At 67.9% G+C, this 43,057-nt stretch carries 38 protein-coding genes; 17 read left to right on the forward strand and 21 right to left on the reverse strand.

The genetic code is table 11. From position 1 onward, the window contains the following. Nucleotides 1-115 precede the first annotated feature (115 nt). Nucleotides 116-970, reverse strand: coding sequence for a 3-methyl-2-oxobutanoate hydroxymethyltransferase (gene panB / locus ACFVVI_RS35140; RefSeq protein ID WP_378639174.1), 855 nt, complete (start codon nucleotides 968-970; stop codon nucleotides 116-118). Nucleotides 971-1,170: 200 nt separating this feature from the next. Here panB and ACFVVI_RS35145 point away from each other — a divergent pair, with 200 nt between their 5' ends. The 3 genes from ACFVVI_RS35145 to ACFVVI_RS35155 all read left to right on the forward strand — a co-directional run bounded on the left by ACFVVI_RS35145 (nucleotide 1,171) and on the right by ACFVVI_RS35155 (nucleotide 7,263). After that, complete coding sequence (locus ACFVVI_RS35145; RefSeq protein ID WP_378996529.1) at nucleotides 1,171-2,703, forward strand: alpha/beta hydrolase; 1,533 nt, start codon at nucleotides 1,171-1,173, stop codon at nucleotides 2,701-2,703. Between the two features lie 121 nt (nucleotides 2,704-2,824). Further along, nucleotides 2,825-4,165, forward strand: a complete 1,341-nt coding sequence (glnA, locus tag ACFVVI_RS35150) for a type I glutamate--ammonia ligase (RefSeq protein WP_378996527.1) — start codon at nucleotides 2,825-2,827, stop codon at nucleotides 4,163-4,165. Nucleotides 4,166-4,251: 86 nt separating this feature from the next. After that, entirely contained in the window at nucleotides 4,252-7,263 is a 3,012-nt protein-coding gene (locus tag ACFVVI_RS35155; protein ID WP_379316914.1) for a bifunctional [glutamine synthetase] adenylyltransferase/[glutamine synthetase]-adenylyl-L-tyrosine phosphorylase, read from the forward strand. Nucleotides 7,264-7,321: 58 nt separating this feature from the next. On the opposite strand, the gene ACFVVI_RS35160 is transcribed toward ACFVVI_RS35155, so the two are convergent. After that, nucleotides 7,322-7,525, reverse strand: a complete 204-nt coding sequence (locus ACFVVI_RS35160) for a cold-shock protein (RefSeq protein WP_056821080.1) — start codon at nucleotides 7,523-7,525, stop codon at nucleotides 7,322-7,324. A 221-nt stretch (nucleotides 7,526-7,746) separates the two neighbouring features. Between ACFVVI_RS35160 and ACFVVI_RS35165 the strand changes: the two genes are divergently transcribed. Together ACFVVI_RS35165 and ACFVVI_RS35170 are read left to right on the forward strand one after the other, a co-directional pair. Beyond that, nucleotides 7,747-8,769 (forward strand): hypothetical protein, encoded by a 1,023-nt coding sequence (locus tag ACFVVI_RS35165; protein ID WP_387449263.1) that lies wholly within the window; start codon nucleotides 7,747-7,749, stop codon nucleotides 8,767-8,769. Nucleotides 8,770-8,872: 103 nt separating this feature from the next. Then, nucleotides 8,873-11,386 (forward strand): DUF262 domain-containing protein, encoded by a 2,514-nt coding sequence (locus ACFVVI_RS35170; RefSeq protein ID WP_387449266.1) that lies wholly within the window; start codon nucleotides 8,873-8,875, stop codon nucleotides 11,384-11,386. Here ACFVVI_RS35170 and ACFVVI_RS35175 read toward each other — a convergent pair. Further along, entirely contained in the window at nucleotides 11,383-11,670 is a 288-nt protein-coding gene (locus ACFVVI_RS35175; RefSeq protein ID WP_387449269.1) for a hypothetical protein, read from the reverse strand. The genes ACFVVI_RS35170 and ACFVVI_RS35175 overlap by 4 nt on opposite strands. An 87-nt stretch (nucleotides 11,671-11,757) precedes the next feature. Between ACFVVI_RS35175 and ACFVVI_RS35180 the strand changes: the two genes are divergently transcribed. Both ACFVVI_RS35180 and ACFVVI_RS35185 read left to right on the forward strand, forming a co-directional pair. After that, nucleotides 11,758-12,708: an endonuclease/exonuclease/phosphatase family protein gene (locus ACFVVI_RS35180; RefSeq protein WP_387449271.1), complete on the forward strand. Its 951-nt coding sequence runs from the start codon at nucleotides 11,758-11,760 to the stop codon at nucleotides 12,706-12,708. A 75-nt stretch (nucleotides 12,709-12,783) separates the two neighbouring features. Further along, on the forward strand, nucleotides 12,784-14,229 hold the full coding sequence (locus ACFVVI_RS35185; protein WP_387449274.1) for a metallopeptidase: 1,446 nt from the start codon (nucleotides 12,784-12,786) through the stop codon (nucleotides 14,227-14,229). On the opposite strand, the gene ACFVVI_RS35190 is transcribed toward ACFVVI_RS35185, so the two are convergent. Genes ACFVVI_RS35190 through ACFVVI_RS35200 form a run of 3 tightly spaced genes read right to left on the reverse strand, consistent with a single transcriptional unit; the run spans nucleotide 14,230 to nucleotide 16,979 of the window. Next, nucleotides 14,230-14,691 carry a 6,7-dimethyl-8-ribityllumazine synthase gene (locus ACFVVI_RS35190; protein WP_358071185.1) on the reverse strand — a complete coding sequence of 154 codons (462 nt, stop codon included), beginning with the start codon at nucleotides 14,689-14,691 and terminating at the stop codon, nucleotides 14,230-14,232. A gap of 36 nt (nucleotides 14,692-14,727) precedes the next feature. After that, nucleotides 14,728-15,564, reverse strand: a complete 837-nt coding sequence (locus ACFVVI_RS35195) for an alpha/beta hydrolase (protein ID WP_378996513.1) — start codon at nucleotides 15,562-15,564, stop codon at nucleotides 14,728-14,730. Next, nucleotides 15,561-16,979: a M20/M25/M40 family metallo-hydrolase gene (locus ACFVVI_RS35200; protein WP_378996511.1), complete on the reverse strand. Its 1,419-nt coding sequence runs from the start codon at nucleotides 16,977-16,979 to the stop codon at nucleotides 15,561-15,563. The genes ACFVVI_RS35195 and ACFVVI_RS35200 overlap by 4 nt, the downstream gene beginning before the upstream one ends. Nucleotides 16,980-17,098: 119 nt before the next feature. On the opposite strand from ACFVVI_RS35200, the gene ACFVVI_RS35205 reads away from it, so the two are divergent. Next, nucleotides 17,099-17,842, forward strand: a complete 744-nt coding sequence (locus ACFVVI_RS35205; protein WP_301905683.1) for a DUF4191 domain-containing protein — start codon at nucleotides 17,099-17,101, stop codon at nucleotides 17,840-17,842. Nucleotides 17,843-17,894: 52 nt separating this feature from the next. Here the strand turns inward: ACFVVI_RS35205 and ACFVVI_RS35210 are convergent, their stop codons facing one another. Beyond that, the gene (locus tag ACFVVI_RS35210) at nucleotides 17,895-18,278 is read right to left on the reverse strand and encodes a YrdB family protein (protein WP_378996508.1); all 384 of its coding nucleotides are present in this window, start codon (nucleotides 18,276-18,278) and stop codon (nucleotides 17,895-17,897) included. A gap of 45 nt (nucleotides 18,279-18,323) precedes the next feature. Beyond that, nucleotides 18,324-18,779 carry an RDD family protein gene (locus tag ACFVVI_RS35215; protein WP_379318723.1) on the reverse strand — a complete coding sequence of 152 codons (456 nt, stop codon included), beginning with the start codon at nucleotides 18,777-18,779 and terminating at the stop codon, nucleotides 18,324-18,326. A gap of 288 nt (nucleotides 18,780-19,067) precedes the next feature. Between ACFVVI_RS35215 and glnA (ACFVVI_RS35220) the strand changes: the two genes are divergently transcribed. Next, a complete protein-coding gene (glnA, locus tag ACFVVI_RS35220) occupies nucleotides 19,068-20,504 on the forward strand; it encodes a type I glutamate--ammonia ligase (protein ID WP_266299126.1) in 1,437 nt (478 codons plus the stop codon). Between the two features lie 307 nt (nucleotides 20,505-20,811). On the opposite strand, the gene ACFVVI_RS35225 is transcribed toward glnA (ACFVVI_RS35220), so the two are convergent. Next, nucleotides 20,812-21,399 carry a TetR family transcriptional regulator gene (locus ACFVVI_RS35225; protein ID WP_378996503.1) on the reverse strand — a complete coding sequence of 196 codons (588 nt, stop codon included), beginning with the start codon at nucleotides 21,397-21,399 and terminating at the stop codon, nucleotides 20,812-20,814. 44 nt (nucleotides 21,400-21,443) lie between these two features. On the opposite strand from ACFVVI_RS35225, the gene ACFVVI_RS35230 reads away from it, so the two are divergent. Both ACFVVI_RS35230 and ACFVVI_RS35235 read left to right on the forward strand, forming a co-directional pair. Further along, nucleotides 21,444-22,352: an SDR family NAD(P)-dependent oxidoreductase gene (locus ACFVVI_RS35230; protein WP_387449282.1), complete on the forward strand. Its 909-nt coding sequence runs from the start codon at nucleotides 21,444-21,446 to the stop codon at nucleotides 22,350-22,352. Nucleotides 22,353-22,415: 63 nt separating this feature from the next. Beyond that, nucleotides 22,416-24,068 (forward strand): CocE/NonD family hydrolase, encoded by a 1,653-nt coding sequence (locus ACFVVI_RS35235; RefSeq protein WP_387449285.1) that lies wholly within the window; start codon nucleotides 22,416-22,418, stop codon nucleotides 24,066-24,068. Between the two features lie 58 nt (nucleotides 24,069-24,126). Here ACFVVI_RS35235 and ACFVVI_RS35240 read toward each other — a convergent pair whose 3' ends face one another. From ACFVVI_RS35240 to ACFVVI_RS35250, 3 genes are all read right to left on the reverse strand, one after another. Continuing rightward, complete coding sequence (locus ACFVVI_RS35240) at nucleotides 24,127-25,830, reverse strand: alpha/beta fold hydrolase (protein ID WP_387449288.1); 1,704 nt, start codon at nucleotides 25,828-25,830, stop codon at nucleotides 24,127-24,129. 70 nt (nucleotides 25,831-25,900) lie between these two features. Continuing rightward, on the reverse strand, nucleotides 25,901-26,455 hold the full coding sequence (locus ACFVVI_RS35245) for a TetR/AcrR family transcriptional regulator (RefSeq protein ID WP_387449291.1): 555 nt from the start codon (nucleotides 26,453-26,455) through the stop codon (nucleotides 25,901-25,903). A 66-nt stretch (nucleotides 26,456-26,521) separates the two neighbouring features. Beyond that, a complete protein-coding gene (locus tag ACFVVI_RS35250; protein ID WP_387449294.1) occupies nucleotides 26,522-27,472 on the reverse strand; it encodes an NAD(P)H-dependent flavin oxidoreductase in 951 nt (316 codons plus the stop codon). A gap of 244 nt (nucleotides 27,473-27,716) precedes the next feature. Here ACFVVI_RS35250 and ACFVVI_RS35255 point away from each other — a divergent pair, with 244 nt between their 5' ends. Then, nucleotides 27,717-28,019, forward strand: a complete 303-nt coding sequence (locus ACFVVI_RS35255; protein WP_378996490.1) for a hypothetical protein — start codon at nucleotides 27,717-27,719, stop codon at nucleotides 28,017-28,019. On the opposite strand, the gene ACFVVI_RS35260 is transcribed toward ACFVVI_RS35255, so the two are convergent. Next, nucleotides 27,955-28,533, reverse strand: a complete 579-nt coding sequence (locus tag ACFVVI_RS35260; RefSeq protein WP_387449302.1) for a TetR/AcrR family transcriptional regulator — start codon at nucleotides 28,531-28,533, stop codon at nucleotides 27,955-27,957. The two genes, ACFVVI_RS35255 and ACFVVI_RS35260, sit on opposite strands and share 65 nt — an antisense overlap. A gap of 99 nt (nucleotides 28,534-28,632) precedes the next feature. On the opposite strand from ACFVVI_RS35260, the gene ACFVVI_RS35265 reads away from it, so the two are divergent. Both ACFVVI_RS35265 and ACFVVI_RS35270 read left to right on the forward strand, forming a co-directional pair. After that, complete coding sequence (locus tag ACFVVI_RS35265) at nucleotides 28,633-29,301, forward strand: class I SAM-dependent methyltransferase (protein ID WP_387449305.1); 669 nt, start codon at nucleotides 28,633-28,635, stop codon at nucleotides 29,299-29,301. Nucleotides 29,302-29,374: 73 nt separating this feature from the next. Beyond that, entirely contained in the window at nucleotides 29,375-30,016 is a 642-nt protein-coding gene (locus ACFVVI_RS35270; protein WP_387449308.1) for an HD domain-containing protein, read from the forward strand. A 91-nt stretch (nucleotides 30,017-30,107) separates the two neighbouring features. Here ACFVVI_RS35270 and ACFVVI_RS35275 read toward each other — a convergent pair whose 3' ends face one another. From ACFVVI_RS35275 to ACFVVI_RS35300, 6 genes are all read right to left on the reverse strand, one after another. Beyond that, nucleotides 30,108-30,860 (reverse strand): copper homeostasis protein CutC, encoded by a 753-nt coding sequence (locus ACFVVI_RS35275; protein ID WP_387449310.1) that lies wholly within the window; start codon nucleotides 30,858-30,860, stop codon nucleotides 30,108-30,110. Nucleotide 30,861: 1 nt separating this feature from the next. Continuing rightward, nucleotides 30,862-31,641: a glucosamine-6-phosphate deaminase gene (nagB, locus tag ACFVVI_RS35280; RefSeq protein WP_378996479.1), complete on the reverse strand. Its 780-nt coding sequence runs from the start codon at nucleotides 31,639-31,641 to the stop codon at nucleotides 30,862-30,864. Continuing rightward, complete coding sequence (locus ACFVVI_RS35285) at nucleotides 31,641-32,813, reverse strand: N-acetylglucosamine-6-phosphate deacetylase (RefSeq protein WP_387449314.1); 1,173 nt, start codon at nucleotides 32,811-32,813, stop codon at nucleotides 31,641-31,643. Before ACFVVI_RS35285 ends, nagB begins: the two co-directional genes overlap by 1 nt. A gap of 142 nt (nucleotides 32,814-32,955) precedes the next feature. Beyond that, nucleotides 32,956-34,620, reverse strand: a complete 1,665-nt coding sequence (gene ptsP, locus ACFVVI_RS35290; protein WP_387449317.1) for a phosphoenolpyruvate--protein phosphotransferase — start codon at nucleotides 34,618-34,620, stop codon at nucleotides 32,956-32,958. Then, entirely contained in the window at nucleotides 34,620-34,883 is a 264-nt protein-coding gene (locus tag ACFVVI_RS35295; RefSeq protein ID WP_387449320.1) for an HPr family phosphocarrier protein, read from the reverse strand. Before ACFVVI_RS35295 ends, ptsP begins: the two co-directional genes overlap by 1 nt. 4 nt (nucleotides 34,884-34,887) lie before the next feature. Then, the gene (locus tag ACFVVI_RS35300) at nucleotides 34,888-36,234 is read right to left on the reverse strand and encodes a PTS transporter subunit EIIC (RefSeq protein WP_378996470.1); all 1,347 of its coding nucleotides are present in this window, start codon (nucleotides 36,232-36,234) and stop codon (nucleotides 34,888-34,890) included. 228 nt (nucleotides 36,235-36,462) lie between these two features. Between ACFVVI_RS35300 and ACFVVI_RS35305 the strand changes: the two genes are divergently transcribed. From ACFVVI_RS35305 to ACFVVI_RS35315, 3 genes are all read left to right on the forward strand, one after another. Continuing rightward, complete coding sequence (locus tag ACFVVI_RS35305; RefSeq protein ID WP_101469146.1) at nucleotides 36,463-36,693, forward strand: glucose PTS transporter subunit EIIB; 231 nt, start codon at nucleotides 36,463-36,465, stop codon at nucleotides 36,691-36,693. Beyond that, nucleotides 36,690-37,145, forward strand: coding sequence for a PTS glucose transporter subunit IIA (locus tag ACFVVI_RS35310; RefSeq protein ID WP_387449324.1), 456 nt, complete (start codon nucleotides 36,690-36,692; stop codon nucleotides 37,143-37,145). Before ACFVVI_RS35305 ends, ACFVVI_RS35310 begins: the two co-directional genes overlap by 4 nt. Nucleotides 37,146-37,242: 97 nt before the next feature. Beyond that, the gene (locus tag ACFVVI_RS35315) at nucleotides 37,243-38,301 is read left to right on the forward strand and encodes a class I SAM-dependent methyltransferase (protein ID WP_387449327.1); all 1,059 of its coding nucleotides are present in this window, start codon (nucleotides 37,243-37,245) and stop codon (nucleotides 38,299-38,301) included. Here the strand turns inward: ACFVVI_RS35315 and ACFVVI_RS35320 are convergent. Continuing rightward, nucleotides 38,283-41,573 (reverse strand): DEAD/DEAH box helicase, encoded by a 3,291-nt coding sequence (locus tag ACFVVI_RS35320; protein WP_387449330.1) that lies wholly within the window; start codon nucleotides 41,571-41,573, stop codon nucleotides 38,283-38,285. The two genes, ACFVVI_RS35315 and ACFVVI_RS35320, sit on opposite strands and share 19 nt — an antisense overlap. 590 nt (nucleotides 41,574-42,163) lie before the next feature. After that, on the reverse strand, nucleotides 42,164-42,799 hold the full coding sequence (locus tag ACFVVI_RS35325; RefSeq protein ID WP_387449333.1) for a vancomycin high temperature exclusion protein: 636 nt from the start codon (nucleotides 42,797-42,799) through the stop codon (nucleotides 42,164-42,166). Between the last annotated feature and the right edge of the window lie 258 nt (nucleotides 42,800-43,057).

Below are 43,057 nucleotides of genomic sequence, written 5' to 3' on the forward strand. Positions count from 1 at the left end.
CCGGCGGCCCGGCCGCGGACCGGCCACTTCGTGGCCGTCCCTCCCTAGGGGTCGGGAGTGCGGTGGCTGGGTTGGGTGGGTTGTTGAAGACGGGGGCAGGTTGTTGTGGGTCCGGTCAGAAGCTGTGTTCTGGGCCGGGGAAGGTGCCTTGGCGGACTTCGGCGGCGTAAGTGGCCGCGGCGGTGCGGAGTTCGTCGCCCACGTTGCCGAAGCGCTTGACGAACTTGGCCGTCTTGCCGCTGGTGTAGCCGGCCATGTCCTGCCAGACCAGCACCTGGGCGTCGCAGTCGGCACCCGCGCCGATGCCGACGGTCGGGATGGTCAGCTTGCGGGTGACCTGGCCCGCGATCTCGGCGGGGACCATTTCCATGACCACCGAGAACGCACCGGCCTCCTGCACGGCGATCGCGTCGGCGACGAGCTGCTCGGCGCCGTCGCCTCGGCCCTGGACACGGAAACCGCCCAGGGTGTTCACGCTCTGCGGGGTGAATCCGATGTGGGCCATCACGGGGATGCCCGCGGAGGTGATCAGCGCGATCTGCTCGGCGACCCGTTCGCCGCCCTCGAGCTTCACCGCGTGCGCGCCGCCCTCCTTCATGAAGCGGATGGCGGTCGCCAGCGCCTGCTGCGGCGAGGACTCGTAGGTCCCGAACGGCAGATCGGCGACGACCAGCGCGTGCGGGGCGCCGCGCACGACACCGCGCACGAGCGGGATGAGCTCGTCGACGGTGATCGGCACGGTGGTGTCGTAGCCGTAGACGACATTGGCGGCGGAATCGCCGACCAGGAGCACGGGGATACCGGCTTCCTCGAACAGCCGGGCGGACGAGTAGTCGTAGGCCGTCAGCATCGACCAGCGCTCACCGTCGGCCTTCATCTGCTGGAGATGCTGGACGCGGGTCTTGCGGCGTGGCTTGTTGTCGGCGGGAGTGGCACCGTAGGCAGGAGTCTGCTCATCGGATACGGACATCATCGTCCCTTTCGTCTGGTTCCTCGAGGCCCATACCGGGTCCCCGGGCGTTTCTGACCACCTCAGTGTGCCACCTGCGCCCGCAGGGGTTTAAGGCCAGGCGCCGGTGTGATCGGTCACACCGGGCGATTCGGTTACCGTGATGCGAGCCCGTTCGGGCGCATTGTGTGCGCCGCAGGGCGCGGAAAGGTGGGCCCACTGTGCAGCGAGGCCGGCTCGTCGTGCTCCTCGGCGCTGTCTCTGCGTTGATCGTCACCGGATGCGGCACCGGCGGGGACAGCGCGCCGCGTGCTGAACTGCCCCCGCCCCCACCGGGTCTGAACAGCTTCTACGACCAGCAGATCGACTGGGGCTCGTGCGAGGGCTACGGCAGCCCGGAGGACCGGCTGCCACCCAAAACCGAGTGCGCGCGGATCACCGTGCCGATCGACTACGCGCGCCCGGACGGCCCGACCGCCCAGATCGCGCTCTCCCGGATCCCGGCCACCGGCGAGAAGGTCGGCTCGCTGCTGATGAACCCGGGTGGGCCCGGCGTCTCCGGCCTGTCGATGGTCGGTGTCGGCAACCGCACCGAACTGGCGGAGAAGTTCGACCGGGTCGGGTTCGATCCGCGCGGTGTCGGCTCGTCGCTGCCCTCGATCGTCTGCCTCACCCCGCAGCAGGCCGACGCCGAACGTGCCGAGCCGCCCACCGACAACACTCCGGCGGGCATCGCCGAGGCAGAGGACGACAACCGTGAGTACGCCGACCGCTGCGCCCAGCGCTCCGGCGTCGACCTGCTCGGTCACGTCGGTACCCGCGAGGTGATCCAGGACATGGATGTCATGCGGGCCGTGCTCGGCGACGCGAAACTGAGTTACCTCGGCTACTCCTACGGCACCCGCCTCGGTTCGGCCTACGCCGAGAAGTACCCGCAGAACGTGCGCGCGCTCGTTCTCGACGGCGCCGTCGACTCCTCGCAGGACCCGGTCCAGGAGTCGCTGCGGCAGGCGGCGGGCTTCCAGGGCGTGTTCACCGCCTACGCCACCGACTGCGCGAAGAACGCCGACTGCCCGCTCGGCACCGATCCCGCCCAGGCCGTCACTCGTTTCCGCGAGCTGGTCGGGCCGCTGGAGAAGGCCCCGGCGCCGACCGCCGACCCGCGCGGGCTCAGCTACAACGACGCGATCACCGGCGTCCAGCAGGCTCTCTACAGCGACGACCTGTGGCAGATCCTCACCCAGGGCCTCACCGAACTGCGCGCGGGCAGCGGCGACACCCTGCTGCAGCTGGCCGATATGTACGACGGCCGCCGTCAGGACGGCACCTACGCCAACACTCAGGACGCCTTCAACGCGATCCGTTGCGTCGACGATCCGCGCGTCACCGATCCCGCGGTGACCGGCCGTCAGGACACCGAATACCGCAAGGCCGCCCCGTTCCTCGACGACGGCAAGGGCACCGGCGCCGCCCCACTGGAGCTGTGCGCCGCCTGGCCGGTGCCCAACACCAGCAGCCCGCATCGCGTCTCGGCCCCTGGACTGCCGCCCACCGTGGTGGTCTCCACCACCGACGACCCGGCCACGCCGTATCAGGCCGGTGTCGACCTGGCCGCCCAGCTGGGTGCCGACCTGATCACCTTCCGCGGCAATCGGCACACCGCCGCTCTGGTGGCGGGCGATCAGTGCCTCGACACCGCGGTGATCGACTACCTCGTCGATCTCGCCACGCCCGCGCCCGGTCTCACATGCTGAGAGCCACATGTGCTCACCGCGCCCCGTCGTGGCCGGTGAGATGTGCGAACGATGTGACGAGATCGCAAACCCGTCTCCGTATGTAACACGGATTTAACGCCGGGTGCTTACGCTCGCCGGTATGGATCGCCAGAAGGAATTCGTGCTGCGGACGCTCGAAGAGCGGGATATCCGTTTCGTCCGTCTCTGGTTCACCGATGTGCTGGGCTACCTCAAGTCCGTCGCCATCGCGCCCGCCGAGCTCGAAGGCGCCTTCGAGGAGGGCATCGGCTTCGACGGCTCGGCCATCGAGGGCTTCGCGCGCGTGTCCGAGGCGGACATGGTCGCGCGGCCCGATCCGTCGACCTTCCAGGTGCTGCCGTGGGCCAGCTCCAAGGGCCACCAGCACTCGGCCCGGATGTTCTGCGATATCACCATGCCCGACGGTTCGCCGTCCTGGGCCGACCCGCGCCACGTGCTGCGCCGTCAGCTGAACAAGGCCGCCGACGCGGGCTTCAGCTGCTACGTGCACCCTGAGATCGAGTTCTTCCTGCTGGAGAACAACCTCAAGGGCGGCTACGAGCCGACCCCGGCCGACAACGGCGGCTTCTTCGACCAGGCCGTGCACGATTCGGCGCCGAACTTCCGCCGCCATGCCATCGACTCGCTCGAATCGATGGGCATCTCGGTCGAGTTCAGCCATCACGAGGGCGCTCCCGGCCAGCAGGAGATCGACCTGCGCTACGCCGACGCGCTCTCGATGGCCGACAACGTGATGACGTTCCGCTACCTGATCAAAGAGGTGGCGATCGACGAGGGCGTGCGCGCGACGTTCATGCCCAAGCCGTTCTCCCAGTACCCCGGCTCGGCCATGCACACCCACATGAGCCTGTTCGAGGGCGAGAACAACGCCTTCGCCGATCCCGACGACCCGAACAACCTCTCGGGCACCGCGCGCTCGTTCATCGCCGGCATCCTCGAGCACGCCCCCGAGATCAGCGCGATCACCAACCAGTGGGTCAACTCCTACAAGCGGCTGATCCACGGTGGCGAAGCCCCGACCGCGGCCTCGTGGGGCCGGTCCAACCGGTCGGCGCTGGTGCGGGTGCCGATGTACACCCCGAACAAGTCGTCGTCGCGTCGCGTCGAGATCCGCAGCCCTGATTCCGCCTGCAACCCGTACCTGACCTTCGCGGTGCTGCTGGCCGCGGGTCTGCGCGGTATCGAGAAGGGCTACACGCTGCCCCCCGAGGCCGAGGACGACGTGTGGTCGCTGACCGACGCCGAGCGTCGCGCCATGGGCTTCCGTACCCTGCCCGGCACCCTCGACGAGGCCCTGCAGGCGATGGAGCGCTCCGAGCTGGTCGCCGAAACCCTCGGCGAGCACGTCTTCGACTTCTTCCTGCGCAACAAGCGCCGTGAGTGGGCCGACTACCGCTCACAGGTCACTCCCTGGGAGTTGAAGGAGTACCTGAGTCTCTGAGTGATCCCGAGCCGCCTTGATCCGGGCTGACCGGATCAAGGCTTCCGGGCCGAAAGCCCGCGGCGTCAGCCGCTAGGATCACAGCTATGGTCCGGCCACCGACTGCCCGCTCCGCTGTACCCGGCGTCGGCCGGCTCGGTCTCCTCGAACCGACAGCGGCGGCTTCCCTGCATCAACTCGGCTGGGACAACGTCGACGGGGTGCCGGTGCTCTGGGCACTCTCGCGTTCGCCCGATGCCGATCTCGCCCTGTCCACGCTGGTGCGGCTGCGCGAATCGCTCGAAGATGCATGGCCCGAACTGGATTCTGCGATCCGTTCCGACACCACGTTGCGCGGCAGGCTGTTCGGCTTGCTCGGCTCGTCGACGGCCTTCGGCGACCACCTGGTCGCTGCCCCGGCCGCGTGGAAAGTGCTGCGCGAGAACGAACTTCCCAGCCGTGACGAGCTGATCGCCGACCTGCTCGACGCCGTCGACGCGGCGCCGGAGACGGGACCCAATGCGGGGCCGATGCTGTGGCGTGCCGGGATCGCCGGTCCGGAGGCGGTCGCCCTGCTGCGCGGCAGGTACCGCGATCAGCTGATGTTGCTGGCCGCGGTCGACCTGGCCTCCACCGTCGAGAACGAACCGGTGCCGCCTTACCTGGTGGTCGGCAAGCACCTGTCGGACCTGGCCGATGCCGCGCTCACCGCCGCCCTGTCGGTCGCGGTGGCCAGGGTGTGTAAGAACGGCCCGGTGCCGGTGCGCCTCGCGGTGATCGCGATGGGCAAATGCGGTGCGCGAGAACTGAATTACGTCAGTGACGTCGACGTGGTGTTCGTCGCCGAACCGGCCGACGCGACCGCGACCCGGCTGGCCGCGGAGATGATGAGCGTCGCGAGCTCGGCCTTCTTCGAGGTCGACGCCGCACTGCGCCCCGAGGGCAAGGCGGGGGCGCTGGTGCGCACCCTCGACTCCCACCTCGCCTACTACAAGCGGTGGGCGCGCACCTGGGAGTTCCAGGCGCTGTTGAAGAACCGGCCGATGACCGGCGATATGGAACTCGGCAAGCAGTACCGCGACGCGCTGATGCCGATGGTCTGGACCGCGTCGGAACGTCCCGACTTCGTCGCCGACGTCCAGGCCATGCGCCGCCGGGTCGAGGACCTGGTCCCCGCCGACATGCGTGAGCGCGAGCTCAAGCTGGGCGCGGGCAGCCTGCGCGATGTCGAATTCGCCGTGCAGCTGCTGCAATTGGTGCACGGCCGGGTCGACGAGGCACTGCACGTCACCAATACCGTCGAAGCGCTCACGGCCCTCGCCGCGGGCGGCTACGTCGGCCGTGAGGACGCCGCCAACCTCACCGCCTCCTACGAATTCCTGCGCCTGCTCGAGCACCGCCTGCAATTGCAGCGGCTCAAGCGCACCCACACCCTGCCCGCGGCCGATGACGAGGAGGGCATGCGCTGGCTGGCCCGCGCCGCCCACATCCGTCCCGACGGCCGCCAGGACGCGGTCGGCGTGCTCGACACCGACATCCGCCGCAACGCCGTGCGAGTCCGGCGCCTGCACGCGAAACTGTTCTATCGCCCGCTGCTGGACGCGGTCGCCCGGATGGACTCCGACGCGCTGCGCCTGAGCCCCGACGCCGCCGTCCGCCAGCTCGCCGCCCTCGGCTACGGCGCACCGGCCAACGCGCTCGGCCATCTCAAGGCGCTCACCGGCGGCGTCTCGCGCAAGGGCCGCATCCAGGCGCTGCTGCTGCCGACTCTGCTCGAATGGCTCGGTGACACACCGAATCCCGATGCCGGGCTGCTCGCGTACCGCAGGGTGTCTGAGGGGCTCGACGACCAGATCTGGTTCCTGCGCGTGCTGCGTGACGAGGGCGCGGTGGCCCAGCGTCTGATGATCGTGCTCGGTTCCTCGGAGTACCTGCCCGACCTGCTGATCAACGCGCCCGACACCATCCGCATGTACGCCGACGGGCCCGGCGGCCCGCAGTTGCTCAGCACAAAACCCGAAGACGTCGCCCGCGGCATGCAGACCGCGGCCGCCCGCTACGACGACCCGAAACGTGCTGTCGCGGCAGCACGTTCACTGCGCCGCCACGAACTGGCCAGGGTCGCCTCGGCCGATGTGCTCGGCATGCTGGACGTCGCGCAGGTGTGCGCGGCGCTGTCGTCGGTGTGGGTCGCGGTGCTCGAGGCGGCACTGAGCGCGGTCATCCGCGCCTCGGAGGCCGAACGTGGTGCGCCCGCGCCCGCCGACTTCGCGGTGATCGGCATGGGCAGGCTGGGCGGGATGGAACTGGGCTACGGCTCCGACGCCGACGTGCTGTTCGTCTGCGATCCGCGCCCCGGTGAGGACGAGGCCACGGCCGTGAAATGGGCCAACGGGATCGCCGAGAAGGTGCAGCGGCTGCTCGGCGCACCGAGCGTCGACCCGCCTTTGCAGGTGGATGCGGGCCTGCGTCCCGAGGGGCGCAACGGGCCCCTGGTCCGCACGCTGACCGCTTATCAGGCCTACTACGCGCAGTGGGCCCAGCCGTGGGAGGTGCAGGCGCTGCTGCGCGCCCACCAGGTGGCGGGCGATCAGGATCTGGGCGTGCGCTTCCTGCACGTCATCGACCCGATCCGCTATCCGACCGGCGGGGTGTCGGAGGAATCGGTCCGCGAGATCCGCCGCATCAAGGCGCGCGTGGACTCCGAGCGACTCCCGCGCGGTGCCAACCCGTCGACCCACACCAAGCTGGGCCGCGGCGGCCTGGCCGATATCGAATGGACCGTCCAGCTCCTGCAACTGCGCCACGCGCACGAGATACCCGCGCTGCACAACACCTCGACCCTGCAGTCGCTCGACGTGATCGAGGCCGAGGGCATCCTCGAACCCGAGGACGTCGCGCTCCTGCGTGAATCGTGGATCACCGCCACCGCCGCCCGCAACGCCCTCGTCCTGGTCAAGGGCAAGCCGACCGACCAACTCCCCGGCCCGGGCCAGCTGCTCTCGGCGGTGGCTCGGGTAGCCGGCTGGCCCAACGACGACGGCAGCGAATTCCTCGACACCTACATGCGCATCACCCGCCGCGCGAAGGCCGTCGTCGAGCGCGTGTTCGGGGGATAGTCCGGACATGAAAAAGCCCCGCACCAGTGGTGCGGGGCTTTTTCAGTTCACGCCGAAATCAGATGGCGCGGACGTCCTGGGCCTGGGGGCCCTTCTGGCCCTGGCCGACCTCGAACTCCACCCGCTGTCCCTCTTCGAGGGACTTGAAGCCCGAGCCGCCGATAGCCGAGTAGTGAACGAAGACGTCGGGGCCGCCTCCGTCTTGGGCGATGAAGCCGAAGCCCTTTTCGCCGTTGAACCACTTGACGGTGCCTTGAGTCATGTTTTAAAAGTCTTTTCCGTAGGTGAGCCATGGCGATCACTTGCGATCAGCCCAGTCTCAGCAACCCAGTATGCCATACTCGCCAGCAAACCGCGCCTTGCGGTTTGTCACACTGCGATGTGGGCGGCGTATACCGTGGAAAATCGGCGTGTCGAGTCGGTCGGCAACCAATGTGAACGCCCCTTTCACATCGCGTCGCGGACTGTGCCAATCTGAGCGGTATGGGTGAGATGAACGCGGGGCGTGGCGGGCACGTCGACCTGGCCATGCGGGTGCTCGACGCACACGTGGCGTTCACCAAGCAGCAGTTGCGCGAGCCCGCCGGCTTCCTCGAGTTCGTCACCGAGGAGATCGACGGCGCGCTCGACGAGGCCGCGGAACTGACCCTCGCGCAGGCGGTGACCCGTGAGCAGATCAAGGCGGTCGCGCACAAGTTCGCCGTGCAGGTTCCCGTCGAGGGTGCTATTCCCGAACTCGTCGGTGAGATCGCCACCCGCCTGTACAACCATCGCGCCAACGACGAGATCGAGGTCGGTGAGCTCGTCGACAACCGCCGCTTCGACGAGCTGGTCGACGGCGTAGCCGATCTGGATCTCACCCACCGGCTGGTGCGGCTGGTGCTCAACAGCCCGGTGACCGTCGACGCGTGCGTCGAGGCGGTCCAGCGCGCGGTGGTCACCGCGGTCGACGACGGTTTACACCCCGAAGGCGGTGGCCTGGCCCGGACGCTGCGCGGTGCGCTGTCGCGGCTGGCCGAACCCGCGATGCCCGCGATCGAGCACGGTGTCGGCAGGCTCACCCGCACCGGTGCGCGATTCGTGTTGCGCGGCAACAGCAGTGACGCCGACGAAGTGTTGCTCGACAGCGCCCGCGAGACCTGGCGCAAACACACCGGCGTCGCCGTCGGCTCGTTCCGTGATCTGGTCTCGGCCACCGATGTCGAAGACATCGTCGTGCTCGTCTTCGAATTCTGGCGCACCTTCCGCGATACCGACTACTTCCGCGCCCTGCTCGACGAGGGCGTGGACCACGTCTTCGACAAGTACGGCGACACCCCCCTTGCCGAATTGCTGGCTGAGCTGGGCGTAGGGCGCGCGGAGATGCTCGAGGAGGCGCTGCGTTTCGGCCCGCCGGTCCTCGAAACACTCGACGAGCGCGGTTATCTCGACACCGTGCTGCGTCGCAGGCTGGCACCGTTCTACGCATCGGAGGCCTTCCGGGCAGCGGTGTCCGGGATGGAGTGATCACGCCAGTTCCGTTCGGCCGCTGGCATGTCGGGATGTGTCGGTACGATTCGTGCAACGATGGGGCGCTTGTCTGCCACCGGATCTCGATCGAAAGGCTGCCGTGACACGTCTGTCCACCCTGCTCGACCAGATCGACTCCGGTGCTGTGCTGCTGCCCGAATTCCAGCGCGGCTACGTGTGGAACCGCGACCAGGTGCGTGGACTCATGCGGTCGCTGTATCTCGGGTATCCGGTCGGTGGGTTGCTGGTGTGGGAGACCGGGTCCGAGGAGATCGCGGTACGCGGGTCGACGACCGGCTCGGGGCTGCGCCAGTTGCTGCTCGACGGTCAGCAGCGCATCACCACGCTGTACGGGATCATGCGCGGGACAGCGCCGTCGTTCTTCGAAGGCGACGAGATCGCCTTCACCGGTCTGCATTTCGATGTCGAGCGGGAGCTCTTCGAATTCCAGGTGCCCGGCCGCGATACCGCACCGGCCTGGATCGACATCACCGAACTGTTCGCCCAGGGCCCGATGCACTATCTGGCCAGGTTCCCGGACGAGTCGCCGGAAACCCTTGCCCTCTATCTCGATCGGCTGAACAAGGTTCGCGAGGTCGCCAACCGCGAGTTCAACGTCGAGACCATCACCGGATCGGATCGCACGGTCGACGAGGTGGTCGACATCTTCAACCGGGTCAACTCCGGCGGCACCAAACTGTCCAAGGGCGACCTCGCGCTGGCCACTCTGTGCGCGCAGTGGCCGCAGGCCCGCGGCAACCTGCGCGACCACCTGATCCGCTGGGACAAAGACGGCTACACCTTCACCCTGGACTGGTTGCTGCGCAACGTGATCGCCGTCGGCAACGGCCGCGCGCACTTCGACGCGCTCGGCGATCTGGCACCCGCGGAATTCGAGCAGGCCCTGGTGGCCACCACGAAACAGGTGGACACCTTCCTCGACACGGTGGCGGGCAGGCTCGGCCTCGATCACGACCGAGTCCTGATGGGGCGCTACGCGATTCCCGTGATCACCCGCCTGCTGTTCCTCAACGGCGGCCGCTTCGACGACGACCTGCACCGCGACCGGGTGCTGTACTGGTACGTGCATTCCGCGCTCTGGGGCCGGTTCAGCGGCTCCACCGAGACGTTCCTGCAACAGGACTACGACACGCTCGAACGCGGCGGCATCAACGCGCTGATCGGCTCGCTGGAACGGCTGCGCGGCGGCTCGCTCGACCTGTGCGCCGACGACTTCGCCGGTGCCACTCGCGGTTCCCGGTTCTATCCGCTGCTGTACATGCTCACCCGCGTCGATGGTTCCCGCGATCTCGGCACCGGCTCCGAACTCGGCATCGAGCAGTTCGGTGAGCGCACGCCGGTGCAGGTGCACTACCTGTTCCCGAAAACCCTGCTGCGCGACGCCGGTTACGAACGCAACGAGATCAACGCGATCGCCAATTTCTGCTTCCTCAGCCCCGGCTCCGAGGCCGAGCTCGGCGAGCGTGAGCCCGCCGACTACTTCGCCGAGATGGAACGCCGCAACCCGGGTGTGCTCGCCTCGCAGTGGATTCCGACCGATCCGTCGCTGTGGCGGGTGGAGAACTACCGTGAGTTCCTGCGGGCCCGCCGCAAGATGCTCTCCGCCTCGGCGGATGCGTTCCTCGAAAAGCTGCGCACCGGCAAGCTGCACCGCCCGACCCTGCTGACGGTGGGTGTCGCCGGAGTGACCATCGGCGATCCCGCGGTGGACCAGGTCAACGCGCTCGTCGACGACCTCGTCGCCGACGGCTTCGGCTTCCCGCTGCTCGACAGTGAGGTCTCCGACCCGGTCACCGGCCGCGAACTCGCTGTCGCCGAAGCCTTTTGGCCAGAGGGCCTGCAGCCGGGCGTCGGCATGCCGGTGGTGCTCGTGCTCGAGCCGTCCAATGCCGACCTCACCCGCTTCGCCCAGCTGGGCTACGCGGTGTTCACCTCTGTCGACGCCCTGCGCGGCTATGTCGACAACCTGCGCGTGGAAGCCTCCGGCGACAGCGGTATCGACGGCCCGGTCGGCGATCTGGCCGCGTTGGCCGACCGCCTGCCCGCCACCTGGGTCGGCAATTCCGAACAGGTCTGGTTCCGCTTCGCCTGGAACCTGCTGGAGCGTGACCGCGCCGAGGGCCCCGACGCGCTGCTCGGTCCCGAACAGCTGGCCCTGCGCTACATCGCCCTGTGGGCGCTCACCCGCACCTTCTACATCCACGCTTTCGACCAGGGCAACCCGGGCGAATGGCGCTACTACCTCGGCGACGCCATCGGCCCGAGCCCGCTGGTCCCGCGTGCGTGGCTGGCCCAGCGCGCCGTCGAATCCGGTGCGCTGGCCCCCGGCATGTCGCCCGGCGACGAGGACATCGCGATCGCTCTGGTCCACGGGGTCATCGAGACCGTCGACGAGGTCGCCACCGTGCTGTCCCAACTTCTCGGTGGGCCGGGTCTGTTCGCCTCGCTGTGGGCGTCGGCGGGCGCGGCCGAACATTACGGCTACCCCCTGTCCACCGATCAGATCAACGACCTCATCAACCAGGTGGTCAACGATCCCGAGTCCCGAAAGATCCAGGCCTACAACTGGATCGAGGCGGGTCTGCCGCTCTAGGGCCTACCGGTCGCGCGCTGAAAGGTCGAGACGAAGTCGGTCAGCGCGGTGCGGTCCTCGAGGTCGGCCGGTCGGTAGCCGCGGTCGGCTTCGACCGTGATCGCGGTGCCCGCGCCGACGCGCAGCTCATCCCAGCAGACCGGGAGAACCGGGAGCTGCACGGTGCGCTCACCGACGGTCAGGGTGATCGCCGAGGTGTACTTGTTCGCGACGGTCATCAGCTCCTCGACGGCCCGCTCAGTGAGTGGACCCGCGGCGGAGAACTCTTCGATGTACACGGTCACCTCCCTTCCGGCGGCCAGTGTAGGTCCTCGCGGAGTTCCCAAGACAGCCGCAAGAGACCTGAAAGCGGCGCCGCTTAGGGTGACCTCATGATGCGTAAATGGGCGGAACGAGCGTTGCTCGTCCTGGGGTGGGGCGCGGTGGTCGCGGCGGTGGCCGGGATCGTGTTGCATGTCGTGGACTGGCGCCAGAAGTCGATGGTGCTGTTGGCATCGGGGGCGATGTGGTTGATGCTCGGCGCGGTCGTGGGACTGGTGCTGTTGCTGCTCGCCCGAGGCTGGCGCAGCTCGGGGGCGGCGGCACTGGTGCTGGCCGGTGCCGCGTGGTTGGTGGTGCCGTCCTACATTCCGGAGGCCAGGGCCGCCGATGGGCCCGAGCTCGTGGTGATGCAGTCGAACATCCTGTTCGGCCAGGCCGATCCGGTCGCCGTGGTCGGTGCGGTGCGGGAGAACAACGTCGACGTGCTCACCGTCGAGGAGTTGACCGTCGACTCGATCACGGGTCTGCGTGTGGCCGGACTCGAAGAACGACTGCCCTACTTCTACCTGGAACCGGCGCAGTCGGGTGGTGGCGGCACCGGCACCTACAGCCGATACCCGTTGCGCGACACCAAGAAATACGACGGCTTCGTCATGAGCAATATCTCGGCGACGATGGAACATCCACAGCGCGGGCCGATGTCGGTCTTCGCGTTCCATCCGATCCCGCCGAATATCGACTTCGGTGCCTGGTCGGCCGAGATGCGCCGGGTCGACGAGATCCTCGCGGCGACCAGCGCACCCGCGATCGTCGGCGCGGATTTCAACGCGACACACGACCACTCGGCCTATCGAGCACTGCTCGACGGCGCGTTCGCCTCGGCCGCCGACCAGACCGGCGACGGTGTCCTGCTCACCTACCCGGCGGATCGCCGGTGGGGACCGGTGATCGGGATCGATCACATCCTCGTCGCAGGTGGGGTGGCCGAACAGATCCGCACGCTCACCATCCCCGGCTCCGACCATCGTGCGGTGCTGGCCACGATCCGAATGGACCTGTGACAGTAGTCGTTTACCATGTGAGCGCTCGATCGCGGACCGCAAGGCGGCCGCGTCATTTTTTGGGGAGGACAGCGCATGAGAAGACATCGGTTCGGCGCGACCATGGCAGCTTTGATGAGTATCGGCATGCTCGTATCCGGTTGCGGCGCGACAACTGTCGCGAGCGACCAGGCGCAGCCGATCATGGACAATCCATGGGAGGTGGCGGGCGCGGCGTCGTCCACCGGTCCCAGCGGGTCGCGTCCCGGTGTGCCCGACACGGACAAGAAGGCCGACAACGGCGACAACGGCAAGATCGACAAGCTCGCGCTCAACGCCATCGCCGACATCGAAGAGTACTGGCAGACCGAGTATTCCAAGACTTTCCGTGGCAATTTCAAGCCCGCCTCGAAGTACATCTCCTGGTCGGCGAAGGCGCCGGAGTCGGAGTCGGTGCAGTTCTGCAAGAGCAGCACCTACAAGCTGGTCAACGCCGCGTACTGCCCGCTCGACCACACCATCGGCTGGGACCGCACCGTCCTGCTGCCGCTGCTGGTCGACAAGTACAAGGAAATGTCGGTGGTGATGGTGCTCGCCCACGAATATGGGCACGCCATCCAGTCCCAGGCCGACCTGCTGCGCGGGTTCCTCACCGATGCGCTGGTCAAGGAGCAGCAGGCCGACTGCCTGGCCGGTGTGTTCCTTCGCCATGTGGCAGAAGGCAATTCGAAGCACTTCACGCTCAACACCACCGACGGGCTCAACGGTGTGCTCGGCGCGACCGTCGCCGTGCGCGACCGCGACCCCAACGATCCCGACGCCGTGCACGGTTCGGCGTTCGAGCGGGTGACGGCGGTGCAGATGGGTTACACCCAGGGCGCCAAGTCGTGCAAGGACATCAACGAGGACGAGATCGAGAAGCGTCGCGCCGGTCTGCCCGTCACCTTCGAAGAAGATGAACGCGACAAGCAACTGCCGGTGAACAAGGAGACCCTGACCACCCTGGCCGCCCAGCTCGGCAAGTCGATGCCGGTGAAGACCGCGCCGAAGTTCGACTACGCCGGCGTCACCCGCAACTGCGCGTCGACGACCACCACCGAGCCGGTCTCCTACTGCCCGGGCTCGAACACCATCGGCACCGATGTCCCCGCCATGGCCAAGCGTGCGGGTGAGGGGTCGAGCGCCAAGGAGGAGCCGCTGTCGGCGGTCGTCACCGGTGACTACAACGCCGCCGCGGTGTTCGTGTCCCGCTATGCCCTCGCGGTGCAGCAGGATCGCAAGCTGTCGATGTCGGGTGCCGAGTCGGCGGGCCTGCGCACGGCGTGCCTGACGGGCGTGCTCACCACGAAACTCAGTGAGCCGAACAGTGATCCGCGCCTGTCGGCCGGTGACCTCGACGAGGCGGTCTCCGGCCTGCTCGCCGACGGCCTCGCCGCCTCCGACGTCAACGGCAAGGTGGTGCCGAGCGGATATCAGCGCCTCGAGGCGTTCCGCACCGGTGTCCTCAGCGGCGAGCAGGCCTGCCTGAACCAGTTCAAGTAGTCAGCGCGAGGTAGGCAGTGACCGCAGGGAGCTGAGGGTGTTCGCCACCGCGCGGGCAGCCTCGGCTCCCTTGGTCACGAAGTGGTTGGTGTAGTAGTCCACGTGCTCGCTGTGCTCGTGGAAGTGGTGCGGTGTGAGCACTACCGAGAACACCGGCACATCGGTGTCGAGCTGCACGCGCATCAGGCCGTCGATCACCGCGGAGGCGACGAAGTCGTGGCGGTAGATGCCGCCGTCGACGACCAGGGCCGCGGCGACGATCGCGTCGTAGCGGCCGGTGCGGGCCAGGCGTTGGGCATGCAGCGGGATCTCGAACGCGCCGGGGACGTCGAACACCTCGACGACCTCGGGATCGAACCCGAAGCCGGTGTATTCGGCGAGGAAGCCCTCGTGCGCCTTGTTGACGATGGAGCTGTGCCAGCTGGCGCGGATGAAGGCAACGGCGCCGGTAGACGTGGTCATGGGTGGTAAGTCTACTAGTGTCGCCCGCGCAGAAACTTACTGACCGGTAACATGGGTTGACAGCCAGTCGGTGACATCGCCGAGCACCTTCGCGCGCTCGGGCTCGTTGAACACCTCGTGGTAGAGCCCGGGATAGCGCAGCACTGTCACGTCGGTCGAGCCCGCGTCACGCTCGAGCAGATCGGCGCTCGACGGTGACGCGATCACGTCGGCGGTGCCGTGCACTACCAGCAGCGGCGCGGTGAGCGCGCCGAGACGCTGCTTCACCAGCGCGGTGTGCTGCAGGATCTCCACCGCGGTGCGCGCGGGCAGCTTGCCGCGGAACACCAGCGGGTCGTCGTCGTAGGCGCGCACCACCTCGGGATCGCGGCTGATCGTGGACGAATCCAGAGTCAGCACACCGAGATTCGGTGCGAACCGGGTGAGCAGGGGAGCGGCGAGGCGCTGGAGCGGATTGCCGAGCGGGATGTCCAGCGGCGGCGCGGACACGATGATGCCCGCCACGTCGACCGGTCCGCGGGTCGCCTGGTGCAGGACCACGAGGCTGCCCATCGAATGCCCGAGCAGGAACCGGGGGACACCGGGATGGGCGGCGCCCGCGAGATCGAGCAGGGTCGCGACATTGTCGGCGGCGCCCTGCATCGAACCGATATTGGCCGCCGGGCCCTCGGACAGGCCGTGCCCGATGTGGTCGAGCGCGTAGACCGCGAAGCCGGCCTCGGCCAGTGTGGTGCCGACGTGTTCGTAGCGACCCGAGTGTTCGGCGACGCCGTGCACCAGCACCACCACCGCGCGCGGTGCGGACTCCGGTTGCCATGCGCGCCAGGCGATCTTGCCGCCGTGGCCCGCGAACTCGCCGGTGTCGGTCGTCATCGTGGCGCTCCTCCTGCTTCGGGCGCCGCGGCGAGCCGCTCGATGAGACGCCGGTTGAACTCGATCAGCCGAGCGTAGTTGAGTCGCGAGATCCGCTCGTCGGTTCCGTGGATCCGTTCCAGATCCGCCGCGGTCAACACGATCGGCGCGAAGTTGCAGCGGGTCGCGGCCAGGCCGTCGTAGTGGCGTGAATCGGTGGCGCCGGGCACGATCCCGGTGGTGGTCACGATCCCGGGCACCACGCTCGACGCCAGCTCGGCGACCATGTCGAAAGCCGGACCCGGCCCGTGGAACCGCGAGGGCTCCGATGCGGGCCCGACGAGGTCGATCGCCACGCCGATATCGCGGATCACCCTGGTGCAGTGCGCCAGCACCGCCGCCACCGAATCACCGGGCAGGATACGGAAATTCACCAGTGCCTCGGCGCTCTGCGGGAGCACATTGGCCTTCACGCCGCCGCTGATCACGGTGGGCGCGGTGGTGGTGCGCACCAGCGCCTCGGTGGTCGGGCCCGTCGCCATGATGCGGGCGACGAGCGGTCCGGCCAGCCTGGACAGCCCGCGTGCGTCGGTGAGCTCGAGCAGCCGGCGTCGCGGTTCGGGCAGCGCCTCACGCATGCGGGCGAGCATGTCGCTGATCACCGGCGTCAGCCGCAGTGGCATCGGATGGTCCTGTACGCGTGCGACCGCGCGTGCCAGCCGTCCCACCGCGGTCTGCTTGCCGGGCATCGAGGAGTGACCGCCGGTCTCGGTGACCGAAAGCCGTACCGTCGCATAGCCTTTCTCGCCGAGCATGATGCTGGCCACCGGCCGGTCGACGCCGTCGGCGACGCCGTCGGTGATCACCCCGCCCTCGTCGAGCAGCAGCTCCGCGCGCACGTCCTGGTCGCGCAGGTGCTGGGCCATCCGGACCGCGCCGCCGTCGCCGAAGACCTCTTCGTCGTGACCGAAGGCGAGGAACACGGTGTGGCGCGGGCGAATTCCGGTTTCCAGCGCCGACTCGACCGCTTCCAGGACGGCGAGCACGCGGCTCTTGTCGTCGATCGCGCCGCGGCCCCAGATGAATTCGTCGTCGACGACACCGTCGAACGGGGGATGGGTCCAGCGTTGCGCGTCGTCGACCGGTACCACGTCCTGGTGGGCGAGCAGGATCGCCGACACCGCGCCCGGCTCGGCGCCGTCCCAGCGGTAGAGCCTGCTGTGACCGAAGGTCGTCAGTGTCAGCTCGGCGTGCACGCGGGGGAACGATGTCTCGAGGTGGGTGGCCAGGCGCGCGAACTCCGCGTGTGCGGTGTGCGCGGGATCTTCGGTCGATACCGTCACGCACTGCAGGGCGACTGCCAGCCGCCGGGCGACCTCGTCATCGACGCCCTCGGTGACGGGGGGCAGGGCGGGGTTCTCGGTGATCGGGCGCATCTCAGCCATTGTGGCCTGTGGCGTGGGCCGCCGCCCGCCGAACGTGCCCGAAACGCCGGGATCGTCGCGCGGTGTGATGCGGTCAGACGCCCCGGCGGCGCGCCATCTAAGCTGACACCATGGCAGGAGGCAAGGGCGGCAAGCCGTCGAAGGAAGCCAGGGCCGCGGCTAAAGCGGCCCGTAAGCAGGCATCACGCGAGCGTCGTCAGCAGTTGTGGCAGGCGTTCAACATGCAGCGCAAGGAAGACAAGGCGCTGCTGCCGCTGATGATCGGCGCACTGGTCGGCACCACGGTGGTCTTCTTCCTCATCGGGCTGATCTTCGACATGCAGTGGTTCCTGCTGCCGCTGGGTCTGCTGCTGGGTGTGCTGCTGGCATTCATCCTGTTCGGGCGCCGCGTGCAGAAGAACGTGTACCGCAAGGCCGAGGGTCAGGCGGGCGCCGCGGCGTGGGTGCTGGAGAACCTGCAGGGCAAGTGGCGGGTCGCCAACGGCGTCGCCGCGACCACCCAGCTCGACGCCGTGCACCGCGTGATCGGCCTGCCCGGGGTGATCTTCGTCGCCGAGGGTTCGCCGCAGCGGGTCCGCTCGCTCATCGCGCAGGAGAAGAAGCGCACCGCCCGCCTGGTCGGTGACACCCCCATCTACGAAGTGATCGTCGGCAACGAGGAAGGCCAGACTCCCCTCAAGGAGCTGCAGAAGTACCTCACCAAGCTGCCGCGCAACATCGACGTCAAGCGGATCGACCAGATCGAGGGCAGGCTCTCGGCCCTGAGTTCGCGCAGTGGTCCCGCGATGCCGAAGGGCCCGATGCCCCCCGGTGCGAAGATGAAGGGCATGCAGCGCGCGATCCGTCGCCGCTGACCCACTCCCGCCGCGAGCCCGTCACCTTGTCAGGTGACGGGCTCGCGCCGTTTCAGGCGTTGGGTGAGCGGCCGGTCAGCAGCCACAGGACCCGGTCGTATGCCAACAGGTGGTAACCGACGAGAACAGCCGCCGAGATCAAGGCGAGCCGCGGCAGCGAAGCGGCCCACAGTGCCGCGGCGCCACCGAAGAGCACCGCGAACTCGACGAGCAGCCGGACCGGGCCGGAGACGGGCACCGGTGAACCGCCGCCGCGTCCCGGATCGTCGGGCAGGGTGAACACGCCCCACAGCGTCGCGGCCGCGATCGGCAGGACCACCACGAGCAGGTACCGCCATGGCGAGTCGAAGGCGCGCCATCCGTAGACGCCGAACGAGGCGATGGCGATCAATTCGAGCAGAAAACGTACGGCCAACATGGCCGGATTCAGTGACACGGCTTGATCGTATGGCCGCGCGCGAGTACGAGCGGGCCCAACGGCTCAGCGAGCGTTGACCAGTGCCGTCCCGGTCGCCCGGTCGTGCATGCCGCGGCCGTCGGCATCGGTGAACAGCGCAGGCACCACGAACACCAGCAGCACCTGCCTGGCCAGCGCGCGCACGAAACCCACCGCCACCGGAGCGTCGATGCGCAGCACCCGCAGCTTCGTGAAGTACTGCCCCGGGGTGAACCCGAACAGTGTCACCGCGGCCACGCCGACCACGAACCACACCAGCAGCGGCATCGACGACGATGCGAAGCTGCGGGTGATCACCGCGGCGATCCCGACCGCGATGAACCAGTCGATGAACAGCGCGACGACGCGTCGCCACGTCGGGGCGAGCGAGCCCGCTCCCTCGCGCGGCAGCCCGTACAGCTCACCGGGGTAGCCGGAGATGTCCGAGTCGCCGGGTTCGCCCGGGGATCCGGATAGCCATGTGCCGGTAATACGCGCCATGGGATCCAGGATAGTGGCGCGCGATCGGTCGCCCACGACCGCATTAATGGAGGTCACGTCAGCGCGGGATCACGCGGATGGCAGGATTAGCGTGAAGATCGCACCCGGATGGCTGACATCACCCAGGCATCCGGCTCGCGTAACACTGGCGAAACATAGCCTTGACTGTTGGGAAACACCGCGTCCTTAGCGTCAGGTCGCGACGAACCCCTTCGTAGCGACTGCGCGCAGGTCGTTCGAAAGGGCCAGCATCGCGACTGGCTGGGAACCGATTCGTAAGGAGAGCAAGTGACGTTCAGCACGGCCGAAGAGGTCATCCAGTACATCAAGGAAGAGGACATCGAATACGTCGATATCCGCTTCTCCGACCTGCCCGGCGTCCAGCAGCACTTCTCGATCCCGGCCAAGGCGTTCACCGCTGACCTGGCGGAAGAGGGTCTGGCGTTCGACGGCTCCTCGGTGCGTGGCTTCCAGTCGATCGACGAGTCGGACATGCTCCTGCTCCCCGACTTCAGCACCGCCCGGATCGACCCGTTCCGCGCCGCGAAGACGCTCAACCTGAACTTCTTCGTGCACGACCCGTTCACTCGTGAGGCGTACTCCCGCGACCCGCGCAACATCGCGCGCAAGGCGGAGGAGTACCTGCGTTCGACCGGTATCGCCGACACCGCCTTCTTCGGCGCCGAGGCCGAGTTCTACATCTTCGACGGCATCCGTTACGGCTCCGGCATGAACGGCTCGTTCTACGAGATCGAGTCCGTCTCCGGTTCGTGGAACACCGGCAAGGAGTTCAACCCGGACGGCAGCCGCAACCTCGGCTACAAGGTCCGCAACAAGGGTGGCTACTTCCCCGTCGCCCCGTACGACCACTACGTCGACCTGCGCGACAAGATCTCGACCAACCTGCAGAACGCGGGCTTCGAGCTCGAGCGCGGCCACCACGAGGTCGGCACCGCCGGTCAGGCCGAGATCAACTACAAGTTCGGCACGCTGCTCTCGGCGGCGGACGACCTGCAGCTGTTCAAGTACATCGTGAAGAACACCGCGTGGCAGGAAGGCAAGTCTGTCACCTTCATGCCGAAGCCCCTCTTCGGCGACAACGGCTCGGGCATGCACGTGCACCAGTCGCTGTGGAAGGACGGCAAGCCGCTGTTCCACGACGAGGCCGGCTACGGTGGCCTGTCGGATCTGGCGCGTCACTACATCGGCGGCATCCTGCACCACGCCCCGTCGCTGCTGGCGTTCACCAACCCGACCGTCAACTCGTACCACCGTCTGGTGCCGGGCTACGAGGCCCCCATCAACCTGGTGTACTCGCAGCGCAACCGCTCGGCCGCCGTGCGTATCCCGGTGACCGGCAACAACCCGAAGGCCAAGCGCATCGAGTTCCGCGCGCCGGACTCCTCGGGCAACCCGTACCTGGCCTTCGCCGCCATGATGATGGCAGGCCTGGACGGCATCAAGAACAAGATCGAGCCGATGGCCCCGGTCGACAAGGACCTCTACGAGCTCCCGCCGGAGGAGGCCAAGAACATCCCCCAGGCCCCCACCAGCCTGGCCACGGTCATCGACCGCCTCGAGGCAGATCACGACTACCTCACCGAGGGCAACGTCTTCACGCCTGACCTCATCGAGACCTGGATCAACATCAAGCGCGAGAGCGAGATCGCCCCGGTCAACCTCCGTCCGCACCCGTACGAGTTCGAGCTCTACTACGACGTGTGATCCTGACCTGCGGAAACGGGCCTGATCGGACCGTTCCGTCCGCAGTGAACGGTTTCGAGTCCGCCCGCTCCGTGATCACGGAGCGGGCGGACTCGTCTGTATCCGGCCGGAGGTGCCGACTCGTAGTCCCGACCGCGCGCTAGGCACCACCGAGCGACATGGACGTCACCGTGCGCGTCGAGCAACCGTCCGGCGCGGCCTGCCCTGCCAGACGCTCATCGATCCAGCGCAGGACCGGTTCGTGGGCGCAGCACGGGTCCGCACTACCGACCGCTACGGGAGTACCGGTCAAGCACAACGAGGCGCGTCACGTGCGTCGGGGAACGGATTCGGCCAACGCCGTGCGGGCATCGATCAGGTATTGAGCGAGGTCGCCGCCTTCATGGAGCCAGACTCGGTACGCGGAGAAGAAGCACGCCATCCCGATCTTCGCCCACAGGGCCGGCCGCACGTCGCTGTCGACAGCGACACCGAGTCGGCGGGCCAGGTGGTGTTCGATGAGCTTTTCCACGGCGGCCTGTTTGGCCAGGTCGCGGGCTTGTAGCGCCGGCGTGCTGGTGATCAGGGCGTCGCGAGTGCGCGCCTGTGCGAGTTGTTCGCCGCCGAATCTACTGATCAGCGGGGTGATGACGACGGCGAGGGTGGTTTCGGGGTGTTCGCCCTCTGGGCGTTCGGCGAGGAGTCGTGCCAGGTCGGCACGCAGGTCATCGTCTTCGGGGAAGACGAGCTCTTCTTTGCTGGTGAAGTAGCGGTGCAGGGTGCGGGTGCCGACTTCCGCGGCCGCCGCGATCTCGGCGACAGTGACGCGGTCGAAGCCTCGTTCGGCGAACAGGCGGAACGCGGTGTCGACGATGGACTGCCTGGTCCGTTCCCGTTTGAGTTCCCGCAGCGACATCGAGACAGTGTCGCACGACTCCACAATCTGGCAGACTGTGTCATATGACATCAAGTGACAGAACTATCGTGATCACCGGCGGCACGAGCGGACTCGGCTACGAATGCGCCAGGAACCTCGCCCTCGACCCGCGCAACACGGTGGTGATCACCGGTCGCGACGCGACGCGAACTCGGGAACTGGCCGCGACGATCGGCGCGCACGGCATGGCACTCGACCTGTCCTCGCGCCCGTCGGTCGGTGGGTTCGTCGCCGAACTCGTCGCCGCGGACCTACCACCGCTGGCGGGCCTGGTGTGCAACGCGGGCGTTCAGTTCACCGGCCGGACCCTTACCTCCGACGGCATGGAGGCGACGTTCGCCACCAACCACCTCGGCCACCTCGGCCTCGTCATCGACCTGCTCGCCCACTTCACCGCACCCGCGCGAATCATCGTGGTGTCCTCGGGAACTCATGATCCCGACCAGTTCACCGGGATGCCGCACCCACTGCGCGCCACCGCCCGCGAACTCGCCTATCCGCCGCCACCGACCGAATCGGCACAGCGCGACGCTCGCCGCCGCTACACCACCTCGAAGTTGGCGAACCTCCAGACCGCCTATCACCTCGCTCGCGAGTTGGCCCCACACGACATCACAGTGAACGCGTTCGACCCGGGCCTGATGCCTGGAACCGGATTGGCCAGAAACGCTAGTGCCGTCCAGCGGCTGGGCTGGAAGACGATCGCCCGCGCCCTTGTCGTACTCCCTGGAGTTCGCACGCCGCGTGGGTCCGGCGCGGATCTCGCATGGCTGGTCGCAGCACCTGACCGGGAGGGAATCACCGGTCAGTATCTGGTGCGCCGCACACCGGTCCGGTCCTCGGCCGCGTCCTATGACGAACGGGTGCAGCACGCTCTCTACGGCGACAGTCTGGAGTTGCTCGCCGAGCTGGATGCCCGGGCGGATCGCTGATCGGCGACACGCCCCGGATTATCGGGGCTGGACGGCGAGGCGGGGACCGGCAATAGTCCGGGGGTGCGATTGGGTGTTGTGGTGGCGCGGGCGGTGGCCGGTGTGGCGTTGGTGCTCGGGATGGTGGCGCCGGCGACAGCGGAACCGGTGAATGTGGCGTTCACGTGGACGCAGGAGTATTTGACCGCCCCTGACGGCACGCGGCTGCACGCCGATATCCTTCGGCCGCCGGGTGTGGCCGCCGACGCGCGGACTCCGGTGCTGCTGACGGCCAGTCCGTACCGGGCGCATCTGGCATACCTGTCCCAGCCTCGCCCGGGTGGTGGGCCCTCGACCGACAACTTGCCGGTCGAGTGGGCGCTGCGGGCCGGGTACACGTATGTGATCGTCGATCTGCGCGGATTCGGTGGGTCCAACGGGTGCCCGGATTTCGGCGGCCCGGGGGAGCGGTCGGATGTAGCGGCGGCGGTGGAGTGGGCGGCGAGCAGGCCGTGGTCGACGGGGCGGGTCGGCGTGGTCGGCACGTCCTATGAGGGATGGACCGGGATGATGGCGCTGGCCGCGAAGCCGAAGGGGCTCGCGGCGGTGGCGGCGTTCGAACCGGTCGTCGATCCGTACTCCTACCTCTACATGCAGGGCACGGCGTGGAAGTTCGGCGGAAAACCGTTGACCGAGGACGGTATCCGCCCCGCCGACACCGCGGGCGCGGAACACCTGGCCATCGCCTCGACCCCCGCTCACCCCGACGACGGCGACGAGTACAAAGCCAATGCCGTCCAGATGACCCAGGACTGCGCCGCCGGCTACCTCGCCCTCACCACCGACCACAACGGCGCCAACCCGGACTGGCGCGAGCGCGACATGGTCGAGGCCGTCCGCGGCAATACCACCCCGATGTTTCTCGGCCAGAGCTTCCTCGACTCCAATACCCGCGCCGACCGCATCATCGAGGCATGGGAAGCCAGAGGCCCCGGCGAACACCGCGCCTGGTTCGGCCAGTGGGGCCACTCGGACTGCCGCGAGAAGTGCGGCACACCCCACTTCGCCTCGGAGCTCTACGCATTCCTGGACAAACACGTGGCGGGCGCCGATGTCGAGGTACCCGGACCACCGGTGACCGTAGGCCAGTTCGATGGTGGGTGGCGCGGTGAACCCGCCTGGCCGCCTACTGACGCCCAGCGCACATCCATCGCATTGCGCACCGGCAGCTACAGCGATCGTGGTCTGTTGCCCGGCGCGGACCGGGAAATCTGGTCGATCTCGGCCCCGGTCGCCGAGCCCGTGCACCTCGCGGGCCGCGCCACTGCCGCGCTGACCCTCAGCGGCCCGCCGGAAGCGACTGTCGCACTGGAGCTCTACGACATCGCCCCCGACGGACGCGCCACCGTCATCACCCGCGGTATCGCCCCGGTCCGCTCGGAATCCGGGATCCGGCTGCTCTGGCAGGATGCCCGCCTGGCCACCGGCCACCGACTCGGCGTCCGGATCACCAACGCGGTCGACGACGTATGGTCGCACACGCCGACGAACGCCGCCGTTACCGTCGCTTCGGCCCGCCTCGACCTACCCCTGCTCACCACCCCGCGGGAACTGAATCTCCCCGGCGGCGTCCCCATCTGGCACGCACGGTGGCGAACCGAGGAAACCATCGCACTCCAGCCGGAGATGGTGAACGACCCCGCACTCCGGATCGAACTCACGGCTCCGGCCGGGTGAGCGTCGCGGACCGATCTGGCTGTCGGCCCAACTAGCGGCTGCTGCTCGTCGGGTGGTCTTACGGTGCAGCAGAGACCGATTCGCCGCGCAGGGCACGCGCGATGAGATCCGGATGGGTCAGGTGCGGATAGTGGCCGGTGCCGGCGATCGCGGTGACCGGCCGATCGGTCGGCTCGACCAGTGGGTCGTCCGAACCGACGATGATGTCGACCGGAACGGTGACCCGGGTCAGCTTCGCGGCGAGTTCGTCTCGGGAAGCACCGGCGGCGCGCAAGGCCGCCCACGTGCGCTGGGCAACGCCAGGTCGTCGCAGAGCCGCGAGAGCGGAGGTAATGGCAGGACCCTCCGGAATGCCCAGTCGCGCGGCCACTGTCGCGGCGGACATCCGCTTGACGACCTCGGCGGCGAGGGGCGAACCCGTCAGCCGGGAGGCGGGCTGCTGGAGGAAAGCGGGCGCGATCAGTACCAGCCGTGACACCCGATCGGGATGGCGCAGCGCGAATTCGATTGTGGCCCAGGAGCCCAACGAATGACCGACGATGATCGGCCGCGTCCGCACCGGCGCCATCAGATCCTCCATCCAATCCCCGGCCGACTGCGCGGACACCGCAGAGCGCCCGAGCCCGGGAAGGTCGGCTGCCAGGGTAGGTGCATCCAACTCCCGCACCACGTCGGACCATGATTCGCTGTCGAGCGGAATCCCGTGCAACAGCACATATTCCGGGTCGGTTCGCTCGCCGACCAACCAGGTCCCGTCACGGAATCCGGATTTCGGTGTGGGTGCGACGGTGCCGTTGCGGCCGGCGACGATCCCGTCGGCGTAGGTGCGCAGCAGTTCGTCGACGGGCGGATGGCTGATGCCGAGACGCTGTGCGATGGCGTCGCTTCGGCTGGTGTCGTACCGATCGCTGCTGAGAAAGGACAGCGCTTCGGGATCGGCGTGGGTCACTGCCCTGGGCAATCGACGAACCAGCGCGGTCGGCAGCGTGAAGCGCGGCGCGCCGACGTGCAGATGGTCGGCGACGAGCCGAATCAGTTCGGGCAGTACGGGAGTCGCGGCATCCAGCAGTGGATAGGACTTGCCGACCGTATCGGCGTGCGTGGGCAGCCCCACGATGAACCGGGCCACGTAATCGAGATCGACCACCGGAACGAAGGTATCGGCCGAGCCCGGCAACGCGGGCAACCGACCCTGCCAGAGATTGTCGATGATGTCGGAGAGGCCGAAGTACTGGCCGGGTCCGAGCACTCCGGCAGGATTCGCCATGGTCAGCGGGATGTCGCGCTCGGCCGCGAGCCGCCGCAGCAGGGCATCGGCCTCGACCTTCGACGCCTCGTACGCGCCGTTGCCGTAGTCCTGCTCGCCCCCGTCGTCGGCCGCGCGATAGCCGGTGATGTGGACGACGCGCCGCAGATCCGGTTGCCGTGCGGCCCATTCCAGCACGTGCACCGCCCCGTCGAGGTTGACCCGCCGCGCCACCTGCGCATCCAGCCCGAACTTCATCAACGCGGCCGCGTTGTACACATCACGCACCCCTTCGACGGTGTCGCCCAGCGCGAGATCCGGTTCGCCGATATCGGTGGAGGTGATGGTCAAACCGGCGGTGTCGACACGCTGCCCGTGGAGCCAGGTCCGCAACCGATCCTGACTGCCCGCACGCAGTGCGGCGGTGACGGTGTTCCCGTTTCGCAGTAATTCGGCGACCAGGGAGCGGCCGATGAACCCGGCGGCGCCGAAAACGACGGAGTCGGTGTGTGCCATGGTGTCCTACTTTCAGTAGACCGATTTACATATTTTTATGATATGGCGCGAGCTGCGGGTCGGGAACGGCTCAGATCAGCACGTCGATGGTGTCGGCGAGGTGCTGAAGTGGTTGGCGGGAACGGTGGGTGCGGGCCAGCACCAGCCCGCCTTCGATCAGTGCGAGCGCGACCGTGGTGATCCGTTCGGGTTCGGGGTGGCCGAATCCGATCAATCGTTCCCGGATCGCCTCCTCCCAGAGTCGATAGGTCGCCGAACAAGCCTGCTGCACAGCATCGTTGGTCGACGCGGTGTCCAACGCGACGGCCGCCACCGGGCACCCGACGGTCCAGTCCGACGCTTCCAGCTGATCGCCCAGCAGGTTCACCATCTTCCGCGCGAAATCTCGCGCGTCCGTCGCCTCGACCGTGCGGATGATCGTCGCGATGTCGGTGCCGCTCTCGGCGAGCGCCGCCGCCACCAATTCGTCCTTACCGCCCGGGAAATGGAAGTACAGCGACCCGCGCGGCGCACCGCTCTCCTGCACGATCTGGTTGAGCCCGGCGCCGAAATATCCGTGCGACTCGATCAGCGACCGCGTCGCCCTGATCAACTTGCACCGCGTTTCGGCTCCCTTTTTGCCCACTCGATAAAACTAGACTGGTCTACATATTTTTGCAATGGCCGACCGCTCGCCCGGTCGCAACCAGCCTTACCCGTGGCGTGACGCCAGCAGTTCGGCGGCGTCCCCGCCGAGTCGGTCGAGGATGGCCGCCGCAGGCTCGATATGGGTCACCAATCCCACACCCTGACCCGCATCCACCGGTGCGAGCCGAGGATCGTCGTCCGCGATCGCCGCGCGAAGGCGGTCGGAATCGGGCACGTCGTCGCCCTCGAGCCGCGACCACGGATCCGTGAACTCGTTGCGCAGGACGCGCGCGGGATAGATCGGTGGCCAGGGCAGATCGAGTGCCTCGTCGAATGCGGTGGTGACGGTGGTGCTGCTGGAATCGGCGGCGAGCATCGCGAGGCGGGCGGATTCTGGCAGCAGAGATTCTTCCGCGGCGGCGAGGCAGGTCCCGAGCCAAGCGCCCGCCGCTCCCGCCGCGAGCACGGCCGCAAGCGTGCGCCCGGAGCCGATGCCACCGGCGGCCAGGACCGGGACGGTCGCGATGTCGAGGACGGCGTCGAGCAGCGGCAGCAAGGCCAATCGGTCGGCGCCGTGGCCGCCACCTTCGCTGCCGCGCGCCACCAGAATGTCGATTCCCGCGTCCTGCGCGCGGTGGGCGCCCGGTGCGTCGTACACCTGGGTGACGGCGAGGATGCCCGCCGCCCGCACCTGGGGTACCCAGGAGAAATCAGCGCCGAAACTGACCGAGATAATCCGTGGACCCGCGGCGATCGCAGCCTCGAGCAGCCCGGTTTCGCGGGCGCGGACCCAGTCGACCAGCCCGATCCCGTCCGGTGCTCCGGCGACATCCAGTTCGCGGCGCAACGCCGCCACCGATCCCGCACTGCCCATGCCGATCATCCCGAGCCCGCCCGCCGCGCTCACCGCCGCCGCGAGCCGTCCGCCTGCCGCGCCGCCCATCGGCGCGTTCACCAGCGGCACCCGCAGCCCCAGCGATCGTGACCACTGTGTCGACAGCGTCTGCTCTGACATCGGTGCACCTTTCGCCACGGCTATGACCCATCCATCATGGCAGCTGATGGGCAGCGCATTCCCGAAGCGATGCGTGCCGGGATTACTCGGCTGGCAGCCGATTCGGAAAGGAATGGGTGACAACGCAATTCGCTGTGCGACTCGCTCCGGCGATCGGCGGCGCGCCGCGCGGAACGAACCTCGGCGCCGGATACGCGGTGCGCGTATGTTCGACGGCAATGCCAGACGAGGAGACAGGATGGCGATGACGATCAGAGATCGCGTCGAACAGCTGGTGACCGAGCCGCCGATCGTGTTCGGCGAGCCGATCGACACTTCCGGCGGCGCTACGGTCATCACCGTCTCGCGCGGTGGTGGTCCGCTGCGCCACCCTCGTCCGGTCGGTGTGTTCGTCGTCCACGAAGGGCGCGCGCACTGGACGCCCGCGATGGACGCCAATCGCATCGCTCAGCTCGGCGAATGGATCGGCCTGCTCACCGGGGTCATCGCGGCGCTGGCGATTCTGCGTCGCCCGCCGTGGCCGGACCTGGGCCGCCGGAGCCAGTGAGCCCGTACAGCGCGAGCGTTTCGAACCGCTGCCACGCCTGGACCGGTGGTGTCGGCGCGGTCGGCTCGATCACCGGACCCAGCACGCCGAGCAATGCCCACGACAGGAACTCGATCGTGCCCGCCGGCTGCTCACCGAGGAGCTCACCGACCAGGTCGGCGACACACTGCCGATAGGCGCGCACGACGGTGGCGGTGGCCTTCGGCCCGATCAGCGGGCGATACACCTCGGGGTACTGCGCGGCGAGATGGAACATCACGCGCAGCGGCGCGAGCGGAGAACCCGGTGTCGTCGTGCGGATGATCTCGCGGCGCAGGAACTCGGTGCAGCTCACCAGCAGCAGGTCGTCCTTGTCGCGGTAGTGCGCGTAGAAGGTGGATCGCCCCACGTCGGCGCGGCCGATGATGTCGCTCACGGTCACCTTGTCGTAGCCGCGCTCGATCATCAGCTCGATCAGCGCTTTGTGCAGCGTGTCCCTGGTGCGTCGAACCCGGCGATCAGGGTGCTCGGCCATCGCTTCCTCCTGCACGGTTTCCCCGGATCTGTTCGATAACGGACACCTCCGGCGATTCTGCTCCTGGTGACGTGCGCGGCAGCGCCCGAGGATGAACTCATGTCCCGAAATCAGCTTCTCACCCCCATGTTCGTCGACGACGCAGGCACCGGCCTTGTCATCGCGGGCCTGCGCCGCTACAACCTCTTCACCACGGTGTTCTTCCTGGGCAGGCACCGTCGTCTGCTCGCCGAATTCGTCACGCTCTCCGGTGCGCGTCGGGGTTCGCGTGCCCTCGATATCGGTTGCGGGCCCGGCAAACTCGTGCGCGGGCTCGGCAGAGCGGTCGGTCCGAACGGTGCCGCCGTCGGTGTCGATCCCTCCGCCACGGCGGTCGCCGACAACCGCGACCGAGATCGTGCCACTCATCATCGCTACGTGGTCGGACCGGCGCAGTCGCTGCCCCTGCCCGATGCCGAATTCGACGTGGTCACGTGCACTTTCGTCATGCACCACATCCCCGAGTCGCAGCGTGACGCCGCGATCGCCGAAATGTGGCGGGTGTTGCGGCCGGGCGGACGGCTTCTGCTCGCCGACGCGTCCCCCTCCCCTCGGATGCGGACAGTCCTCGTACTGTTCTTCGGTCGCGGTGGCGATCCGTTCGCCGATGCCGATATCCGCCACTACACCGTTCGGGTCGAGGCCGCCGGCTTCACCGATCTCAGCTATACCCAGAGCCGCGACCAGACGGGCATCCTCACCGCGCTGAAACCGGTCGCCCCCCACTGATCCGGGAAACCTGTCGGTGCCCTCGGCTAGGGTCGATCTCGACACGATCACCAATCGAGCACGGGGGTGCGGCATGGAGTTCGATCAGCGCGAAATCGAGGCACGGGAGTTCGCCCTCGCGGCGCATGGCGATCAGCGCTACGGCGACCATCCCTACGCCACCCATCTCGCGGCCGTGCGGGGTGTCCTCGACGATTTCGGCTACGGCGGTGAACTCGCCCTCGCCGCCTGGCTCCATGATGTCGTCGAAGACACCCCCGTCACCGCCGAGGACGTCGAATCGCGTTTCGGCCGTGACGTTCTCGACCTGGTGTGGGCGGTCACCGGAATCGGCCCCGACCGCAAGGCGCGAAACCAGAACGCCTACAACAAGATCGCCGCGCATCCGAGGGCCGTCATCCTCAAACTCGCCGACCGCACCGCCAATGCCGAAGCCAGCCCGCCCGCCAGCAGCTGGATGGGCATGTACCGCACCGAACACCCCACCTTCAAGGCCCACCTCGGCGAACTCCTCGCCGACGACCCCACCGTGGCCCGCATGTGGGAACGCCTCGACCGCCGCCTCGACCCGTCGATAGCCCCGCCCACCGATCAGTGGGCCGATATCGACGCGTTGGTAGCCGCGGGCGAACACGAAAAAGCCGTTGCGGCAGTACAAGCGGCCTTCGACTGCGGTCCTGGCGAGGCGGAATTGATTCTGGCCGAGCGCTCCTGAAGCGAGTAGTTGACGGCCGGGCGAATCCGAACCCGTACTGGCCCCAAACGCGGCCGGGCCCGCCGCATGCCGAGTAGGCGAGCAGCCCGCATCAGGCCGAGGGGTGTCCGGAGCCGTTCGGCCGGTCTACCGCGAGCAGTTGACGGGCAGCGGCGACCGCGAGTTCCTCGTCCAGTTGCTCGTGGCCGGAGGTGCCGCCGCCACCGGGTCCACCGTCATCACTGATGACGCGTCGGGCCGACAGGTGGATGGCGTCGACGCCCGCCCGGTGCAATGCCGGAATGTCACCGACGGCGATCCCGCCACCCGCCATGATCTGGATGCGCCCCGCCGCGTGATCGACCATCGTGGCGAGTTCATCGAGTCCCTCGGCGCAGGTGGGTGCCCCACCGGAGGTGAGCACCCGGGTCATGCCACCGGCGATCAATGTGTTGAGCGCGGCCGCACGGTCGCGGATCTGATCTATCCCACGATGAAAGGTCAGCTCTATGCCATCGACAGCGACACCATCGAGAACACGACTCAGCCCTTCGCCATCGACCCGGTGGTCCGGGGTGAGCGCACCGATCACCAGACCGGCCGCACCAGCCGAAACTGCCGCGCGCGCATCAGCATTCATCACCGCGAGCTCGGCTGCGTCGGCGTACACGAAACCTCCGGCCCGGCACCGGATCAGCACATGGACAGCAATACCGGTTCCCACCACAGCCTCGATCGTCCCGATACTCGGCGTGAGCCCACCCGTGCTGCCCAGCGCCGCACACAATTCCACCCGATCCGCCCCGGCGCGGCGAGCGCCGAGCGCGCCTGCCGCGTCCTGCACCGCGAACTCGAGGGCGGTCACGTCAGAACGACTGCCAGGCGGGCTTGTTCGCCAGCGCGTACTTGTAGTAGTCCGCCAGCTTCAACTTGCTCGCCGCGGCCTCGTCGATCACCACCGTGACGTGGGGATGCCACTGCATGACCGAGGCCGGGCAGAACGCCGACAACGGTCCTTCGGCGGCGGCGGCGATCGCATCGGCCTTCCCCGCGCCGAGCGCGATCATCACCAGGTGCCCGGCCTCGTTGATGGTGCCGAGGCCCTGGGTGAGCACGTGATGCGGCACATCCTCCGGTCCGTCGAAAAAGCGCGCGTTGTCCTTACGCGTCTGTTCGGTCAACGTCTTCACCCGCGTGCGCGAGGTGAGCGCCGACCCGGGCTCGTTGAACCCGATGTGCCCATCGGTGCCGATCCCCAGCAACTGCACGTCGACCCCACCCGCGGCGGCGATGGCCGCGTCGTACCGGCGGCCCTCGCCCGCCACGTCACCCGCCTCCCCGTTCGGGCTCAGCACCCGTGCGGGATCCAGGTTCACATGGTCGACGAACTCCGACCGGATGACCGAGAAATACGACTGCGGATGATCTTTCGGCAAACCGACATACTCGTCGAGCAGGAAAGCGCTGGCGGTGGTGAAGTCCAGCTCGCCCTCCCGGTACCGTCGCGCCAGCTCCTGATAGCTCCCCAGCGGCGACGACCCGGTCGCCAAGCCGAGGATCGCGTTGCCGACTTGCACATAGCCGCCGACGATATCGGCGACCGTACTCGCCACTTCGTTTTCGTCAGCCCGGATCACGATCTCCATCAGATTCCTTCCGTTCCGGCGACGAGCACCCGCCGCGGCCGCAATGACTGGTCGGTGACAAGAATGTCGGCACGCGCGCCGACGGTGAGACTGCCGCGTTCGCCCTCGAGACCGAGAACACGAGCAGGGGTTCGAGTCGCGGAGACGACCGCATCGGACAGCGGTATGCCCGCGACGTCGACGGTCCAGCGCAGGACGTCGACGAGCCGTGCCGTGCCCCCCGCGATCGCCCCGGGCGAACCGTCATCGGTGGCCAGCCGGGCAACGCCGTCGTGGACCTGAACATCGAGGGCGCCCAGCCGATAGCCGCCGTCACTCATGCCCGCCGCCGCCATCGCATCGGACACCAGCGCGATCTGATCCGGGCCGACGGTATCGAATACCATCGTCACCGTCTCCGGCGCCAAATGCACACCGTCAGCGATCAATTCGACCACCATCTGGCCTCGCCCGGCCGCGGCCAGACAGGCGGCGACCGGCCCGGGGGAGCGGTGATGCAGTGCTGGCATCCCGTTGAACAGGTGCGTGGCGGTAACAGGGCCACCACTGGCCTCGGCGATGCGCGCCGCGGTGGTCGCGGCATCGGCATCGGTGTGCCCGAGGCTGGGCAGCACATCATGTCGGCGCATCGCGGCCAGCAGTTCATCGAAGTGCGCGGTCTCGGGCGCCAGTGTCATCGACCGCACCGTCCCGCGGGCGGCCGCGTAGAGTCGCTCGAACAACGCGGGATCGCCGGGAATGATCGCCGCGGGATCCTGTGCCCCGCAGCGGATCGCATTTATGAACGGGCCCTCGAGATGCACCCCGAGCAATACGCCGTCCTCGACGAGATCGGCCAACATCGCCGCCTGTGCGACCAGTACCTCCGGCCGATCCGACACCAAGCTCCCCATCAACCCGGTGGTGCCGTGCGCCCGATGATGCGCCGCCGCGACCCGAGCGCCGTCCGCATCAGCATTGGGAAACCCGAACCCGGCCCCACCATGACAGTGCAGATCGATCAACCCCGGAAGCACCAGATCATCACTGGATGCTGGAAGTCGATCGGGTGCAGGATGATTCGCCGCATCGCCGACCCAGGTGATCAGCCCGTCCTGGAATTCGACGACGCCGTCGGCGATGTCACCCTCGACCGTCCCGACGAGACGACCCCGCACGATTCTCGTCACCACGAACCTTCCCCATCACCGGAGCCCTGCCCGGCCCCCACACCTGAACGACCCGATACGCCATCCACCACAGCGATCGCGGACCACCACCGGACACCGCATCGCGATCCGACCGACGGCCGGACCGTGTGCACAACAACCTTTTTCACGCCCGCCCGATGATCGCCGCGACCGCCGCCCGCCCCACCTGCGGATTCCGTGCCGCACACGCCGCGTCGGCCGCGTCCTGGCACTGCTGCACATCCACCGCGGCCAACGCCGCCCGTACCGCGGGCAACGCGGGCACCGACATCGACAAACTCGTCACGCCCAGCCCCACCAGCACCGGCGCCAACGTCGGATCCGACGCCGCCTCACCGCACACCCCGACCGATTTACCCGCCGCCGCGCCGGCCGCACCGACCATCGCGATCAGATCGAGCACCGCGGGCTGCCACGGATCGAGCAGCTGTGCGAGCCCGCCCGCCATTCGATCCACCGCGCACGTGTACTGGCTCAGATCGTTGGTTCCGATGCTCACGAAGTCGAGATGCGCGAGCAGATCGGCGGCGCGCAACGCCGCCGCCGGGATCTCGATCATCGCCCCGACTTTGGTCAGCCCGGATTCCCTTGCCAGCGCGGCGAATCCGGCAGCCTCGTCCGCGGTGGCGACCATGGGCGCCATCACCCACAGGTCGGCTCCCGTGGCCTCGCCCGCACGGGCGAGAGCCGTGAGCTGCGTGGCCAGAGTTTCCGGGAACACCGTGCCGATCCGCAGCCCGCGCACACCGAGCGCCGGATTCTCCTCGGTGCCGAGATCGAGAAACGGCAGCGGTTTGTCCGACCCGGCATCGAGTGTCCGCACGACGACTCGTCGACCGGCGAACTGTTCGAGAACCGCTGTGTACGAGGCGGTCTGCTCCGCCAGCGACGGCGCGGACGTCTTCCCGAGATACATGAACTCGGTGCGGAACAGGCCAACCCCCTCACTGTCGATGGACCCGGCCTTCGCCGCGTCGTCGACGGTGCCGATGTTCACCAGCAGCTGCACCGGCGTCCCATCCGCGGTGTGTCCCGGCCCGGTGGCCGCCGCGATCCGCGCCTTGTCCGCCGCTGCCTGTTCCAGTGCTGCCTGCTGATGCTCAGGACTCGGGTCGATCACGACCTCACCGGTGGTGCCGTCGAGCAGCACCGGCACACCGTCGACGAGCCGATCGGTATCCGGACAGTTCACCACCGCCGGCAACGCGAGGGACTTCGCGAGAATCGCGGTGTGGCTGGTCGGCCCACCCTCGGTGGTGAGCAACCCGACCACATCACTGTCACCCAGCATCGCCGTATCGGCAGGTGCGAGATCGCGCGCGACCAGCACGAACGGATATCCCGGCTCCGGAATCCCCGGCATCGGCAGCCCGAGCAGTACCGCCACGGTCCGCCCGCCGATATCGCGCAGATCGGTCGCCCGCTCGGCCATGTACCCGCCGAGCGCTTCCAGCTTCGCGCAGAATCCCTCGAACGCCAGGTGCACCGCGTGCGCCGTCGGCATCCCGGCGGCGAGTTCCTTCTCCGTGGCGGCGACGATGCCCGGATCACGGGCCATCGTCGCCGACATCGAAAGAATCTCCGCCGCAACACCACTCACCCGTGCGGCCCTGGCGGTCATCTCGTCGGACACGCCACCGAGCGCGTCCTTGACCCGGGCGAGCTCGTCGGCGACCGAGCCGCCGACGGGATCGTGCGCCGATGTCTCGAGCTGCGATCCGAACCGCAACCACGGCGCGCACACCACGCCCGGGCTCACTCCGAGTCCACCGATCACCTGTTCCGGCATCAGGCGGCGCCCAGATCCGAGGCGACGAGTTCGGCCAGCTGGTCCAGAACCGCGTCGGCCCCCTCGGCGTGCAGGGTCACCTCGGCCCCGTGTCCCGCGCCCAGCGTCATCACCGCGAGCACGCTGGCCGCGTCGACCGGCTCGCCACCTCCCAACGAGATCCGCACCGGCACCCCCGCGGCCTGCACGGCCTGCGTGAGTTTCGCGGCGGGCCGCGCGTGCAGCCCCACCTCGGATCCGACGATGACGGTGCGGGTGCTCATTGCCTCACTCACCTTCCAGTTTCTTGTCCAGCTTCGTTTCGACTTCGGCGACCGAGGGTGCGTCGGTTCGAGTATCGCCCGTGGCCGTCAGAGCAGTCTCCGCTTCGACCAGGGCCGCGTCGGGCACACCGGCTTCGACATCGGTTTCCGCCTCGCGACCCGGCGTGCGCAGGTTCCACTTCTTGATCACGAAGCTGAAGAGCACGTAGTAGATCACCGCGTAACCCAGCCCGATCGGGATCAGCATCCAGGCATTGGTGGCCTTGCCGAAGTTCAGCAGGTAATCGATCGCACCCGCGGAGAACGTGAATCCGTCGTGGATACCGAGCGCGTTCACCAGCGCCATCGATGTGCCCGTCAAGATCGCGTGCACCACATACAGCGGCCACGCCACGAACATGAAGGAGAACTCCAGCGGCTCGGTGATGCCGGTGACGAACGCGGTCAGGCCGGTGGAGAGCATGATGCCGCCGACCAGCTTCTTCTGCGACGGGCGCGCGTTGCGCCAAATGGCCAGCGCGGCAGCGGGAAGCGCGAACATCATGATCGGGAAGAAGCCCGTCATGAACGTACCCGCGGTCGGATCACCGGCGAAGAAGCGGTTGAGGTCACCGCGCACGAGCTGGCCGGAGGCGTCGGTGTAGTCGCCGACGAGGAACCAGACCGTGGAGTTCAGGATGTGGTGCAGCCCTGTCGGGATGAGCAGGCGGTTGGCCGCGCCGTAGATGCCGCCACCGACGACCGAGTTGTCCGCGACGGTCTCGCCCACCCAGGTGAGCGCGGAGTTGAAGGCCGGGTACAGGAACGCCATGCCGACGCCGACGACGAGGCCGGTGAACGCGGTCAGGATCGGCACCAGCCGCCTGCCGTTGAAGAAGCCGAGGAAGTCGGGCAGCTTCGTGCGATAGAACCGCTGCCACAGTATCGCCGACAGCAGACCCATCACGATGCCGGCGAGGACGCCGTAGTTGATCAGCGCCTGCGCGCCCTTCGGGTCGGTTTTCCCTTCGAGCACGATCGGTGACATCGCTTCGAACACGCCGTTGATCACCATGTAGCCGACCACTGCCGCCAGCGCTGTCGACCCGTCGGCCTTCTTCGCCCAGCCGATCGCGATACCGACGGCGAAGATCAGCGGCAGCCAGGTGAACACGGCCTGCCCGGCTGCCGAGATAACCGAGGCGGTGCTCTCCAGCGCGGAGAAGCGGCCGAGGAGATCGTCCTGGCCGATGCGCAGCAGGATGCCCGCCGCGGGGAGCACCGCGATCGGCAGCATGAGGCTGCGACCGAGGCGCTGCAATCCCGCGAACACCTTCGATTCTTGTTGGGGTGTGTCGGTAACGGCAGTCATGTCGACCTTCTTCGTGCCGGCTTCGCGGCGGTCTCGGCGAGGGAGGACCGGCTTGCCCGCCGATCCGGGTTAACTGTTGTGAACCGGTGTACCTGACGGGTACTGTCCGGTCATAACCAGTTGCCAGTTTGACCAGGTGGAGGTCGGATGTCAACCGCTGAATATGATGTGGCGCACATTCGAGACTCCCATACTGGTACTGGCAACCACCGCCGAAAGGGAGAACAGATGTCCAAAGCGGAAGCGATCGTCCAGGGCTTGGGCGGCGCGGACAATATCGTCGAGATCGAGGCCTGCATCACCCGGTTGCGCACCGAGGTGAAGGACGGTAGCAAGGTCGACGAGGCCGCTCTCAAGGCCGCGGGCGCCCACGGTGTCCTCAAGTCGGGCACGGTCGTGCAGGTCGTCGTCGGCCCCGAAGCCGATACCCTGGCCGACGACATCGAGGACATTCTGTGAGCATCCCGGTCGTCGCGCCGCTGCCCGGCAAGGTCGTGGCCCTTTCCGAGGTCCCCGATCAGGTCTTCGCCGAGCAGATCGTCGGTTCCGGCGTCGCGCTCGACCCCGACCGCACCCGCGGCACCCTGATGGTGACGGCCCCCATCGCAGGCAAGATCCTCAAACTCCACCCCCACGCCTTCGTCATCTTCGGCCACGGCGTCGGCGTCCTGGTCCACCTGGGCATCGACACCGTGAAACTCAAAGGCGAAGGCTTCGAACTGCTCGCCACCGAAGGCGACACCGTAGAAGCCGGCGCCCCCATCGTCACCTTCGACCCGACGAAAACCGCCGCCACCGGCTACTCGGTCATCTGTCCCGTCGTGGTCATGGACTCGGCGAAAGACTCCGTCTACACCGACACCGTCGGCACCACCGTCGAATCCGGCAGCCTCCTGTTCGATTCGCCATAGCCACCCTGACCTGCTGCTGAACCTTTCGGCGAGCCGACCCGTAGTCCGTATCAGCGGGTCGGCGTCGATTCGTATCGCGTCAACAGGAGGATGACCGATGACCGGAGCTGAGCAATCCAGTGAGCAGTTCGCCGAGCGGTTGTTCGGGGCCGCGCTCGGGACTATCGACATTCTGGCGGTGCATCTCGGGGATCGGCTCGGCTGGTATCGGGCGATGGCCGAGGGTGGGCCCGCGGACGCGGGTGAATTGGTCGCGCGGGCGGGTGGAGATCGCCGGTATGCGCAGGAGTGGCTCGAGCAGCAGGCGGCGACCGGGATTCTGACGGTGGCCGCGGACGGGCGGTTCGCCCTGCCCGCCGGCGCTGCCGAGGTGCTCACCGACCCGAGCAGTCTCGATTACCTTGCGCCACTGGCTCGTATGCTGGCCGGTGCCGCCGCCCAGATGCCCGCGCTCGTGCGCGCGTATCGCGACGGCGGCGGCGTCGGTTGGTCCGAGTACGGCGCCGACATGCGCGAATCCCAGTCGGACATGAATCGCCCCTGGTTCGAGCACCGTCTCGCTGCGGGTCTGGCCGGGGTCGCTGATATCCACGCGCTGCTGTCGCGCCCCGATGCCAAGGCGGCCGATATCGGCTCAGGCGGCGGCTGGTCCGCGATCGCCCTTGCCCGCGCCTACCCGGAGCTGGCGGTCGACGGCTACGACATCGACGGGCCCTCGGTGCGGATGGCCACCGAAAACGCCACCGACCTCGGCGATCGCGTCCGTTTCCACCACGCCGACGCCACCACCGACCTCCCCGAATCCACTTACGACGCGCTGTTCGCGTTCGAGTGCCTGCACGACATGCCACACCCGGTCGAGGTACTGACCTCGATGCGCAAAGCCCTGCGTCCAGGTGGCGCGGTGATCATCATGGATGAGGCCGTCGCGCCGGAATTCACCGCACCGGCGGCCGATATCGACCGCTTGATGTACGGGTTCAGCCTGCTGGTCTGCCTGCCCGACGGCATGGCGCATCCCGACTCCGCGGGCACCGGCACCGTCATGCGCACGGCGAAACTGGGGGAGTACGCCGAGAAGGCAGGTTTCACCGCCGTGGAAGTCCTCCCGATCGAGGACTTCGGATTCTGGCGGTTCTACCGGCTCACGGTCTGATCGGCGAGTTGTTCGGTCTCGACCGTCCAGCGCCTGGCGAGATCGTCGAAATAGCGCTGGCTGCTCCACAATCGGTAGTTGCCGATCACGTAGACCCGCCGCCGAGCCCGCGACACTGCCGTATTGAGCACATTCGGATTTGTCGCCGCCCACCGTCGCGACCCACCTGCCGCGGGCGATGTCCCCAAGATCAGCACCACGACCTCGGCCGAATTGCCGTGCATAGCATGGACAGTGCCCACCTGCCGCTGCGCGAACTCCGCACCGAGCACCTCATGCGCGATCTCCTGCGCGCCATGGGCGACGTCGCGGAACGGGCTGACCACACGGATGTCGGCCGCTGCCACCCCGTCCTCGGTCAACCGCGCGAGCAGCGCGGCGAGCGCTTCGCCTTCGCCGGGAATCCAATTACCTTCGGCCCGTGCGGATCTGACATCGATCCACCGATCGTGCCCGGGAAACTCCGGTCGATCCGGCGTGGCGAACACCAGCAGGTCATCGTCATAGGCAATGTGATGTGTGAGCTCGAAAATCGGCCGGTCACTACGCCGATGGACCCGCAGCGGCGTGCCGACCCACACCGGCGCGATCGAATCGGAGGGCATCAGCCAGGTCCCGTACCGCACCCCACGATCAGCAGCCTGGCGTGCCGACGCCTGATCCGGCATCCACTCCGCATCGAGCCCGTACTGCTGTACGAATGCTTCCTGCGCCGAAGTGGGTAGCACACCGACAGGTCCCAGCTGACGATGATCACCGACGATCACCGCCCGCCGAGCCCGCCACAACCCACCGGCCACCGACTGCGGCGCAGCCTGCCCGGCATCGTCGACGAACAACCATCCGAGGGCCTCGGACCCCAGCCCGGCGAACAACCGGGGCAGTGCGGTGAAGGTCGTGGTGATCATCGGCACCGCGAAGAACAGTGTCTGCCATGCCGCCGCAATGGTTTCCGGCTTCGGCTCCACCGCGAGCTCACCACGGATCAACGCGATGGCGACGATGAGATTGTCGCGAATCCGCGGGGCCGCGTTGAGCAGAAACGCGCGATGCAACTTCAACGCCGACAGGAACAGCTCACGCCGCGCGCTCGCGTACTGCTCGTCCGCCCACGGATTGCACAGCTGGAACTGCTCGTCGTCACCCGCCACATCACCGAACGGGATGGTGCGCGACCAGTTCTCGCGCCCCCGCTCGATAACGTCGAGCGCCGTCGCCCGCCGCTCCGTCAACTCGACGTGTTCGCGAATCAGCGTGCGGCCGTTCTCGGCGGCCTGCGCCCACTGCTCCCGCGTGTACTCGACCTCGGTCTGGCGCCGCCGCATGTCCGCCTCGGCGATATGTCGTTCGCGCAGCAATTCGTTGCTGCGCGCGCTCCACCGCCGTCCCGCCCGGAATCCCGTCGAGAGCGATGCCACGAACCCCGGCTTCTGCCCGCCGTGCTCGCTGAGGAACTTGCCCGCCCGGTGGTGCGCGGCCTGCGCGGCCCGCAGATGCTCGGTGGCCAGCTGATGACGTTCGCGCCAGTGCGCGTGCGCGTCATCGGCGTTGGCGATCTCGGCCGCCGTCGACTGCAATCCCGCGTTCATGGTCGGCAGCTCGGCGACCGCGTCGGCGACGTTCTGGCGCGCCTGCGCGAGTCTGCGCACCTCGGCGCGGCGAGTGGTGAAATCCCGCACCGCGGTCGGCCAATCGGGAATCGAATCCGGGTCGGCCTCGGCCTGCTTGAGGATGTCGAGCATCCCGCCGTTCGGTGTCCCGGTCTTCCGTTCGGTGGCGAACCGATCCCCGAACCAGAACTGTTCGGCGAACGTTCGTCGCGTCCCGCCCAGTGCCGCGGCGACCAGTCCCCACGCCGGTGCGCCGCCGACGAGTTCGGCCAGGTCGGTGAAGTGATTGAGCTCGCCATCGATCGCGTCGCGATGCTGGATCTCGGCGACCACATCGGCCGCGGTGGCATCGCTGCCGGTCGCCAGTACCACTTCGAACCCGGTCACACAGTTCGCCAATCGGTGCGCGCCCACCGTGTAGTTCTTCGCCACCTGCACCTGCTCGGTGATCCCGGCGAACACCGCCATCGGATCGTCGAACGCCGCCAGCTGCGCGGCCCGCTCGACCAGAATCCCGGCCAGCAGGTCTCGCAGCATCGTCGTCGTCCCGGTGCCCGGCGCACCGTGCACCGCGAAAATGCCCGCATCGTCGCGCAATTCGGACAGCGCGCGATCGACCGCGAACTGCTGTCCGGAAACCAGCGGATCGCCCGGCCAGCGTCCGTCCGGAATGAGATGAGGGAGCAGGCCCTCGACGACAGCGTCCTGGCGTCGCCGGACATCGATCCGGTCATCGAGCGGCAGCGACTCCGCCGCCGAGAGGTAGTCACGCAGCGCCGCACCGATGTCGCCGCGCTCCACCGCTTTCGCGAGCTCGGCGAGGTCCGTGCCGAGCCCGCTGTTCAGGCGATCCTCGGCAGCGTCACTGTCGGCGTCGCGCGCCGCGACCTGGATGCACGCCACCCGCACACCGCCGGCCCGCAATTCCGATCGAATGCCCAGCGCGGCACACAGTTCACCGGTGAAGATCTGCAGGTCGCGGCCGGTCAATCGGGGGACATCGACGACGTCGTCGTCAGGCAGGACGGCGAACCGTTCGGCGAAGGCCAACGCAGACATCCCGGCGAGACCGGGCGAGATGACGCCATCCGCTCCCGCCGCGAGCACCGAAGCCGCTACCCCGCGGCCTGCCACGTCCAGCGCACGCCACCGCGGTGCCGGACCCATCTGTTCGGCATCGGGGTGAGTTTCTCGCGTCAGCGTGTCGAGCGCGGCGGTGAACGCCGCCGAGTCGTGGTCGAATCCGTCGGCCCAGCCGACGTCGCCGGGCCCTGGTGCGCGCAGCCGGTTCACGGCCCACGCCAGCCCCGACAACGTCGCCGAGCCTTCGACAACCACTCCGCCGTCGGTCAACGTCACCGCGAAAGCCGCTGTGGTCCCGGCCCGTCGGGCGTCGGCCTCCAGCTGGTCCTCGCCGAATGTCCGCACCAGCGCTTCCCGCGCGCGCCCCACCTCGAACAGTCCGCCGTACACGACGAACTGCCACACCCGCCCGGTTTTCAACGCGGGCAGCGCGGCGAGGTTTTCCCATGGCGCGCGGTCATCGGGCGCGAGATCGACCACCAGTCCGCCGGTCTCGACGTCGGGAACAAGCTGCGGGCCGAACAACTCCACCGTTTGCCAGAAACGCACGAGCCGCGCGGCGTGCTCGGAACCGCCCACGATGCACCCCAATCCGGTCGGCGATCATTGCAGACAACCCCGATCACGGTACGCGATCCGGATCCCTCGAGCACGCCACCCCGGCGGTCGCGCCTGCCGTGGCGAGAACATCGGTGCTGGTCCTGCCGCCGCGGCGAGCACCTCGCCGCCCACAACCGCCCCGGAAAACCCTTTGACCCATCAACCTTGTGCCGCGCACGCTGAGACCATGGACGACTTGGCCCACGCCGCAGACCGATTCGTGCTCGGTGCGCTCCACGGTGCGGACCTGTCGATGGCCGCCGCCGAGGCACTCGCGCGTGGACTCGACAGTCCAGCATTGGTAGAGCTCGCCTGTCTGCCCCGGACGGACTGCGGTGCCGCTCCTGAACTGTTCCGCACCGCGATGGCCGAGCTCGGGCTCGTGCACGACTGGAGGGCGCGAGAAGTCGACGTCAGGGTCGGGCTGGCACGAGCTCACGCGACAGCCCTGCTCGCTGCTGATGCCGCGCCGGCCTTCCTCCATCTGGTCACAGCGCCTCCCGTGCCTCGGTCGGCGCGGCCCGCGAGATTGCGGGAGTTCGTCGCTTCTCTGCGCTCCCGGCGCGCTGTCAGCGCAGAAGCATCTCCGCCACGGCTTTCGGCGCTGCCAGCCATTCACGAACGTTGTTGCGTGCCTCGGTGACCTGCCTGCACTCGCAATAGGCCACCACCCCGTCGGCCTCGATACCCGCGGCCCGGCACAGCGCGACCGCGCGGGGGAGATGTTGGTACTGGCTCACGATGATCGCCCGGTCGATGCCGAACAGCGACTTCGCTCGCTCGCAGGTCTCCCGCGTGGAAAGGCCGGCACGATCGGATCGGACGATGGCCGGGTCGATGCCGTGGTCGAGGAGATAGCGCGTCATCGACGCGATCTCGTCGCCCGACGAGCCGCCGGCATCCCCGGACAACAGAATCGCCTCGGCCTTGCCCGCTTCGACCAACTCGATCGCCACATCGAGACGTCCCTGTAGATAGGCCATCGGAGTTCCATCCGTCCCGACTTTGGCACCCGGGACGATCACGACAGGTGCGCTGGGCGCGGCCGCGACATCACTTCTATGACCGGACGACAAACTCCACATAGCGATGTTCGCCCCAGCTGTCACCAACGCGAGGCCACCCGCCACGACAAGTCCGGCTCTCGCCATGCGACGCAACCGCCGACGCTTCCCGCTATGTTCCTCCGCCATGCGCACTTTCATACATGAACACTGCGAAAATATCCCCTGACTAGGGGATTTGACATTGCAATTCGCGACACGTAACTTTATTCGAGTCAGAGCGACACGGACACCGACTCAGCCGCCCAGCGGCCGAGACACGAGGTAGGACGATGAGCGCCTGACTGGCTGCGTGTTCAGAGGGACTCGGTACGGATTTGCTTCCGGCCGGTTGTCTGAGCTAAGTTTGAACCCTTGCCTCACCGAAACCCCTCCGAGAAGTTGTGGGTAGAAGTGTGT

The organism is Nocardia sp. NPDC058114 (genome assembly GCF_042884695.1).
In the GTDB taxonomy this organism is placed as follows: Bacteria; Actinomycetota; Actinomycetes; order Mycobacteriales; family Mycobacteriaceae; genus Nocardia.

What these genes read in the sequence shown, in the direction of transcription:
- ACFVVI_RS35260 (WP_387449302.1), bottom strand. Translation starts at nt 28,533, where the DNA reads ATGGCCGAGCACCCTGATCGCCGGGTTCGACGCACCAGGGACACGCTG.
- ACFVVI_RS35265 (WP_387449305.1), top strand. Translation starts at nt 28,633, where the DNA reads ATGTCCCGAAATCAGCTTCTCACCCCCATGTTCGTCGACGACGCAGGC.
- ACFVVI_RS35155 (WP_379316914.1), top strand. Translation starts at nt 4,252, where the DNA reads ATGGTCCGGCCACCGACTGCCCGCTCCGCTGTACCCGGCGTCGGCCGG.
- ACFVVI_RS35305 (WP_101469146.1), top strand. Translation starts at nt 36,463, where the DNA reads ATGTCCAAAGCGGAAGCGATCGTCCAGGGCTTGGGCGGCGCGGACAAT.
- ACFVVI_RS35315 (WP_387449327.1), top strand. Translation starts at nt 37,243, where the DNA reads ATGACCGGAGCTGAGCAATCCAGTGAGCAGTTCGCCGAGCGGTTGTTC.
- ACFVVI_RS35240 (WP_387449288.1), bottom strand. Translation starts at nt 25,830, where the DNA reads ATGGCACACACCGACTCCGTCGTTTTCGGCGCCGCCGGGTTCATCGGC.
- ACFVVI_RS35250 (WP_387449294.1), bottom strand. Translation starts at nt 27,472, where the DNA reads ATGTCAGAGCAGACGCTGTCGACACAGTGGTCACGATCGCTGGGGCTG.
- ACFVVI_RS35165 (WP_387449263.1), top strand. Translation starts at nt 7,747, where the DNA reads ATGGGTGAGATGAACGCGGGGCGTGGCGGGCACGTCGACCTGGCCATG.
- ACFVVI_RS35200 (WP_378996511.1), bottom strand. Translation starts at nt 16,979, where the DNA reads ATGCGCCCGATCACCGAGAACCCCGCCCTGCCCCCCGTCACCGAGGGC.
- ACFVVI_RS35255 (WP_378996490.1), top strand. Translation starts at nt 27,717, where the DNA reads ATGACGATCAGAGATCGCGTCGAACAGCTGGTGACCGAGCCGCCGATC.
- ACFVVI_RS35205 (WP_301905683.1), top strand. Translation starts at nt 17,099, where the DNA reads ATGGCAGGAGGCAAGGGCGGCAAGCCGTCGAAGGAAGCCAGGGCCGCG.
- ACFVVI_RS35195 (WP_378996513.1), bottom strand. Translation starts at nt 15,564, where the DNA reads ATGACGACCGACACCGGCGAGTTCGCGGGCCACGGCGGCAAGATCGCC.
- ACFVVI_RS35215 (WP_379318723.1), bottom strand. Translation starts at nt 18,779, where the DNA reads ATGGCGCGTATTACCGGCACATGGCTATCCGGATCCCCGGGCGAACCC.
- ACFVVI_RS35270 (WP_387449308.1), top strand. Translation starts at nt 29,375, where the DNA reads ATGGAGTTCGATCAGCGCGAAATCGAGGCACGGGAGTTCGCCCTCGCG.
- ACFVVI_RS35230 (WP_387449282.1), top strand. Translation starts at nt 21,444, where the DNA reads ATGACATCAAGTGACAGAACTATCGTGATCACCGGCGGCACGAGCGGA.
- ACFVVI_RS35325 (WP_387449333.1), bottom strand. Translation starts at nt 42,799, where the DNA reads ATGAAAGTGCGCATGGCGGAGGAACATAGCGGGAAGCGTCGGCGGTTG.
- nagB (WP_378996479.1), bottom strand. Translation starts at nt 31,641, where the DNA reads ATGGAGATCGTGATCCGGGCTGACGAAAACGAAGTGGCGAGTACGGTC.
- ptsP (WP_387449317.1), bottom strand. Translation starts at nt 34,620, where the DNA reads ATGCCGGAACAGGTGATCGGTGGACTCGGAGTGAGCCCGGGCGTGGTG.
- ACFVVI_RS35300 (WP_378996470.1), bottom strand. Translation starts at nt 36,234, where the DNA reads ATGACTGCCGTTACCGACACACCCCAACAAGAATCGAAGGTGTTCGCG.
- ACFVVI_RS35160 (WP_056821080.1), bottom strand. Translation starts at nt 7,525, where the DNA reads ATGACTCAAGGCACCGTCAAGTGGTTCAACGGCGAAAAGGGCTTCGGC.
- glnA (WP_378996527.1), top strand. Translation starts at nt 2,825, where the DNA reads ATGGATCGCCAGAAGGAATTCGTGCTGCGGACGCTCGAAGAGCGGGAT.
- ACFVVI_RS35225 (WP_378996503.1), bottom strand. Translation starts at nt 21,399, where the DNA reads ATGTCGCTGCGGGAACTCAAACGGGAACGGACCAGGCAGTCCATCGTC.
- panB (WP_378639174.1), bottom strand. Translation starts at nt 970, where the DNA reads ATGTCCGTATCCGATGAGCAGACTCCTGCCTACGGTGCCACTCCCGCC.
- ACFVVI_RS35190 (WP_358071185.1), bottom strand. Translation starts at nt 14,691, where the DNA reads ATGACCACGTCTACCGGCGCCGTTGCCTTCATCCGCGCCAGCTGGCAC.
- ACFVVI_RS35185 (WP_387449274.1), top strand. Translation starts at nt 12,784, where the DNA reads ATGAGAAGACATCGGTTCGGCGCGACCATGGCAGCTTTGATGAGTATC.
- ACFVVI_RS35295 (WP_387449320.1), bottom strand. Translation starts at nt 34,883, where the DNA reads ATGAGCACCCGCACCGTCATCGTCGGATCCGAGGTGGGGCTGCACGCG.
- ACFVVI_RS35180 (WP_387449271.1), top strand. Translation starts at nt 11,758, where the DNA reads ATGATGCGTAAATGGGCGGAACGAGCGTTGCTCGTCCTGGGGTGGGGC.